Below are 56379 nucleotides of genomic sequence, written 5' to 3' on the forward strand. Positions count from 1 at the left end.
TTCTAGTGTCTGTGTGTGGCGTCGATCCAGGTGTTGCTGGCTTTGTTGCCCACCCCCACCACGACATGGTCGAAGGCCAGCGGGCTGGGCAGGCGCTGGGCGACCGCGCTGCGCGCATGGGTGTTGACCAGCACGGGCTCGGCTTCGATGCCGGCTTCGGCCAGCAGCGACACCAGCAGCGACGACTTGTCCTTGCAGTCGCCGAAGCGGCGCTCGAGCGTGGTTTCGGGCGGGCTGGGCGCGTGGGAATGGCTGCCCATGTCGATCGCGGTGTAGCGCACCTCGCCCTGCACGAAGGCGATCGCGCGCTCCATCGAGCCCACCGGATCGGCCGCGTCCAGCTGCAGCTTCGCGACCAGCTCCGCCGCCAGCGCGCGGTCCCGCAGCCGCGCCGGATACAGCGGCTTCGCCCAGGCGGCGACCGCGGGCCAGTCCTCCAGGGTGGACACGCGCAGGCGTCCGAAGCCGTCGTGCCACGCCGGCGTATCGTCGTCCTCGACGATGCGCGGCAGGTCGGAGGCCCGGAATTCCAGGCTGCGGTAGCCGCCGCCACCGCCCTGCACGACGCTGTATCCGGGCCCGTCGACGCGGTGCCGCAGGGTGACATCGGGACGGTGCAGGAAAAGCACGCGGCGCTCGGCCAGGGCGATGCCGTAGCCGGCCGCGTAAGTGTCGTGGTATTCGCTGCCGAAGATCGGGTTGGCGCCGGTGACGCTGAAGCGGTAGTCGATGCGGTCGCCCACGCGCACGTCCGGCACCGTGACCTGGACCGTCAGGCGGCCGTCGAGGATCCCGGACTCCATGTCCGACTCGCGGCGCAGCACCTGGATGTCGGCGCGCGGCCGGCGGTCGATGCGCCCGCCGGCGCGCAGCAGCTCGACCGCGTGGATCTCCACGCGCTGGTACAGCGGCTGGAAGTCGATCGACAGGCGCGCCGCGTCCGCAAGCGCACGCTCGCTGATGACGCGCTCCACCAGTCGCCTGTGCCAGACCGGCTCGGCGCCCAGCAGGTTGACCTGGTCATCGACCAGCAGGAAGCGGACATCGTCGGCGACCGCTGCGGTGCCGGCGTCACCGCGAACCGGCTGCAGCTCGATCCAACCCGGGTCCGGCGCGACGCCGGGCTGCGTGGCGCCCTGCGCTGGCGCAGCGCACAGCGCGACGGCCAGCGCGACCAGGCAGGCCACCAGGGTCCCGCGATGAATCAACACGACGCCTGCTGCTCCCGCCGGCGTGCCTGCCACTGCTCGCGCGTCTGGCCCCAGATCTCGACCGGCGCGTCCTCGTAGGGTGCAGGCAGCCGCCCGGGACCCTTCAGGGCCGACCCGAGGCGCTTGGCCACCTGCTGCGACGCCAGGTTCTCCGGCGCGATGCAGTGGATGAAATCGTCCCAGCCCAGGTTCGCGAGCGCCCAGTCGATCGCGGCGGTCGCGGCTTCGGTGGCGTAGCCCCTGCCCCAGGCATCGGGATGGAAGGAATAGCCGATCTCGTTGCCCGGCCAGCCCTCGGGTTTCCACGGCCCGGCCTGGCCCAGCCAGAGGCCGCTGTCCCGGTCGATGATCGAGAACATGCCGAAGCCCTGCAGCACCCACGCGCCGGGCTGCTGCAGAAACCTGCGCCAGGCCGCGGCGCGCGGGGCATGGCCGCCGATGTGGCGCGCGGCCTGCTCGTCGCCGATCAGCTCGGCGAAACGGTCGAAGTCTTCGATCCGCGGCACGCGCAGCACGAGTCGTTCGGTTTCGAGTCGGATATCGGCCTGGGACATGGCGGATCTACCTGTGGCGCTTGGACCGATGTGGCGCCGAGGGTACGGCGCCCCGGATGGCGACTCAGCCGCCGAAGGCGTTGATGCCCGTCAGCTCGCGGCCCACCACCAGCTGGTGCACGGTTTCCGTGCCTTCGTAGGTGATCACCGATTCCAGGTTGAGCGCATGGCGGATCGGGCTGTGCTCGGTGGTGATGCCGGCGCCGCCCAGCAGGTCGCGTGCTTCGCGGGCGATGTCGATCGCCATGCGGCAGTTGTTCCACTTCGCCACGCTCACCTGGGTCGGCTGCATCTTGCCGGCGTCCTTCAGGCGGCCGAGCTGCAGGCTCAGCAGCTGCGCGGAGGTGATGCGACGGGCCCAGTCGGCCATCTTCAGCTGCGCGCTCTGGGTCGCCGCCACCGGGCGGCCGAACAGGATGCGTTCCTTGCTGTAGTTGAGCGCTTCGTCCAGGCAGGCGATGGCCGCGCCGATCGGCCCCCAGGTGATGCCGTAGCGGGCCTGGGTCAGGCAGCCCAGCGGACCCTTGAGGCCCTTCACGTTCGGCAGCCGGTTGGCTTCGGGCACGCGCACGCCGTCGAAGAACAGCGCGCTGGTGACCGAGGCGCGCAGGCTCATCTTGTGCTTGACCTCCTGCGCCTTGAAGCCGGCGAAGTCCTTCTCGACCACGAAGCCCTGGATGCCGTCGTCGGTCTGCGCCCAGACGATCGCGATGTCGGCGAGGTTGCCGTTGGTGATCCACATCTTGGAGCCGTTGAGGATCCAGTCGTCGCCGTCGCGCTTCGCATGGGTCTTCATGTTGGCGGGGTCTGAACCGCCGTGCGCCTCGGTCAGGCCGAAGCAGCCGATGACCTTGCCCGCGGCCATGTCCGGCAGCCAGCGCTTCTTCTGCTCTTCGGTGCCGTAGGCGAAGATCGGATACATGCACAGCGAGGACTGCACGCTGGCGAAGCTGCGCAGGCCGGAATCGCCGCGCTCGAGCTCCTGGCAGATCAGGCCGTAGCTGACGTAGTTGAGCTCCGAACCGCCGTATTCGGCCGGAAGCGTCGCGCCCAGCAGGCCGAGGCCCGCGATCTCCGGGATCAGCTCCTTCGGGAAACGGCCTTCGTCGAAACACTCGCCGATGATCGGCAGCACGCGCTCATCGGTGAACCGGGCCACGGTGTCCTGCACCGCTTGCTCCTCTTCGCTGAGCAGGGAGCGGACGTCGTAAAGGTCGTACGGATTCAGGGCCATGCAAGCGCAACCGTCAGCGGGAAACCCCGCATTGTAGCGGCGCCCGGACACCCTTTGGGCCACCATCGCCGCACCTCCCCTGTGGGAGCGGCTCCCTTGCCTCGATGGGCTCCCCTGCCTGCTTCTGTGGGAGCGGGCTATAGCCGCATCGGGCTCCGGCAAGACCATTCGCTCTGCCCCTGTGGGAGCGGCTATAGCCGCGATCGGGCTGCGGCAAAACCATTCGCGGCCATGGCCGCTCCCACAAAGTCCCATGGGCCAGAAACAGGATGGCCGCAACCCGGGAGGGGGTGCGGCCATCGTTTCATCACTGGCGCGGGCGGATCAGCCGCGGTCGGTGCCACTGTCCAGGGCGGCGACCTGGGTCACCACCTGGCCATCGATCACCGGCAGGCGGTCGCCGGGGCGCTCGTCCATGCGGATGCTGCGCTCGACGCCGTCATAGCTGTAGGTGACGTCGTAGCCGACGGTCACGTCGGTATCACCCAGGGCGATGCGGTTGCCGGGCTTGCTGTCGGTGCGCATGGTGCCGGTGGTGCCGTCCGGGTTGCGGTAGGTCACCGTGTAGGCGACCACGCGCGAGGACTGCGAGCTGTCCTGCACCGTGCGGCACTGGCGGTCGACGCGCTCGACCACCTGGCCGCCGACGTGGCGGCGGTCGACCGCGCGGCCGGCGAACCCGCCGCCCACCGCACCGGCGACCGTGGCCAGCTTGCGGCCGTTGCCGCTGCCGACCTGGTTGCCCACCAGGCCGCCGATGACCGCGCCGGCCACGGTGCCGCCAACGTTGCCGTCGCGCTCAGGCAGGCGCTCCTGCACCACCACGTCATTGCAGACCTCGCGCGGGCTGCTGCTGGTGGTGGTTTCACGGATGGCTTCGGAGCCGATCACGGTGGCGTACTGCGCCTCGCGCTCGGTCACCGGCTCGATGGCGAGCACGCGCGCGTATTCGAGCCGGCCGTCGACCGGGATCGCCGCGTCGTCGTTGAAGCCCAGGGCGCCGTCACCATCTGAATCCACCAGGCCCGAAGCCGGTGCGATGTCGGCGCGCGGCGCATCGTCGCGGTTGCCCTGGAATGCGGCGACGGCGACGCCGCCGACCAGCAGCGAGGCAAGGGCGATGGCAAGCGTGTTGTTTTTCATATCGGGCTCCTCGGGGGCGAAAGCGCCGGTTGTCGGGGTATGGCCATGGAGTGGATCTGGCGTAACGGGATTCGAACATTCGCAGCCTGAACCTGTGCGGAGCCGATGGCTTGGGACTGCATGGGGCGTGAACCTGTCCCCACTCCGCTGCGTGCTAGCGTGCCGTTCACGTGTCCACCGAGGCCGATGACCGTGCCCAATCCCTTCCTTGTCGCCCCATTGCTGCGCTGGCTCGGGCGCCTGAGCTACCCCAGGTTGTTCATGGTGGCCGCGGCGCTGTTCGTGCTCAACCTGTTCGTACCCGACCCCCTGCCCTTCATCGACGAACTGCTGATGGGCATGGGCGTGCTGTTGATCTCGCGCCGCAAGCGCAAGGGCGGGCCGCCGCAGGGCCGGGTGATCGACGGCGAAGCCCGCCGCGGCTGAGCGCGATGCTGGTCGATTCGCATTGCCACCTGGATGCCGGCGAGTTCGATCGCGACCGCGGCGAGGTCGTCGCCCGGGCCCGTGCGGCGGGCGTGAGCATGCAGGTGCTGCCGGCCACGCACGCCGACGAATGGCCGGCCCTGCGCGAGGCCGCGGCGGCGGACCCCGGCCTGCACGCCGCCTATGGCCTGCACCCGACCTTCCTGGAACATCATCGCGAAGCCCATCTACCGCTGCTGCGCGAATGGATCGAGCGCGAGCGTCCGGTGGCGGTGGGCGAATGCGGCCTGGACTTCTACATCGAAGGCCTCGATCCCGGGGCGCAGGCGGATTTCTTCGAGGGCCAACTGCGCATCGCGCGCGATGCCGACCTGCCGGTGATCGTCCACGCCCGGCGCGCGGTGGACCAGGTCACCGCCGCGATCCGCCGCATCGGCGGCCTGCGCGGCGTGGTGCACAGCTTTTCCGGCAGCAGGCAGCAAGCCGAGAAGCTGTGGGAACTGGACTTCATGCTGGGCCTGGGCGGACCGGTGACCTACGAGCGCGCCAACCGCCTGCGCAAGCTCGCCGCGACCATGCCGCTGGAGCATCTGCTGCTGGAGACCGACGCGCCGGACCAGCCGGATTCCTCTATCCGCGGCCAGCGCAACGAACCGGCTCGGCTGACGGTGGTCTGCGAGACGATCGCGCAGCTGCGCGGCGTGGCGGCGGCGGAGGTGGCGGCGGCGACTACGGCGAATGCGCGGCGGTTGTTCGGGCTGGGAGCCGGAGACCGCTGAGCGGAGGGTGTTGTCCGGCACTGGTGGACCCCGAATCGCGGCCACGGCCACTCCCACACGGGCCCTGCTGGAAGATCACCCGGGGCTGGTACCGGCCACGTCCGCCCCGGCCGGCGCTGCTTCACGCAACGGTCCGCGCGCCAGCAGCATTTCCAGCGCCTTGCCAGCGGCCGCGAACGCGAACGCGCCGGTGATGTGCGTGGCGGCACCCAGCCCGCCGCCGCAGTCGAGCTTGAAGCCGTCCTCGCCGCCAACCTGTGGCCGCAGGCCGCAGACGCTGCCGTCAGCCTGCGGGTAGCGCACGTTTTCCAGCGAGTACACAGCCGGCACGCTGAAGTATCGCTTGGGACCCTTGGGGAAGTTGAACTCGGCGCGCAGCTTCTTGCGCACCAGCGCCAGCATCGCGTCGTGTTCGGTCTTCGACAGGTCGCGCACCCGCACCAGCGTCGGATCCACGCGCCCTCCGGCAGAGCCCACGGCCACCAGCGGCAGCTTGCGGCGCCGGCACCAGGCGATCATCTCGACCTTGCTGCGGAAGCTGTCACAGGCGTCGACCACCAGGTCGTAGCCGCGGTCCAGCAGCTGGTCCAGGTTCGACGGGGTCAGGAAACTGGGCACCGCGTGAACCACCATCGCCGGGTTGATCGCGCGGCAGCGCTCGGCCATGGCCTCAACCTTGGCGCGGCCGTACTGGCCCTCGAGCGCCGGCAGCTGGCGGTTGGTGTTGGACACGCAGAGGTCGTCGGCATCGACCAGGGTGAGCGTGCCGACCGCGCTGCGCGCCAGCGCTTCGGCCACCCACGAGCCCACGCCGCCCAGCCCCACCACCGCGACGTGGCAGGCGGCGAAGCGTTCGATCGCGCCGCGTCCGTACAGGCGGTCGATGCCGGAGAAGCGTTCGGTCCAGGTCGTGTCCATGGCGGCATTTTAGCGAGCCCGCCGCATACAATCCTCTTTTCGCCGCCCACCTGGAGTGACCCCATGTCGACGCCGCAACCGCAGGCCACGCCGAGCAACCCGTCCGCGCCGCGCCCGCCGCGCAAAGCGCCTTCCGCCGCCGGCCGCTATCTGTTCGTGTTCCTGCTGGGCCTGGTGATCGGCGTGGTCGCGATCGTGATGCTCCTGCGCACCCTTGACGCGCGCAAGGACTGGCAGGACCACTACCCGCACGCGGCAATGCAGCTGATGTCGGCGCACAGCGCGCAGTTGCGGCAGAGGCTCGAAGCCAACCGCTGCGCGGCCACCGACGTGCTGCCGCACCTGCAGGCGCTGCGCACCCTGGGCAACGACATCGACCCGGCCTTCCCAGACCTGCGCGACAACACGCGCTTCGCCGCGCACACGGGCAGCTTCCGCGCCACGCTCGACAAGGCCCTGGCCTCGCCGCCGCTCAACTGCGCGGGACTGAAGAACACGCTCGAGGAAATCGGCGGCGACTGCCGCTCCTGCCACACCGACTTCCGGGGCTGACCCCGGAAATCCGCGGAAGGGAGGCGACGCGCGCCTTCCGCGGATGAACGACTCCTGCACGGGACCGGGCGCAGCGCGCCGGCAGCGGCGCGGTTGATTGGCTGTTCACGCCCGGCCACCTAACGTCGGCGCCAAGGCATCCCTCCCCGTGCCGTGCAGGAGTCCGCAATGAAGATCCGTCTCGTCAGCGCAAGCGCGATGATCGCCGCAGCCACCCTGGTGGGCTGCGCAAGCACCAGTCCCGGCTATTCCAGCGGCGGCTACGGCAGCGGCTACGGGAACACGTCCAGGGTCTGCGACACCTGCGGCGTGGTCACCCGGATCGATCACCGCGCCCGCGCATCGAATACCCCCAATGCCACCGGCGCCGTCCTCGGCGGCATCGTGGGCGCGGTGGCCGCGCGCGAGATCGCCGAACGCAATACCGACAGCGACGGTCGCGCCAACACCGCCACCGTGGCCGGTGCGGTCGGCGGCGCCGTTGCCGGCAACGCCATCCAGAACCGCGTGCAGGGGCAGTCGGTCTACGACGTCCACGTGCGCCTGGACAACGGCCGCATGACGGTGGTCACCCAGAACGACCTGGGCGGCATCCGCGAAGGCTCGTATGTCAGCGTCGCCAACGGTCGCGCGCACGTCCGCTGAGCAAGGCACCAGGACTCTCTCCCTTTACGGCCCGCCCTGCGGGCCGTCTTTCTGCGGCAGACTGACGCGATGGACCTCCAGATCCTCTATTACGCGATCGCCGCCGTGCTGGTGCTGGTGGGCATCGCGGGCACCATCCTTCCCGCCATCCCCGGCCTGCCGCTGGTCTTCGCCGGCATGGTGCTGGGCGCCTGGGCGGGCGGCTTCGAACACATCGGCATCCCGATGCTGGTGGTGCTGGGGATCCTGACGCTGTTCTCGCTGGCGGTGGACTTCTGGGCCACCGCGCTCGGGGCGCGCCGCGTGGGCGCGAGCGGCAAGGCGGTCGCCGGCGCCGTGGTCGGCACCTTCGTGGGCATCTTCTTCGGCCCGATCGGACTGTTCGCGGGGCCGTTCGTCGGCGCGCTTGCCGGCGAGCTGCTGCACGGACGCGGCGTGGCACAGGCCACGCGCGTGGGCGTCGGCACCTGGCTTGGCATCGTCTTCGGCACCGTGCTCAAGCTGGCGCTGGCAGTCACGATGATCGGGCTGTTCGTGCTGGCGTGGATTTTCTGAGCCCCGGCCGGACCCCGCGCTAGACTGCGCCCCACCCTGATCGCGAAGCCCCGACGCCATGGAACGACGCCCGACGGCCCTGCTGCCCCTGCTCTGCACGCTCCCGTTCACCGTCGCCGCCCAGGTCGCCGACCCCGCGCCGGTGCCCGGCCTCCAGGCCTGCGTGGCAATGGAGATCGCCGCCGAACGCCTGGCCTGCTACGACCAGGTCGCCGAGCGGAAGCTGCCGGGGCCGGAGCAGGCCGACGCCGCCGCCGCGCAGGCGCGCAGCGAAGTCCGCGAGGCGCGCCGCGATGGCGACACCAGCAGCGACCTGTTCCCCCATGACGACGACCCCCGCCGCGCCCTGGCCAACGCCGGCCGCGGCTCGCTGCTGGACAGCCGCTGGGAGCTGGCGCGCGACTCCAAGCTCGGCACCTTCAACATGCGCGCCTACAAGCCGGTGTACCTGCTGCCCGCGTTCTGGAGCAGCAAGCCCAATACCAGCCCGACCTCCTCGGCCGACGGCCAGGAGCTGCAGATGGACGGCATCGACAGCATCGAGACCAAGTTCCAGATCAGCTTCAAGACCAAGGCGGTCGAGAACCTGTTCGGCGACAACGGCGACATCTGGATGGGCTATACCCAGAGCTCGCGCTGGCAGGTCTACAACAGCGACAACTCCCGCCCCTTCCGCGAAACCAACTACGAGCCGGAAGTGCTGCTGGTGTTCCGCAACAACTACAGCATCGGCGGCTGGAAGGGGCGCATGGCCGCGGTCGGCATCAACCACCAGTCCAACGGCCGCAGCGATCCCTTCTCGCGCAGCTGGAACCGCATCATGTTCAACGTCGGCCTGGACCGCGAGGACTGGGCGGTCACCTTCCGCCCCTGGATCCGCATTTCCGACGGCAGCGACGACGACAACCCCGGCATGGAGGACTACATGGGCCGCGGCGACGTCACCCTGGTGCACACCCGCGGCGACCAGACCTTCGCGCTCATGGCCCGGCACTCGCTGCGCAGCGGCGACCGGTCGCACGGCGCGCTGCAGTTCGACTGGGGCTTCCCGATCAGCAGCCACCTGCACGGACACCTGCAGCTGTTCAGCGGCTACGGCGAGAGCATGCTGGACTACGACCACAAGGCCACGTACGCCGGTTTCGGGATCTCGGTACTGGACTGGTTCTGAGCATGTCGCTTCCGGGCACGTCCACCCGCGGCGTGTCGGCTTCACGCCTCGCTGAATGCGCGGGCCGCAGAGTGGCGGCACCGGCGCATGCACGCCGAGGACGCCGATGAGCCTCAGAAACTGGAGTCGACGACACATGACCTGGACCCTTGTCCTGACGGTCGCCATCACGGTGCTGGCCGTGGTGCTGGCGATGAACTTTGCCACCCCCGAAAAGAAGATCGAGCGCAAGATCGCGCATCGGCACGCGATCGCCGACCCGCAGTTCCGGCGTGAAATGTCGGTGCTGCTGGGCCCGGCGATCCTGCCCGGCAACCTGGTGACCGACTACGAGAACGGTGACGAGATCTTCCCGGCGATGCTGGAGGCGATCGCGTCGGCGCAGGAAACCATCACCTTCGAGACGTATATCTACTGGTCAGGCGACATCGGCCAGCGCTTCGCCGACGCGCTGGGCGAACGCGCGCGCGCGGGCGTTGCGGTGCACTTGCTCGTGGACTGGGTCGGCAGCATCAAGATGGACGACGGGATGCTGGAGGAGATGAAGAAGGACGGCGTGGAGGTGGAGCGCTACCGTCCGCTGCACTGGTACAACCTGGGGCGCATGAACAACCGCACCCACCGCAAGCTGCTGGTGATCGACGGCAAGGTGGGCTTCACCGGGGGCGTGGGCATCGCCGACCAGTGGACCGGCCACGCGCAGGATCCGGACCATTGGCGCGAGGCGCATTTCCGCATCGATGGCCCGGCGGTGGCACAGATGCAATCCGCCTTCAACGACAACTGGATCAAGACCACCGGCACCCTGCTCAACGGCCCCGCCTATTTCCCCGAGCTGGAGCCCGCGGGCGACATGCCGGCGCATCTGTTCATCGCATCGCCCGCCGGCGGCAGCGAGAGCATGCACCTCATGTACCTGAGCGCGATCGCCGCGTCCGAGCATACGATCGACCTCACCGCGTCCTATTTCGTGCCCGACGAACTGATCGACAAGGCGCTGATCGCGGCGCGCAAGCGCGGAGTCCGCGTGCGCGTGCTGCTGCCGGGCGAGCACATCGATTCCGAAGCGGTGCGCCTGTCGTCGAAGGCAGGCTGGGGCGACCTGCTGAAGGCCGGCATCGAGATCCACGAATACCAGCCGACAATGCTGCACGTGAAGCTGCTGATCGTGGACGGCGAACTGGTGTCGCTGGGCTCGACCAACTTCGACATCCGCTCGTTCCGCCTCAACGACGAGGCCAGCCTCAACGTCTACGACCGCGCGTTCGCCGCCCGGATGACCGAAGTGTTCGAAAAGGACATGGAGGACGCGAAGCAGTATTCCTACGAAATGTGGGAGAACCGGCCATTGCGCGAGAAATTCGCCGAGAAGGTCATCCGGCCGATCCGGTCGCAGCTTTGAGGCTGGGGCCGCTGCGATGGCGGGCTACGCAGCAGGCATTCAAGGGCGGCTTCGCCGACCTGTTTGCGGAGTACCTCACCCCTCTCCGCTGCCTCAAGCCGTTTCGACCACCGTCAGCGGGATCTTCCCGATCCGGGACTGCCATTCCCGCGGCCCGGTCTCGTGCACAGAAACGCCGGTGGAGTCCACTGCCACCGTCACCGGCATGTCCTGCACCGTGAACTCGTAGATCGCCTCCATCCCCAGGTCCTCGAACGCGACCACCCTGGCCGCCTTGATCGCTTTCGACACCAGGTACGCCGAGCCGCCGACCGCCATCAGGTAGGCCGAACCGTATTTCCTGATCGCCTCGATCGCCGCCGGGCCGCGCTCGGCCTTGCCGACCATGCCCAGCAGCCCGGTCTGCGACAGGATCTGGTCGGTGAACTTGTCCATGCGCGTGGCGGTCGTCGGGCCCGCCGGGCCGACCACTTCGCCGGCGACCGGATCCACCGGACCGACGTAATAGATGAAGCGGCCCGCCAGGTCGACCGGGAGCGCCTCGCCGCGGTCGAGCATCCCGACCATCCGCTTGTGCGCGGCGTCGCGGCCGGTCAGCAGGCGGCCGTTGAGCAGCAGGGTCTCGCCCGGCTGCCAGGTCGCCACGTCCTCGCGGGTCACGGTGTCCAGGTCGACCCGGCGGCCCTTGGACGCGTCATACGTGATCTGCGGCCAGTCCTCCAGCGAGGGCGGATCCAGCATCACCGGGCCGCTGCCGTCGAGGGTGAAGTGCGCGTGGCGCGTGGCGGCGCAGTTGGGGATCATCGCCACCGGCAGATTGGCCGCGTGGGTCGGGTAGTCCTTGATCTTGATGTCGAGCACGGTGGTCAGGCCGCCCAGGCCCTGGGCGCCGATGCCCAAGGCGTTGACGCCGTCGAAGATCTCCAGGCGCATCTCTTCCAGGCGGTTGGACGGGCCGCGGGCCTTGAGGTCGACGATGTCGATCGGCTCCATCAGCGCCTCCTTGGCCAACAGCATCGCCTTCTCGGCGGTGCCGCCAATGCCGATGCCGAGCATGCCCGGCGGGCACCAGCCGGCGCCCATGGTCGGCACCGTCTTCAGCACCCAGTCGACGATTGAATCCGATGGATTGAGCATGGCGAACTTCGACTTCGCCTCCGAACCACCGCCCTTGGCGGCCACGATCACGTCGACCTTGCCGCCCGGGACCACCTTGAAGTTGACGATCGCCGGCGTGTTGTCACCGGTGTTGCGGCGGGCGCCGGCCGGATCGGCCAGCACCGAGGCGCGCAGCGTGTTCTCGGGCAGGCGATAGGCGCGGCGCACGCCTTCATTGGCCATGTCTTCGACGCCCATGGTGGCGTCGGGCCAGCGCACGTCCATGCCGATCTCGAGGAACACGGTGACGATGCCGGTGTCCTGGCAGATCGGGCGGTGTCCTTCGGCGCACATGCGCGAGTTGATCAGGATCTGCGCCATGGCGTCCTTGGCCGCCGGCGACTCCTCGCGCTCGTACGCCGCCGCCAGGCTGCGGATGTAGTCCACCGGGTGGTAGTAGCTGATGTACTGCAGGGCGTCGGCGACGCTCTGGATGAAGTCTTCCTGGCGGATCTCGGTCACGGCGGGCTCTTGGACTGCGGGCTCAGCCGCCCATTTTACGCCGCCGCGGCGGCAAGGCTTAAACCCTTTGCCGCGACGCTGCATCCGACTGGGTATGCTCGACGCCGCCATGACCGACAGCCTGCACACCCCGGCCGCCTTCGACGCCGGGGACAGCGACCACGCCCTGGCGCTGGCAGCTGCCGGCGGTGACGTGGACGCGTTCGAGGCGCTGTATCGCCGCCATGCGGCGCGCGTCCACGGCGTGGTGCTGCGCCTGGCCGGTTGGCAGCGCGCTCGCGCCGAAGACCTGGTGCAGGAGGCGTTCCTCCGCGCCTGGCAGGCGCTGCCGCAGTGGCGCGGCGAGGCGGCCTTCGGCACCTGGCTGCACCGCCTGGCGGTGAACACCGCGCTGATGGACCTGCGCGCGCGCCGCGCGCGCCCGGCGCTGGATGGTGACGATGACGAGCTGCTCGACGCCCTGCCCTCGCCCGGCTCCCCGAGCCATGGGCCGGCCATGGCGATGGACCTCGCCCGCGCCGTCGCCACGCTGCCGCCGCGCGCGCGCGCCGTGCTGGTCCTGCACGACATCGAAGGCTGGACCCACGGCGAGATCGGCACCGCGCTGGACATGGCGACCGGAAGTTCCAAGGCCCAGCTGCACCGGGCGCGCGGCCTGCTGCGCGCACGACTCGGAGACATGACATGAACACCCGCCACGCGTTGCCTGCCGACCTGGTCGCGCGCCTGCGCGCACTGCGCGAAGACATCGCGCCGGAGCACGACCCGTGGCCGGCGATCGCCGGCCGCCTGGCACCCCGGGACGCGCCCGTGGAACCCGGCCCCGCGCCCGCGCCTGCGCCCGCGCCTGCGCCCGCGCCGCCCGCCGCACAGCGCGGCGACCGGCGCCGCCACCTGCGCCGGCGCAATGCCGCCTACGCCAGCGCCGCCGCCGTCGTGCTGGCAGTGGCCGCCGGCTGGCAGCTGCTGCCGGTGCGCGTCGCCCCCGACCCGTCCGCGGCCGGCCCCACCAACGTGGTCGCCACAGGCGCGGCGGCCGACGCCGGTGCGCCGCTGCTGCAGGCCGCCGACGCGATGGCCCGCGAATACCAGGGCGCCCTGCGCGAAGTCGAGGCCACCGGCGGCGTCACCAGCGCCACCACCCCCGGCCTGGACGACGAACTCGACCGCAGCGCCGCCGAAGTGCGCGCCGCACTCGCCCGTGATCCCGACGCGCTGCACCTGTTCCACCGGCTGCAGCGCATCTACGCCCACCGCCTGGCGCTCAGCCTGCGCCAGGCCTGACCCGAGGAGTTCCGACATGACCCGCCACCTCATCGGCCTGGCGCTCGCCGGCCTTGCCGCCCCGCTGCTCGCCGCCACCCCGATCAACGAGACCCGCCCGCTGGACGCCCGCGGCGAGGTCGAGGTTTCCAACCTCAAGGGCCACGTCGAAGTCCGCACCTGGGACCGCGACGAAGTCCGCATCACCGGCAGCCTCGGCGACGGCGTCGAGCGCCTGGACGTCGACCAGGGCGGCCGCAAGCTCTCCGTGCGCGTGCGCTATCCACGCAACAGCCGCGACAGCGAGCCGACCACGCTGGTGCTGGAGATCCCGCGGCACGCCAGCCTGGACGTGGACTCGGTCGCCGCCAGCGTCGACGTCCAAGGCGTGGCCGGCGACGAGCTGGAGATCGACAGCGTCAGCGGCCGGGTCACCGCCGTCGGCGCGCCGCGCAAGGCCAGCATCGAGAGCGTGAGCGGGGACCTGAAGCTCAACCTCAACAGCCGGGAGGTCGACGTGGAAAGCGTCAGCGGCAAGATCGCGCTGCGCGGCCGCATCAACGGCCACGTCGACGTGGAAACCGTCTCGGGCGACATCGACATCGACACCCGCGGCGAGCGCCTGCCGCGCCTGGAAAGCAGCTCGGTGTCGGGCGACGCCAGCATCCGGACGGGCATCGCCGACGGCGGCCGCTTCAGCTTCGAGTCGGTCAGCGGCGACGTCCGCGTGACGCTGCCGGGCGATTCCTCGACCCGGATCGAGGCCACGACCTTCAGCGGCGACATCGACGCCCCCGGCGCCAGCGTGGTGCGCAAGCGCGTGGGCCCCGGGGCGAGCCTCGACCACAGCTACGGCACCGGCAACGGCAGCATCGGCATCGAGACCTTCTCCGGCGACGTGAGGCTGCAGCTCGACTGAGCCTTGCCGGCACCGGAGGGCGCACGTGGGCCCGGGCCCGGTCCCGGGCCCACGCGTTGTAGCGGCCTGCACGGCGGTCGCGGCAATATGGCCCGATGCCGACCGCCCCCAGCGCCACCCGCGATACCCCCGCCCCCGATCCGCAGGCGAACCGCCCCTCATTCCGGGAGCGGCTCACCGCCCTGCGCAACGTGCCGCCCTTCCTGCGCGAGATCTGGCGCACCAGCCGGCCCCTGACCCTCGCCACGCTGTCGCTGCGCCTGGTCCGGGCGCTGCTGCCGGTGGCGATGCTGTACCTGGGCAAGCTGATCATCGACGAGGCCATCCGCCTGGTCGGCATCGGCGTCATCGGCGAGGGCTTCGCCGAGGCCTGGCGCAGTGGGCAGCTGGACCACCTGGCCCTGCTGCTGGTGGCCGAGTTCGGGCTGGCGATCCTGTCCGACCTGCTCGGCCGCCTGGTCTCCTATTGCGACCAGGTACTGTCGGAGATGTTCACCAACGCCGCCAGCGTGCGCCTGATGGAGCACGCGGCCACGCTGGACCTGGAGGACTTCGAGGATCCCGAGCTGCAGGACAAGCTCGATCGCGCTCGGCGCCAGACCATGGGCCGGATGAACCTGATGGGCCAGCTGTTCGGCCAGGCGCAGGACATCATCACCATCATCAGCTTCTCCGCCGGCCTCATGGTCTACGCGCCCTGGCTGATCCTGCTGCTGGCCGTTGCGCTGATCCCCGCGTTCGTGGGCGAGTCGCACTTCAACGCGCTCAACTATTCGCTCAACTTCCAGTGGACCGCCGAGCGCCGGCAGCTCGAGTACCTGCGCCAGACCGGCGCCAGCGTCGACACCGCCAAGGAAGTGAAGATCTTCGGCCTCCACCATTTCCTGGTGGAGCGCTTCCGCACGCTGTCGCAGGCCTTTCTGGTCGCCAACCGCAGGCTTGCCCGCCGGCGCGCCTTCTGGGGCACGCTGCTGGCCGCGCTCGGTACGCTCGGCTATTACGTGGCCTATGCCTACATCGCCTGGCGCACGGTCCACGGCGACTTCTCGATCGGCGACCTGACCTTCCTCGCCGGCAGCTTCCGGCGCCTGCGCCAGCTTCTGGAAGGCCTGCTGGTCGGCCTGTCGCAGGTGGCCGGGCAGGCGATGTTCCTGGACGACCTGTACTCCTTCTTCGACATCGAACCCGAGATCGTGTCGAAGCCGGGCGCGTCGGCCATCCCGCGGCCCATCTCCAGCGGCTTCGTGTTCGAGAACGTCGGCTTCCGCTACCCCGACGCCGCCCGCTGGGCGCTGCGCGGGGTCGAGTTCGAGCTGCGCGCGGGCGAGGTGCTGGCCCTGGTCGGCGAGAACGGCGCCGGCAAGACCACCCTGATGAAGCTGCTGGCGCGCCTGTACGACCCCGACGAGGGCCGGATCCTGCTCGACGGCCGCGACCTGCGCGACTACGACCTGGACGACCTGCGGGCGAACATCGGCGTGATCTTCCAGGACTTCGTCCGCTTCCACATGACCGCGGCCGAGAACATCGGCGTGGGCCAGATCGACGCCATGGACGACCGCGAACGCATCGAGGCCGCGGCGCGGCGCGCGATGGCCGACGAAGTCATCACCGGCCTGCCCCGCGGCTACGACCAGGTGATCGGCCGCCGCTTCAAGACCGGCGTGGACCTGTCCGGCGGTCAATGGCAGAAGGTCGCCATCGCGCGCGCCTACATGCGCGATGCCCAGGTCATGATCCTGGACGAGCCCACCGCGGCGCTGGATGCACGCAGCGAGTACGAAGTGTTCCAGCGCTTCCGCGAACTCTCCGACCAGCGCAGCACGGTGCTGATCTCGCACCGTTTCTCCAGCGTGCGCATGGCCGACCGCATCCTGGTGATGGCCGACGGGCGCATCGAGGCCGACGGAACCCACGAGGAACTGATGGCCGCCGGCGGCCGCTACGCCGAGCTGTTCGAGCTGCAGGCCGCGGGATACCGCTGAGCGGAGGGCGTACAATAAGCCGGTTTCCTTCCTCTCCGGCCCAAGACAGCATGTCCTCAGCGTTTGGCACCGAGACGGTGCTGGACGTCCGTCACTGGACGGACGACTACTTCAGCTTCACCACCACCCGCGACGATGGCTTCCGCTTCGACAACGGCCAGTTCGTGATGATCGGCCTGCCCGTTGAACAGCCCGACGGCAGCACGAAGCCGCTCATGCGCGCGTATTCGATTGCCAGCGCGAACTGGGAAGAGCAGCTGGAATTCTTCAGCATCAAGGTCGCCAACGGCCCGCTGACCTCGCGCCTGCAGCACATCCGGCCCGGCGACCACGTGCTGATCGGCCGCAAGCCGACCGGCACGCTGCTGATCAGCGACCTGAATCCGGGCCGCAACCTGTACCTGCTGGGCACCGGCACCGGCTTCGCGCCGTGGCTGTCGATCATCAAGGATCCGGAGACCTACGAGCGCTTCGAGCGCGTGGTGCTGTGCCACGGCGTGCGCAACGTGGCGGACCTCTGCTATCGCGACTACATCGTCAACGAACTGCCGCGCCACGAGCTGCTCGGTGACATCCTCGGCGAGCGCCTGCTCTATTACCCTGCGGTCACCCGCGAGGACTTCGAGTTCGAGGGCCGCCCCCACCGCGGCCGCCTGACCGACCTGATGGCCAGCGGCCAGATGATGGCCGACCTCGGCCTGGACGCGCTTGATCCCGCACGCGACCGCGCCATGATCTGCGGCAGCCCGGGCATGCTGGCCGACTTCCGCGCGCTCCTGGATGGCCGCGGCTTCACGCCGTCGATGCGCATCGGCGTGGTCGGCGACTACGTCTTCGAGCGGGCCTTCGTCGAGAAGTGAGCCGCCGGCGCCATGCCGTGGCGCGCCGCACCGCGTAGAATCCCGCCATCACGCACGAGTCCCGAAGGAAATCCGCATGAAGATCCTTGTCGCCGTTGACGGCAGCGACATCAGCGTCCGCGCCGCCAGGCACGCCAACACGCTCGCCAAGAGCCTGGCCAAGCCGGCGAAGATCTTCCTGGTCGCAGTGGATGCCGCGCCCTTCCCCGGCGTCGTCACCCGCATCGGCAAGGAAGCGATGGACCGGATCCACGCCGAGAACCACCAGCGCATGCTGGCTCCGGCGCGCAAGGCGCTGGCCCGCAGCAAGGCCGACGTGCGCGAGCTGGCCGTCGTCGGCGAGCCGTCGGAAGCCATCCTGGCCGCTGCGAAGGACAACAAGGCCGACATCGTGGTGATGGGCTCGCACGGCCGCGGCTCGGTCAAGGGCATCCTGCTGGGCTCGGTCTCCAGCAAGGTCATCGCCCAGAGCGAACTCCCGGTCACGATCGTCCGCTGAATCCAGGCCTGCCGGTCGCGGCTGCAGCCGCTCCCGCAGGGGGCGCCGCAAGGAGGCGTCGTTCACGCGACGCTCGACCGTGCCATTGGTCACAGGAGCCGCCGCGGCCGCCCGGGGTACCCTAGGGGACTCAGTCCCGCAAGGAAACGCCCGATGAAGCATCCGCTGTCGCTCGCCCTGGCCTTCGCCATCGCCGGCGCAGGCATGTCGCCTGCCCTCGCCCAGTCCACCACCGACGGGGAGGCTTCCGTGTCCGCAAGCGCCGCTGCACTCAAGGACAACCCCTTCGCGGTCAAGAGCACGCTGCCGCTGCAGTATCCGCACTTCGACCGCATCCGCGACGAACACTTCGCCCCCGCATTCGACGTCGGCATGGCCGAGCAGCTGGCCGAGGTCCGCGCGATCGCCGACAACCCGGAGGCGCCGACCTTCGAGAACACCATCCTCGCGCTCGAGACCAACGGCAAGACCCTGGGCCGCGCCATGCGCGTGTTCTTCAACCTGGTCGGCACCGATACCAACGACGCGCGCAAGAAGCTGCAGGCCGACTATTCGGCAAAGTTCGCCGCGCACCGCGACGCCATTGCGCTCGACCCGAAGCTGTTCGCGCGCATCAAGACCCTGCATGACGGTCGCGCCAACCTGGGCCTGGATGCCGAGGGCGTGCGCCTGGTCGAGGAGTACTACAAGGACCTGGTCCGCGCCGGCGCCGCGCTCGACGAAGGCCAGAAGGCGCGCCTGAAGGAGATCAACTCCGAGCTGGCCACGCTGGGCACGACCTTCAGCCAGAACGTGCTGGCCGAGGTCAACGATTCCGCCGTGGTGGTCGACACCGCCGCCGAGCTCGAGGGCCTGACGCCGGAGCAGGTCACCGCCGCCGCCAACGCCGCCAAGTCTCGTGGCCACGAAGGCAAGTACGTCATCACCCTGCTCAACACCACCGGCCAGCCGCCGCTGTCGCAGCTGGCCAACCGCGAGCTCCGCGAGCGCATCCACAAGGCGTCGGTGGTCCGTGGCGCGCGCGGCAACCAGTGGGACAACCGCGAGATCGTCGCCACCGTGCTGAAGCTGCGCGCCGAGCGCGCGAAGATGCTGGGCTTCGACACCTACGCCGACTACGTGCTGGACGGCGAGACCGCCAAGACCACCGATGCCGTCAACGCCATGCTCGGCCAGCTGGCCCCGGCCGCCGTGGCCAACGCCCGCGCCGAGGCCGGCAAGCTGCAGGCCATGATCGACGCCGAGCAGAAGGCCAAGGGCGAGTCCACCTTCAAGCTCGAGCCCTGGGACTGGGCCTACTACACCGAGAAGGTGCGCAAGGCCGAGTACGACTTCGACGAATCCCAGCTCAAGCCCTACCTGGAGATGCGGAGCGTGCTCGAGGACGGCGTGTTCCATGCCGCCACCGAGCTGTATGGCATCACCTTCAAGGAGCGCACCGACCTGCCGAAGTACCACGAGGACACCTGGGTCTACGAGGTCTTCAACGCCGACGGCAGCCAGCTCGCGTTCTTCATCTTCGACCCCTACGCGCGCGACTCCAAGCGCGGCGGCGCGTGGATGAGCGGCTACGTCTCGCAGTCGGAGCTCGAGGGCACCAAGCCCGTGGTGGCCAACCACCAGAACATCCCCAAGCCCGAGTCCGGCAAGCCGACGCTGCTGACCTGGGACGAGGTCACCACGATGTTCCATGAGTTCGGCCATGGCCTGCACGGCATGTTCTCGGACGTGAAGTACCCCTACTTCTCTGGCACCAGCGTGCCCCGCGACTTCGTCGAGTTCCCCTCGCAGGTCAACGAGATGTGGTCCGACTGGCCGTCGGTCCTGGCCAACTACGCCAAGCACCACGAGACCGGCGAGCCGATGCCGCAGGCGCTGCTGGACAAGGTGGTCGCGACCGCCAGGTTCAACCAGGGCTTCGCCACCACCGAGTACCTGGGCGCGGCCATGCTCGACCAGTACCTGCACCAGCTGCCGGCCGACAAGCTGCCGCCCGCGGGCGACATCCTCGCCACCGAGGCCGCCGCGCTCAAGGCCGCCGGCCTGGACTTCGCCGCGGTGCCGCCGCGCTACCGCACCACGTACTTCAGCCACATCATGGGCGGCTACGCGGCGGGCTACTACGCCTATATCTGGTCCGAGGTGCTGGACGCCAACACCGTGGCCTGGATCGAGGAGAACGGCGGCCTGACCCGCGAAAACGGCGACCGCTTCCGCGCCACGCTTCTGTCGCAGGGCGGCAGCAAGGACGCACTGCAGCTGTTCACCGACTTCTCGGGCAAGACGCCTGACATCAAGCCGCTGCTGGTGAAGCGTGGCCTGGATGCCACCACCGAGGACGGCGCGCCGCCGGCCGGCGCCACCCGGCAGGACTGACGCACCCCGACTTCCCCCGCTCCGGCGGGGGAAGTTCTTTTGGCCGTCCCATCCCTTTCCTGTGGGAGCAAGCGGCCGTGCTCAGCGCGGTACGACGATGCCGCCGGGAACGCCCTGCGGCGACATGAGCACCTGCCACACCTGGCTCCGCCGTGCGCGGAAGCTCGCCATCGAAGACGCCAGGTAATATCGCCACATGCGCCGGAATCGCTCGTCGTAGCGTGCCGGGAGCCTGTGCCACGCGGCCTCGATGTTGTCGCGCCAGGCCTGCAGCGTGAGGTCGTAGTCGGTGCCGAAGCAGTGCCAGTCCTCGATCACGAACAGGCCTTCGCTGGCCTCCGCCAGCTGCCGCGCCGAGGGCAGCATCGAGTTCGGGAAGATGTAGCGCGCGATCCAGGGGTCGGTACGGCGACGCGAGGCGTTGCCGCCGATGCTGTGCAACAGGAACAGGCCGTCCGCGGGCAGCAGCGAGCGCACCAGGTCGAAGTAGCCGCGGTAGTTGCGCAGGCCCACGTGCTCGAACATGCCGATGGACAGCACGCGGTCGAAGCGTTCGCCGCGGAGCTCGCGATAGTCCTGCAGGCGGAACTCGAGCGGCAGGCCCTCGCACAGCGCTTCGGCGAAAGCCTGCTGCTCGCGCGAGATGGTCACGCCCACGCCGCTGACGCCATGGCGCTCGGCCGCGAACTTCAGCGCCTCGCCCCAGCCGCAGCCGATGTCGAGCACGCGCATGCCCGGACGCAGGCCGAGCTTGCGACAGACCAGGTCGAGCTTGGCGTCCTGGGCGTCGTCGAGCGATCCGGCCAACCTGCCGTCACGGTCATGCCAGTAGCCGCAGCTGTACACCAGGCGGCGGCCGAGCATGGCCCGGTACAGGTCGTTGCCGAGGTCGTAGTGGCGTTCGCCCACCGCGTAGGCACGCCGCCCGAGCTGCAGGTTGAGCAGGCGCGCGGCGGCGGCGTCGCGGAGGTCGGCCAGGCCGGGCGCGCGGCGGTCCAGCCCTGCCGCGAGCAGGCGGCCGATCAACTGGTCCAGCGAGGGCGTATCCCACCAGCCATCCACGTAGGACTCGCCCAGGGCCAGCGAGCCCCCGGCCAGCAGCCGCGCCGGCAGCCGGGTGTCGTGAATCTGCATGTCCCAGGGCCTGTCGCCGCCCACGCGGACATCGGCGGCGGCCAGCAGGCCGTGGACGCGTTCCCGGATCGGATGCATCACCGCCCCCGAAATGGCCCGGGACGATGCTAGCGCCTGGCGGCGGCCGGGGCCAATCGCGGCGCCGACGGCTCAGTCCGCGGCGAACAGGTCCCGGTATTGCGGTGCGACGTGCGGGAGCAGCACCGCGGCCGGCACGTCCACCGTCTGCACGCCATCGGAGTACGGTCCCACCTGATAGGGCGGGAACACGAAGCGCAGCCCGCCCAGGCGTCCGCCCGCCCCTTCCATGGGCTCGAACTGGTCGAAGTTTCCGGCCTCGGGGGCCGTGCCTTCGTCGATCATGCGGCCACCGCTGCGCTGCAGGCGCGCGCGGTCCTCGGGCGCGAGGGCCTCGTCGGCGTCCAGGCGCTGCGACAGCGCCCCGTGCAGGGATTCGCGCACGAAGTCCGAGATCCCGCGCCAGGCCCCGGGGCCCTCGAACAGCGCGCCGACGCGGAGCAATTCGCGCCGCTGCGGCAGCCAGACGAAGCGCGCCACGAGCGGGGTGCCGTGGGCCCCGCCGGTATAGCTTGTGCCGCCGGCCTGGACCGCCACCACTTCGGGCGACTCCATCACCATGTCGAAGGGCAGCGAGAGATCATAGGGGGCGCCAGCGCTTGGCGCGTCCGGGTCGCGCGCATCCACCGCTTCCATGAGGTCGGCGCGGGCGGCATCGGCATAGCGCTTGAGCTCGGCGGCCAGCCCCGGGTAGCGATTGATGCCGGGCGGGTAGCTGATGCCGATGATGTAGCGCGGATCGGACTCCATCACGTCCTCCAGCACCAGCGGCGTCTGCTCCGGGCCGGTGTCCCGGGCTGCAGCCGTAGGCGGCGCATCCACGGCGGCACCCCCGGGCACCTCGGCCTCGCGGCGGCAGCCGGCCAGCACCAGCGCCGCCAGCAGCAGCAGCGGCACAACGCGATCAAGACGGCGAACCATCTGGAACCCCCCGTTCAGTCCATGATGGAGGACAGGCTAGCGGCCCCTGCGTGATGTCCGCGCTCACGGGCCGGGCCAATACGAAAAAGCCCCGGACGTTGCCGTCCGGGGCTCCCTGGTACTGCGATGCGCGGGCCTTAGATGGCCTGCACCTCGTCGGCCTGCAGGCCCTTCTGGCCCTGCACGACCTTGAACGAAACCTGCTGGCCTTCCTGCAGCGACTTGAAGCCGGTGCCCTGGATCGAACGGAAGTGGACGAACAGGTCCTGGCCGCTTTCGGGGGTGATGAAGCCGAAGCCCTTGGCGTCGTTGAACCACTTGACGGTGCCGGTCTGACGATCGGACATGGTGTTACTCCTTGAACAGTTTTGAAATGACACGGTCCGCATGCGGATCCGAGACTGCGAAGCAAGGGGTAGCACAGGAACGATGGAGCGGATCGTCGGAAGCTGGCGCAAACGCCGTGTCACCTTGGATCTACCGCACCGGAGCCACGATGTACCGTGATCCCGCTTTGAACAGTGGGCGAACCATACCGCAAATTCGATTGCAAATGTGAATGGTGTGTACCGTTCGTCGTCGGCGGCCCGCCGCCGGGTCCGGTTACCAGGCCTCCTGCTGCGGCAGGAGGACCGCCAGCTCGGCGTCGCTGAGGTTGCGCCAGCGCCCCGGCTTCAGGTGGCCCAGCTGGACCGGGCCCACGCGCACGCGCACCAGCCGCTTCACCCGGTAGCCGAAATGCGCGGCCATCAGGCGCACCTGGCGGTTGAGCCCCTGGACCAGGGTGATCCGGTAGCCGAAGCGGCCGAGCTTGGCGGTCCGGCACGGCAGGGTCAGCTGCCCGTGGACGGGGACACCGCGGGCCATGCCGCGCAGGAATTCATCGGTGACCGGGTTGTTCACCGCCACCATGTACTCCTTTTCAAGCTTGCTCTCGGCCCGCAGCACGGCATTGACGATGTCGCCGTTGCTGGTCATCAGGATCAGGCCCTCGGAATCCTTGTCCAGGCGCCCGATCGGGAAGATCCGCTGCTGGTGGCCGACGAAGTCGACGATGTTGCCGGCCACGTCCGATTCGGTGGTGGAGGTGATGCCCACCGGCTTGTACAGGACGATGTACACATGCTTGCGCTTGCCGGGGGCGGCGCTGCGCGGGCGCAGCGGCTGGCCGTCGAGCAGGACCGCGTCGCCCTCCCCCACCTCGGCGCCGATGCGCGCACGCATGCCGTTGACGGTCACCCGGCCCTCGCCGATGAGGCGGTCCGCCTCCCGGCGCGAACAGGCGCCGGTTTCGCTGATGTGCTTGTTGAGGCGCATGGCCGGCGACACTGACCGTGGTTGAAAGGGGCGCAAGTCTGGCAGATCGCGCGCCGGCGCGCGCGGCGGCCCTCAGCCCAGCAGGTCGGCGTACTCCGGGTGACGCCCCGCCCAACCCTTGGCGTAGTCGCACAGCGGGCGCACCTTCCAGCCCTCGGTCCGCGCGTGGTGGAAGGCCGCCTCGACCAGCTTGCCGGCGATGCCGCGGCCGCCGATGGCTTCGGGCACCCGGGTGTGGGTGATATGCATGACGCCATCGGCCATTTCGTAGTCGAGGTTGGCCACGTGGCCGTCGACCCCGGTGACGAACCGGCCCGGGATGCCGTGGTGGGTGATGTCCAGCGTATCCATCGCGGTCACTCCTCAGTCGGTGTCGCCACGGCCATCGCGCTTGCCCTGGTTGTGGCGGTCGGTCGTGGACATGCTGCCGTGGATGGAGGCCATGCGCGATTCGCCGGCATGCAGGTCCTGCGCCTTGCTGGCGGCCTGCGGCGACTGGTAGCCCGGTTGCGGGACATGCTCGACGCCAGGATCGAGCGACTGCCACGGCTGCGGCGACCGGTCGCGCTCCTGCTTGGCTTCCAGCAGCTTGCGGGTGTTGGCCAGGGCGCGCTCGGGGGACAGCCGGCGGGGCGCGGCGGCCGTCCTGGCGGCCGTCTTCCTGGCGGCGGCCCGCTTCGGAGCGGTCTTCGGGGAGGCAGCCTCCGCCCCCGCGGCGTTCTCCACCGCGGACTTCTTCGTGGCGGCCTTCTTCGTCGCGGCCTTCTTCGTGGCGGGCTGCTTCGCGGCGGGCTTCGTCGTAACGGCCTTCCGGGTCGCGGCCTTCGTCGTCGCGGCCTTCTTCGTGGAGGTCTTCGTCGTCGCAGCCTTCGGCGTCTCGCCCTTTTCCACGGCGCCCTTCTTCGCCACGGCCTTCTTCGCCACGGCCTTCTTCGCCGTCACCGTCCTGGTCGACGCCTTCTTCGCCACGGCCGCCGGCGCGTCCCTGCGGGCATCGCTGAAGCGCCCGAGGATCTCGGCCAGGAGGGCTTCCTTGCGCGCGGTGCGCGCCGCCACGCCGCCCGCTCCGGCCGCCTTGCCATCACCACGCTTGCGGGCGGCCAGGCGCTGGCGCTTCAGCAGGTCGCGGGCGCGGTCGCGCGCGGCGCGTGTCCGGACGACGCGACCGGCCAATGCCGCCCGGTCGAACCCGCGCAGGGCATTGGCCCGGCTTTCTTCGTACAGGCGCATCTCGGCCTTGTTGAGGAGTTCGGTCGCCTGCGCGCGGGTAAAGGCCATCTGTTTTCTCCATCAGGGGGATGGCCCAAGGGGTATCACGGAACGGATTCAGGCGCGGTGAGTGCCCTGGCCGGGTCACTGCCCGCCGGACTGCGTGCGCTTGTGACCTGACGCGTCACCCCCCGCCTGACCCCGGTCGTGGTGGCCACGATTGGCACGCTTGATGCGTGCCTTCGCCCACGCAGCCCAGTATGGAGATGACCTTGGATGCCATGACCGACACCCGCGCCGCGCACGAAGCCGTCACCCGCCTGTTCGACCTGTCCCGTTCGGGCGAGGTCGACAACGTTGAATTCAACCAGCTCGACTCGCTGGTCTACGCGCGCCTGATCCAGGCCTACGAGTGCGACCAGGCCGGCATCGGCGCCGGCGGCGAATCGATCTCCTGACTCAGGACATCGGCGACATCAGCCGCGCCAGGAAGACCTCGACCACGCCCGGCTCCATGATCACCGTGAACAGCAGGCCGTAACCCGCGCCCCACAGGTGCGCGCTGTGGTTGACGTTGTCGCCGCCGCGGCGCTCCATCCAGATCGAATAGCCGACGTAGAGCACGCCGTAGACGATCGCCGGCACCGGGATGAAGAACACGAAGATCAATGCCCAGGGCTGCACCAGGATGAAGGCGAACAGCACCGCCGACACCGCGCCCGAGGCCCCGAGGCTGCGATAGCCCGCATCGTGGCGATGGCGCAGGTAGGTGGGCAGGATCGCCACCACGATCGCCGACAGGTAGAACAGCGCGAAGCCGAGCGGACCGATGTAGGGCGCGAACATCCGTTCGACGTAGCGCCCGAAGAAGAACAGCGTGACCATGTTGAACAGCAGGTGCTGCCAGTCGGCGTGCACGAAGCCGTGGGTCACCAGGCGGTCGTATTGCTTGTGGCGCTCGATCGCCGGCGGCCACAGCAGCAAACGCTCGAGCAGCCTGCGGTTGCCGAAGGCCCGCCACGACACCAGCACCGTCAGCGCCAGGATCACCAGCGTGACCACGCCGCCATCGCCGCTCATGCCGCGATCCCGGGGGACACGCGGTAGTTGTCCTGCATCGGGTACCTGCGCGCATAGGCCGCGAACGCCAGCGCCGCCAGGAATGCGAACAGGGCGAAGAAGAACATCAGGAACGCGTTCTCGCTGAGCCCGGTGGAGGCGATGGCCGAGGTCACCGCGTCGTTGCGGACGCCGGCGTTGGTGAGCAGCACCCAGAGGCTGCCGAAGGTGCTGGTCAGGTACCAGAAGGCCATGATCACGCCCTTCATCGCGTGCGGCGCCTGGCTGTACGCGAACTCGAGCGCGGTGGCCGAGACCAGCACTTCGCCGAAGGTCAGCAGCAGGTAAGGCAGGCTCTGCCAGGCCAGCGAGACCTCGGCGCCGCCGTCGAGCCACAGCTGCAGCACGCCGGCCGCGATCCAGGCGATGCCCGAAAACACGATGCCCCAGCCCATCCGGCGCAGGGCGGTCACGGTGAAGCCCATGCGGCGCAGCAGCGGGTACAGCACCAGGTTGTTGAACGGGATCAGCAGCATCACCAGCAGCGGGTTGAGCGCCTGCATCTGCGCCGCCTCCTTGATCAGCCAGCTCGGCCACCACCAGGCGTCGTGCGGGATCAGCATGGTGTTGCCCTGGATGATCCAGGTCGAGGCCTTCTGGTCGAACAGCGACCAGAACGGGGTCACCAGCGCAAACACGATCAGGATGCGCAGCACCGCGCGCACGCCGTCGACCGCCGCGTCCGGGTGCAGGCCACGGGCGCGCTCGAGCTGCAGCGATGCGCCCCAGCCGACGCAGGCGATCACCACGCCCAGCGCCAGGCAGGCGGTGATGACGAAGCCGAAGGCATCCGGCCAGGGCAGCGGCACGCCGGCCGCGTCCAGCGCCCAGAGCGCCAACATGAGCACCGCGATCCCCACGCCGACGCGCGCCACCAGCGTGCCGGAGCCGCCCTGCCCCGCGCCGTGCCTGCGCAGCGCGGTGCGCACCACGTTGAGGAAGGAATCCGGGTCGGCACCCGAGGGCGGCACGTTGACGTACTGCTTGCGGCCGAGCCAGAACACGAAGGTGGCGATGAACATCAGCACGCCCGGTACGCCGAACGCGACCGCCGGCCCGTAGCTGCGCAGCAGCAGCGGCGCCAGCAGCGAGGCGAAGAACGAGCCGAAGTTGATGATCCAGTAGAAGGCGTCGAAGACCACCTTGGCCTTGGACTTGTTGGTCTGGTCGAACTGGTCGCCGCAGAAGCTGACCACCAGCGGCTTGATGCCGCCCGAGCCCAGCGCGATCAGGAACAGGCCGGCGTAGAAGCCGTTGCGACTGTCCTCGAACATCGCAAGGCAGGCGTGGCCGGCACAGTAGATCAGCGAGAACCAGAGGACGGTGTTGTACTTGCCGAAGTAGCGGTCCGACAGCCAGCCGCCCAGCAGCGGGAAGAAGTACACGCCGATCACGAAGGTGTGGAAGATGTCCTTCGCCGCGCCCTCGCGTTCGGGCCCGGCCGGCAGGTAGGCCAGCAGCATCGAGCTGATCAGGAACGGGATGAGGATGTTCCTCATGCCGTAGAAGCTGAAGCGCTCGCAGGCCTCGTTTCCGATGATGTAGGGAATCTGGCGCGGCAGCTTGCCGGCGTCGGCGGCAACGGGGGCGTGGCTCATGCGGTGGGGCCGGTCTGCGGTCGAAGCCGCGAAGGCTAGCGTATCCGCCGCCGCCGCGCTTTGGCCGAAAGACATGGACGCGGCATCATGGGCGCCCGTCGCCACCCGGCCCGATCCCATGTCCCGATCCGCCATCGCCGCAATTCCGCTGTGCCTGTTGCTCGCGCTGCCGGCTGTCACTGCAGCCTCAAGCAAAAAAGCGGGCACGGACGCAGCCACCACGGCCAGCGGCGGCACAGAAATCGTGGCCGCGGACCACGCGCCACGCCCTGCCGCCGCGACAGCGCCGCCCCTGTCCACGGTCGCCGAACAGTCGGGCTTCGTGCGCACCGGCCGCTACGACGAGGTGCTCGCGCTGTGCGCCGGCTTTGCCGCGCGGTACCCCGAAGCGGTGCGCTGCATCGACTTCGGCACCACGCCCGAGGGGCGGCCGATGAAGGCGCTGGTCGCCTCGCGCAGCGGCGCGCTGACGCCGGAGGCCGCTCGCACGGCCGGCCTGCCGGTGCTGCTGGTCCAGGGCGGCATCCATGCCGGCGAGGTCGATGGCAAGGACGCCGGCTTCCTGGCCCTGCGCCAGGCCCTGGACGGCGAGGCCGCAGCGGAAGCGCTTGAAAAGCTGGTGCTGGTGTTCGTGCCGGTCTTCAACGCCGATGGCCACGAGCGCTTCGGCGCCTGGAACCGGCCCAACCAGCGCGGCCCCGAGGAAATGGGCTGGCGCACCACGGCGCAGAACTACAACCTCAACCGCGATTACCTGAAGGCCGATGCGCCGGAGATGCGCGCGATGCTCGGCCTGGTCGAGGCCTGGGACCCGATCGCCCATGTCGACCTGCACGCCACCAACGGCGCCCAGTTCGAACACGACATCTCGGTGCAGATCGAGCCGCTGCACTCCGGCGACGCCGCGCTGGCCCGTGCCGGCCTGGCGCTGCGCGACAGCCTGCTCGACGACCTCGCCGCCCAGGGCTCGCTGCCGCTGCCCTTCTACCCCTCGTTCGAGATCCATGACGATCCCAGCTCCGGCATCGTCGACGGCGTCTCCCCGCCGCGCTTCTCGCACGGCTACTTCCCGCTGCGCAATCGCTTCGGAATCCTGGTCGAAACCCATTCGTGGAAGGAGTACCCGGTGCGCGTGGGCATCACCCGCAACCTCGTGGTCGGCATGCTGGAGCAGACGGCGGAACACGGCCGCGCGTGGTTGGACACCGCGGCCGCGGCCGACGCCCGCGCAACGGCGCTCGCCGGTCAGGAAGTGCCGCTGGACTATATCGCCACCGACCGCGTTCGCACCGTCGATTTCCGCGGCTACGCCTGGACGCGCACGCACTCCGAGGTCTCCGGCGCGCCGGCCACGCACTACGACGAAACCACGCCGCAGATCTGGAAGATGCCGCTGCGCGACGAGGTCGTGCCCGGCCGCAGCGTGACCGCGCCGGACGCCGGCTACCTGGTCCCCTCGCGACACGCGGAGCGGGTCGCGCGCTGGCTGGACGTGCACGGCGTCGCCTACCGCCGGGTGGCGCAGCCGCTCCCGGACGCCGCGATCGAAGCGTTCCGCGCCGACGCGCCGCGACTGGCCGGGACGTCAAGCGAAGGCCGCCAACGCCTGGAGGTCGAAGGTGAATGGCGCCCGGAAACCCGCGACCTTGCCGCTGGTGCGCTGTTCGTTCCGATCGCCCAGGCCCGCGCGCGGCTGGCGATGGCGATCCTCGAACCGCAGGCCCCGGACTCCATGGCGGCCTGGGGCGAGTTCAACAACGCCTTCGAGCGCAAGGAATACATGGAGGCCTACGTTGCCGAAGCGGTCGCGCGCGACATGCTTCGTGAACCGGCGGTCCGCGAGGCCTTCGAGCACCGGGTAGCGGAGGATGCGGAGTTCGCGGCCAGTCCGCGGGCACGGCTGGAATGGTTCCATCGCCGCCATTCGAGCTGGGACGAACGCCTCGGCCTGTACCCGGTCTTCCGCACCGCGACCGCACCCGACTGACCGGGCGAGCCGCCTTCAGCGCCGGCCGTCCGCCTCAATGCAGAAGCGCGGCGTGGCCGCACGTCCCTTCGCTCAGCGTGGACGCTCCACGGCCCCCGCCACGTCCGACTCGACCCGGTTGCGGCCGGCCGCCTTCGCCCGGTACATCGCGGAGTCCGCGCGCTGCAGCCACTCGTCCGCGGTGACCACCGCAAGGTCGACCTCGGCCAGGCCGATGCTGAGCGTGCAGTCCTGCAGCACCGCCTCTTCGGGGCGCTCCGCAAGAAAGGTGGTGCGCACCCGCTCAGCCACCCGCAGCGCGCCATTCAGACCGGTCTCCGCGAGCAGCACGCCGAACTCGTCGCCGCCGTAGCGCGCCGAGGTGTCGATGTCGCGGGCGCAGATTTCGAGCACACGGGCCACGTGGCGCAGCACCTCGTCGCCCACGACGTGACCGTGGTTGTCATTGACCTCCTTGAAGTTGTCGACATCGACCAGCATCAGCACCGCCGGCCGCCGCGTGCGCGCATGCCTGGCCAGCTCCGCGGCCAGGGCCTCGTTCCAGCCGCGACGGTTGCGCAGGCCGGTGAGCGCATCGATGCGGTTTAGGCGCTGCAGCGTGCGGTTCTTCGCGCTCACATGGCGCCCGAGTCCGAAGGTCACCGTGGCCAGCACCAGCGGGTACACGACCAGGAACGGCAGCGTGGCAAGGATGCTCGACATGCTGCTTTCAAGCCCCACCGGGAATCCCCGCGCCGCCGACACCAGCAGGCAGGCGATGAGCAGCGCCGGCGTGGTGCGTGCGACGAAGCGCCAGCCGCCCACGGCGATCTTGTCCATGGTGACCATCACCAGCAGCACGGCGCTGGGCACCAGGTTGAACTCCATGAGTGCGATCCAGGCCCCGGCGGCGGCCGAGTCGATCACCAGGTGCCGCTGGGCGGCCAGCTTCGGCTCATGCGCGCGGTGCGTGAGCCAGCGCGCAAGCAGCGGCCAGGCGAAGCCGTTGAATGCCCACAGCGCCCAGGTCCAGGGCGCTGCGTCGTTGTCCGCGAGCACCGATGCCACCAGCAGCGCGGACAGGGCGCCACCCAGGGTGCGGATATGGTGCACACGGGTGACGAAACGCTGTTCGCGCGCCCGCACGATATCGCTCTCGGTCAGATGCATGCGCGCAGGGTGGCGTCCCGGCCCTTGGCCGGCAAGCCCACGCGCTGCGCATGCATCCGCAACCGGACCTGCATCACGTTCCAATGCGGATCGGCAGACGCTTCACAGCGCGCCCAATGATTTCGCGAGGGCCGGCCGCGTCAGCCGGACGTCCCTTCCAGGCTCTCCCAGCGCGCGTAGGCGGCATCGAGTTCGGCCTGGGACTCCGCCATCGCGGCGTGATGGGCGGCAATGGTGGCGGCATCGCTTCGGAAAAACGCGGGCTCGGCCAGCGTTGCGGTCATCTCGGCGATGCGGGTTTCCAGCGCCTGGATCCGGGCCGGCAGCTGCTCGAGCTCCCGCGCCTCCTTGAATGCGAGTTTGCGGCGCGCCGGCTCCGGGGGCGCCGCAGCCGCCACGGTGGCCGCAGCTGCCTTCGCCGAGGGCCTGGCATCCCCATCCGACGCATGCCGCGCCCGCGACTGGCTTTGCCGCAGCCAGTCGCTGTATCCACCCACGTATTCGCCGATGCGGCCCTCGCCGCCGTCCTGCATCACCAGGGTCGAGGTCACCACGTTGTCGAGGAAGTCGCGGTCGTGGCTGACCAGCAGCAGCGTGCCCGGGTAGTCCGCCAGCAGTTCTTCAAGCAGCTCAAGGGTCTCGACGTCGAGGTCGTTGGTGGGTTCGTCCATCACCAGCAGGTTCGACGGCTGCGCGAACAGCTTGGCCAACAGCAGCCGGTTGCGTTCGCCGCCCGACAGTCGGGTGATCGGCGCGCGCGCGCGTTCGGGCGTGAACAGGAAGTCCTGCAGGTAGCCGATCACGTGCTTGCGCTTGCCGCCGACCTCGACGAAGTCCTGGCCCTCGGCCACGTTCTCCAGCGCGCTCCAGTCCTCGCGCAGGGTGGCGCGGTACTGGTCGAAATAGGCGACCTGCAGCTGGGTGCCGATGCGGATTTCGCCGGACTGCGGCTGCAGCTGGCCCAGGAGCAGCTTCAGCAGCGTGGTCTTGCCGCTGCCGTTGGCGCCGACCAGGCCGATGCGGTCGCCGCGCAGGATGGTGGTGGAGAAGTCGCGCACCATGGCGCGGTCGCCGAACGCGAACGACACCTCCTTCGCCTCGATCACCTTCTTGCCCGAGGCGCCCGCCTGCGCGGTCTCCATGCGCACGTTGCCGGTCAGCTCGCGGCGCGCCGCGCGCTCGTTGCGCATCGCCTTCAGGCGCCGCACGCGGCCTTCGTCGCGGGTCCGGCGGGCCTTGATGCCCTGCCGGATCCAGACTTCCTCCTGGGCCAGCATCTTGTCGAAGCGCGCGTTTTCCTGCGCCTCGGCGTTGAGCCGCTCCTCCTTGCGCCGCAGGTAGTTGGCCCAGTCACCCGGCCAGCTGGTGACCTGGCCGCGGTCGATCTCGACGATGCGGGTGGCCAGCGCGCGCAGGAAGCGGCGGTCATGGGTGACGAACACCAGCGCGCCCGACCAGCCCTTCAGGAAGCCTTCCAGCCAGTCGATGGCGGCGATGTCGAGGTGGTTGGTGGGCTCGTCCAGCAGCAGCAGGTCGGGCGCCGACACCAGCGCGCGCGCCAGCAGTACGCGGCGCTTCATGCCGCCGGACAGCTGCGAGAACGCGAGCTCGCCGTCGAGGTCGAGCTTCTGCAGCGTTTCCTCGACCCGCTGGTCGGCGGCCCAGCCGTCGGCGGCGTCGATCTTCGCCTGCACCGCGGACATGGCGTCGGCGTCGTAGTTGTCGCCGTGGCTCAGGTGGTGGAACTCGGCCAGCCACGCGCCCAGCTCGCCCATGCCTTCGGCGACCACGTCGAAGACGGTGCCGGACGCGCCCGCGGGCACTTCCTGCTCCAGGCGCGAGACGCGCACGTTGCCGTCGCGGCGGATGTCGCCGTCGTCGGGCTTGATCTCGCCCGACAGCAGGCGCATCAGCGTCGACTTGCCGGCGCCGTTGCGGCCGATCAGCGCGATGCGCTCGCCGGGTTCGATGGCCAGCTCGACTTTTTCGAGCAGGAGCGGGCCGCCGACGCTGTAGTCGACGGAATTCAGTGTGATCAGGGGCATCCGCCCATTCTACCGGTCGCGGGCGTTGCGACCGCGGGTTTCATGAACTGCAGGACAGCATCGAGCAGCCGGCGCGGTCGCGCGCCCAGTCCGGGCGCAGGGCGGCGAAGGCCTCGCGGCCGGGCTGCTCGCCGTAGGGGTCCCGGAACACATCCAGCAGCTCGGCGATTCCCGACTCGTCACCGGATTCCGCGCGGTCGATCGCCTGCTGCACCAGGTAGTTGCGCGGTACATAGCGCGGATTGGCGGCATGCATGCCTGCGACCCGGGCTTCCCGAGGCAGTCCGTCCGCCCGGCAGCGGGCGGCGTAGCGGGCGAGCCAGGCCTCCAGCGCGGCGGCGTGGTCGGCCGGCAGCGCCGGATCGTAGAACGCGCCCCGCAGAGGTGCCGCCGCGGGTGCCGCGGCCTCGACATCGATATCGGACAGCGCGCGGAACAGGCGCGTCATGTCGGCACCGGTGCGGTGCATCAGCGCCTGCAGCGCGCGCATCAGTTCGAGATCGTCGTCGCTGCAGCCCGAAAGTCCCAGCTTGGCGGCGGCGTTGGCGCGCTCGCACCCGCTCCAGGTGGCCGCGTAGGCATCGAGCCCGGCCTGCAGCGGTGCCGCGTCGGCGAACAGCGGCGACAGCGCGCCTGCCAGCCGCGACAGGTTCCAGTGCGCGATGCGGGGTTGCCAGCCGAAGCGGTAACGGCGCCCCTGGGCATCGGTGGTGTTGGGCGTCCAGTCGGGGTCGTAGTCGTCGATCCAGCCGTAGGGGCCGTAGTCGATGGTGAGCCCGAGGATCGACATGTTGTCGGTGTTGAGCACGCCATGGACGAAGCCGACGCGCATCCAGTGGCCGACCAGCACCGCGGTGCGCACGCAAACCTCGCGGAACCAGGCCGCGAACAGCGCTTCGTCGAAGGCCCCGGCGGCGCGCAGTTCCGCCAGCGGCCGGCCCTCGTGGTCCTGGCCCAGCAGCCAAGGGAAGTCCCGCCAGATGCAGAACTCCGCCAGCGCCCGCAGCAGCGCGACCTCGCCGCGCGAGGCCGGCAGCTCGAAGGTCCCGAAGCGGATGAACGACGGCGCGACCCGGCACACGATCGTGCCCGGCTCGGGCCGCGGATGGCCGTCGTAGAACATGTCGCGCACCACGGTCTCGCCGGTGGCCACCAGCGACAGCGCACGCGTGGTCGGCACACCCAGGTGGTGCATGGCCTCGCTGCACAGGAATTCGCGGATCGAGGACCGCAGCACCGCGCGGCCGTCGGCGCCGCGGGAGTACGGCGTCCGCCCCGCGCCCTTGAGCTGCAGTTCGTGCCGGCTGCCATCGGCGGCCACGGCCTCGCCAAGGCTGATCGCGCGCCCGTCGCCCAGCTGCCCGGCCCAGTGGCCGAACTGGTGGCCCCCATAGTTCGCCGCCCAGGGATCCATGCCTTCGAGCTGCCGGTTTCCGCCGAACACCGCGGCGAAATCCGGCCCGGCAAGCGCGTCCGCACCGATGCCCAGGCGCCCGGCCACCTCGGCCGCATGCGCGACCAGTCGCGGCGCTGCCACCGGCGTCGGCGCGACGCGCGACCACGCCGCGCCGTACACCTGGCGCACGCCCGGCCCGGCGGACGGATCACCGGGCAGCTCGCGCAGGAAGGCGTTGTCGAAGCGGAGGCACATGCGCACAGTCTGGCAGGCGGCGCGCGAGGCCGCCGTGGCCGTCAGCGGCTGCAGCCCTCCAGGCGCAGTCGCTGGCCGACGCGGATGGCGGACGGTGCCTCCAGGCGGTTGGCCCGGGCCAGCTGGCGCGCCTCGCAGCCGTACTGGCGCGCGATTCCGACCAGGGTCTCGCCGCGGGCCACGCGATGCTCGCGCGGCGCCGCGCTCGGCGTCGCGACGCCGGTAGCGACGGTGGTCCCGGCGGGGCGCACGACTTCCACCGGACCGGTCCGCACCAGCGCCGCATTGACGGTGCTGCCCATCAGCTGGCGGGCCAGCTCGGCGCGGCGCCCCTGCGCGCACCAGCGCTTGTACAGCGCAGCCATGCGCGTGGTGCCCTGGAGGACGGCGCCGGACGGAATCACCTCGTCGGCCTCGAAGCGCGGGTTGAGGTTGCGCAGCTGCCGCATATAGCCGTGGCGGCTGCCGCTGTCGCCCATGCACACGGTGAGTTCGTAGATCGATGCCGGCCGCGAGAGCACGAAGTGCGTCGGCCGCACGTCGACCCGCGGGAAGCTGAGCCCGTACTCCTTCGGATGCAGGTACAGCCAGGCCGCGGCGATCACCATCGGCACGTAGTCGCGGGTCTCGGCCGGAAACTGGCTGTAGACGTCGGCCTCCCAGAACGGGCGGCCGCCGCTGGCATCGTGGATGCGCCGCGCCCGGCCTTCGCCGCCGTTGTAGGCGGCCAGCCACTTCTCGACCTCGTTGCCGAACTCGGCGAAGCGCTCGCTGAGGTAGCTCGACGCCGCCTCGGCGGATGCGGCCGGGTCATAGCGGGTGTCGAAGCCGCTGCCATCGGGCCCCAGTCCGAAACGGCGCCCCGTGGCGGGCATGAACTGCAGCGGGCCGACCGCGCCCGCGCGCGAGCCGACGTGCACGCGACCGGTGGATTCCTTGGCCATGATCCCGAACAGCAGGGCCTCGGGCAGGCCGCGCTTCTCGAAGGCCGGCGCCATCAGGTGGCGCATGTACTGGTAGTTCTCATGGCTGGTGACCAGCGAGACGCGCATATCGGTCAGCCAGCGGCGGATGCCTTCCTGCACCGCCGGGTTGAACTGGACCATGCGCACGAAGCGCTGGCCGTCCTCGCTCAGCAGCGCCGCGGCGCTGGCGGCCGCCGGCACGTCGCCGGTCGGCAGGCCGCCCTCGTCCACGCCGTCGGCATCGAACGTCTCGTCGTCGATGCCGGCGGCGTCATCGGCCTGGGCCTTCAGCAGCCGCTTCCAGCCCGGCAGCATCGACGCGAGTTCGCAGCCGCGCTGCTTCTCGCAGGCCAGCATCACGTCCTCCATGTCCTCGAGGGCGGCGTTGCCCTCGTCGACGGCGGTGGGATCGGCGTTGGCGGCCTTCACCAGTGATTCGCGGTAGCGGGTTTCGGCAGTGGCCATGCGTTCGGCCAGCTCCGCGGCGGCGGCGCGGTCGCGCCTGGACTGCGCGGAGGCTTCGGGGACGTGCAAGGCAAGGACTGCAACGGCCGCGGCAAGCGCCAGCCGCGGCAGGACAACGGAAAATGGGGGCATTCGGGGACCAGGGACTGCATTTCGATCCTGCAGGGTAGCGGCCGGTCTCGGCCAGCGGCAAGCGCCACGCCGGCAACCCGCCCGGCAGCTCCTTGTCGCTAGAATCCGTCCAGCACACAGGAGCCCCCATGGACCCGATCCTCGTCGGCAAGGCCGTCACCACCCCTGATTCCCTGCCAGACACCGGCGGCCGCGTCTTCCTGCAGCCGAAGCTCGCCAACCGCCACGGCCTTGTGGCCGGCGCCACCGGCACGGGCAAGACGGTGACCCTGATGACGCTGGCCGAAGGCTTCTCGCGGATCGGCGTGCCGGTGTTCATGGCCGATGTGAAGGGCGACGTGGCCGGCCTGGCCGTCCCGGGCGATATCGGCGACACGCTGCGCGAGCGCGCGGCGATGATCGGCGTCGACGCCTATGGCCCCGACGCCAGCCCGGTCGTCTTCTGGGACATCTACGGCGAGCTCGGCCACCCGGTGCGGACCACGATCAGCGAGATCGGCCCCACCCTGCTGGCGCGCATGCTGGAGCTCAACGACACCCAGTCGGGCGTGCTCGACATCGTGTTCAAGCTGGCCGACGACCGCGGCCTGCTGCTGCTCGACCTCGCCGACCTGCGCGCCCTGCTCAGCCTCGTCGCCGAGGAGCGCAAGGCGGTGTCCACGCAGTACGGCCTGGTCAGCACGCCCTCGATCGGCGCCATCCAGCGCGCCCTGCTGCGCCTGGAGTCCGACGGCGGCGACGCCTTTTTCGGGGAGCCGGCGCTTGAGCTTGCCGACATCATGCGCACCACCAGCGACGGCCGCGGCGTGGTCGGCATCATGGCCGCGGACCGGTTGATCCTGAAGCCGCGCCTGTATTCGAGCTTCCTGCTGTGGCTGCTGTCGGAGCTGTTCGAAACCCTGCCCGAGGTGGGCGACCTCGACAAGCCGAAGCTCGTGTTCGTGTTCGACGAGGCGCACCTGCTGTTCAAGGACGCACCGGCGGCGCTGCTGCAGCGGATCGAGCAGGTGGTGCGCCTGATCCGCTCGAAGGGCGTGGGCGTGTACTTCTGTTCGCAGTTCCCCGACGACGTGCCCGACAACGTGCTCGGCCAGCTCGGCAACCGCGTGCAGCACGCGCTGCGCGCCTACACTCCGCGCGACCAGAAGGCCGTGCGCACCGCGGCCGAGACCTTCGTGTCGAACCCGGACCTGGACGTGGCCAAGGCCATCGCCCGGCTCGGCACCGGTGAAGCACTGGTGTCGACGCTGCAGGGCAAGGGCGCGCCGATGCCGGTGGAACAGACGCTGGTCGCGCCGCCGCGCTGCCGCATGGGCGCGATCACCGATGCCGAGCGCGCGCGGGTGCGCGCCGGCAGCCCGGTGGGCGCGAAGTACGACACGGCGGTCGACCGCGAGTCGGCGTTCGAGATGCTGGCGAAGAAGGCCGGGGATCTTGCCGACCAGGCCGATGCGCCCAGGGCACGTACCGCCAGGCAGGACGAGGACGAGGCCGGCGGTGGGTTTGCGCAGTCGGTGAGGGACGCGGTGTTCGGCACCAAGCGGCGCCAGGGCATGGTCGAGACCATGGCCAAGCAGACCGCGCGCACCGTGGGCAACCAGATCGGCCGACAGATCCTGCGCGGGATCTTCGGCGGCCTGACGGGGAAGAAGTGAGCGTCTCCATTCTGCCCGCGACGTCCGGGACGACGACGACGTTGCCGGCAGCGTCGCCGTTGGTGACGGCACCGTCCTTGGCGTCGGCAGCCGGCGGGCGCTGAAGCAGGAGGGACGGATGTCGCGCTGGCGCCCACCGCCGGAACGATCGACCGCGCTGGTGACGCCGGAGGGCCACGCGCGGCTGAAGGCGGAACTCGACGACCTCTGGCGCGTGCGCCGGCCCGAGGTGGTGCGCGCGCTGTCGGCCGCGGCCGCGGAGGGCGACCGCTCCGAGAACGCCGAGTACACCTACCGCAAGAAGCAGCTCGGCGAGATCGACCGCCGCGTGCGCTACCTTTCCAGGCGGCTGCAGGAGCTGCGGGTGGTCGACACCGTGCCGTCCGAGCCCGACGCGGTGTACTTCGGGGCCGTGGTCGGGGTCGAGGACACCACAAGCGGCGAATGCGCCACCTACCGCATCGTCGGCCCCGACGAGACCGACGCCGCGCTGGGCTGGATCAGCATCGACTCTCCGCTTGCGCGCGCCCTGTTGAAGAAGCGCGTGGACGACGAGCTCGAGGTCGAGCTGCCCGTCGGGCCGCGCCGGTTCGCCGTGGTGTCAGTGGAATACCCCGCGGCCTGAGCCCGGGCAGCTGGGGAGCGGCTCAGTACTCGACTTCGCCGTAGAGGTCGTGCTCGTCGCTGCCCATGATGCGGATGTCGGCGAACTCGCCCGGTACCAGCCCCGCCTCGCGCCCGTCCTGCACCTGCACCAGGCCGTCGATCTCCGGGGCGTCGGCCATCGAGCGGGCGATCGCGAGATCACCGTCGATGGCGTCGACGATGCAGCGCTGCACGGTGCCGACCTTGGCCTCCAGCCGCGCGGCGGAAATATCCGCCTGGCGCGCCATGAAACGCGCCAGCCGCTCCTGCTTCACCTCATCGGGCACCGGATCGGGCAGCGCGTTCGCGGCCGCACCCTCCACCGGCGAGTACGCGAAGGCGCCGACGCGGTCGAGCTGGGCCTCGTCCAGGAAATCGAGCAGGGACTCGAACTCGGCCTCGGTCTCGCCCGGGAAGCCGACGATGAACGTCGAACGCACGGTGAGCTCCGGGCAGGCGGCACGCCAGGACTGCACGCGTTCGAGCGTCCGTTCGACAGCACCCGGACGCTTCATCAGCTTCAGGATGCGCGGGCTGGCGTGCTGGAAGGGGATGTCGAGGTAGGGCAGCAGCCGCGGCTGGCCGTCGGCCTTGTGCTGCGTCATCAGCTCGATGATGCCGTCGACGTGCGGGTACGGATAGACATAGTGCAGCCGCACCCAGGCGTCGAGCTCGGACAGGCCTTCGCACAGCGCCTTCATCCGGGTCTGGTAGGCCTTGCCCCGCCACGTGCGCTCGGCGTAGCGCAGGTCGACGCCGTAGGCCGAGGTGTCCTGCGACACCACCAGCAGTTCGCGCACCCCGCCGTGCACCAGGCGCTCGGCCTCGCGCAGCACTTCGTCGACCGGGCGCGACACCAGGTCACCGCGCATCGAGGGGATGATGCAGAAGCTGCAGCGATGGTTGCAGCCTTCGGAAATCTTCAGGTAGGCGTAGTGCTTCGGCGTCAGCTTGATGCCCGCGGCGTAGTCCTCGCCGGACAGGCGTGGCGCCGGCACCAGGTCGACGAAGGGGTCGTGCCGCGGCGGCAGCGCGGTGTGCACCGCGGCCATCACGCTGGCGTAGTCCTGCGGGCCGCTGATCGAGAGCACGCCCGGGTGCGCCTCGCGGATCACGTCCGCGCGCTTGCCCAGGCAGCCGGTCACGATCACCTTGCCGTTCTCGGCCATGGCCTCGCCGATCGCATCCAGCGACTCGGCCACGGCGGAGTCGATGAAGCCGCAGGTGTTGACCACCACCACGTCGGCATCATCGTAGTTCGGCGACAGCGCGTAGCCCTCGACCCGGAGCTGGGTGAGGATGCGCTCGGAGTCGACCAGGGCCTTCGGGCAGCCGAGGCTGACGAAGCCCACGCGCGGGGCGGTCGGGGAAGTGGTGTCGGTCATGCGCTGGGGTGGCTCGGGAAAGGGTCCGCGGGACGGCGGACGGGAGGATGCGGGGTCTTCGCGCGGCGATTATAGCGGGGGGCTAGAATCGACCCGGGGGCCGACCTCCCGCCGCGTGCGTTCGCGCCCGCCGCCGGCCATCGAAGGAGCCACCATGCCCAGGCACAGGTCACCACAGCACGAGCCCTACGCCCTGCATCCACAGCTCGCCGCCGACAGCCATCCGCTGGCCGGCCTGGCCCTGTGCGACCTGCAGCTGATGGACGACAGCAACTACCCCTGGCTGGTGCTGGTGCCGCGGGTGGCCGGCGCACGCGAGCTGCTGGACCTCGACCCGGGGCAGCGCAAGGACCTGGTCGAAGAGATCACCCGCTGCGAACAGCTGCTGCTGGATGTGTTCCAGCCGCACAAGCTCAACGTCGCGGCGCTCGGCAACCTGGTGCCACAGCTGCACGTGCACGTGATCGCCCGCTTCGAGCACGATCCGGCGTGGCCTGCGCCGGTCTGGGGCCGCGTGGCCTCGCGGCCCTATGCGCCCGAGGCCCTGGTCGGCCGCGTGCGCGAGCTGCAGGCGGCGCTGGCGTCCTGAACCCGTTCAGGTCCGCGGCAGGGTGACCCCGGTCTGGCCCTGGTACTTGCCGCCGCGATCGCGGTACGAGGTTTCGCAGACGTCGTCGGCCGCGGCCTGGAAGAACAGCATCTGGGCCACGCCCTCGTTGGCGTAGATCCGCGCCGGCAGCGGCGTGGTGTTGCTGAATTCAAGCGTGACGTGGCCCTCCCACTCCGGCTCCAGCGGGGTCACGTTGACGATGATCCCGCAGCGGGCGTACGTGCTCTTGCCCAGGCAGACCACCAGCGTGTCGCGCGGAATGCGGAAGTACTCCACGGTACGCGCCAGCGCGAACGAGTTCGGCGGGATGATGCATTCGTCGGCATCGATGTCGACGAAGCTCTTCGGGTCGAAGTGCTTGGGGTCGACGATGGTCGAGTTGATGTTGGTGAACACCTTGAACTCGCGCGAGCAGCGCACGTCGTAGCCGTAGCTCGAGGTGCCGTAGCTGACGATGCGCTCGGCGCTGGCGCCGCCCTTGTCGGCGAACTTGACCTGGCCGGGCTCGAAGGGCTCGATCATGTTCTGTTCCGCGACCATGCGGCGGATCCAGCGGTCGGACTTGATGCTCATGCGGCTCCCGGATGCGGCGCCCGGGCGGCGGTGCGCCGCGGGCATGAGCCGCGATTGTATGGAATGGCGACCGGCCCGGCACCCGCTGCCGCGGGCTGCCGGACGCCGGGCTAAAGCAGCGAGGCCGAGATCGCGGCCGGCGCGCGCGGGCGCTTGGCCAGCTCCGCGACAAGGTTGGCGGCAAGCGCGCGGTAGGCCGCGGCCGCCGGCGAATCCGGCGCCGCAAGCACCACCGGCGTGCCCGCGTCGCCGTGCTCGCGGATGGCGCGCTCGAGCGGCAGCGAGCCCAGCAGCGGCACGCAGTACTGCTCCGCCATGCGCGCGCCCCCGCCCTCGCCGAACACGTGCTCGGCATGCCCGCAGCTGGAACACACGTGCACGGCCATGTTCTCGACCAGGCCCAGCACCGCGACCTCGACCTTCTCGAACATCTTCAGCCCCTTGCGCGCGTCCAGGGTAGCCACGTCCTGCGGCGTGGTGACAATCACCGCGCCCGCCACCGGGATCTTCTGCGCCAGGGTCAGCTGGATGTCGCCGGTGCCCGGCGGCAGGTCAACGATGAGGTAGTCCAGGCCCTCGTCACCACCCCACAGGGTGTCGTTGAGCAGCTGGGTCAGGGCCGAGGTCGCCATCGGCCCGCGCCAGATCATCGGCGTGTCCTGTTCGACCAGCAGCCCGATCGACATGGCTTCGATGCCGTGGGCGCGCATGGGCAGGATCGACTTGTTGTCCGGGCTCTCGGGGCGCCCCGACAGGCCGAGCATGGTCGGGATGCTGGGGCCGTACACGTCGGCGTCGAGGATGCCGACCCGGGCGCCATCGCCGGCCAGCGCGAGGGCCAGGTTCACCGCGGTGGTGGACTTGCCCACCCCGCCCTTGCCCGAGCCGATGGCGATGATGTTGCGGACCCGCGGCAGCGGCTTCAGGGTGCCCTGCACGGCGCGGGCCGCTACCCGGGCAACGGCGTCCGGGCGCTTGTCTGAGAACAACACGGCGTCTCCTGCGATCTGGAACCAGCGATGGACGCATAGCTTGCGCCAATGGTTCCGGGATCGCTAATCCGCAGGTGAATCGGCCGCCGGGGGCTGCCGGATGGTGCGCCACGGCTATATGGCAATGCGGTTAAGTGCATGTTAAGTTCCGATGACCGTTGTCCCCGGGAAGGAGAGGCAACGGCGCGCAATCGGAAAGGCTTTTCAATACGACCAGCTCTTCAGAGCATCAACGTCCAAATGCAGGGGATCAGAATGACTCAACAGCGCCGAACCGGCCTCAAGCCCAATTCGCTCAGCATGGCGCTCGTCGCCGCGCTGTCGATGTCCGTCACCGGCCTCGCGATGGCCCAGGAGGCCACCGAGGACGAGAGCACCACCACCTCCAGCAGCGCCACGACGCTTGACCGCGTCACCGTGACCGGCTCGCTGATCCCGCAGACCGAAATCGAGACGTTCACTCCGGTCACGGTGATCACCGCCGCGGACATCCAGGCGCGCGGCTTCACCAGCGTGTCCGACGTGCTGCAGAAGAGCTCGTTCGCCACCGGCGGCGTGCAGGGCGCGCAGTCGTCGGCGTCGTTCACGCAGGGCGCGGAGACGGTCAGCCTGTTCGGCCTGCCCCCGGGCTACGTGAAGTACCTGATCGACGGCCGCCCGATGGCCAACTATCCGGCGCTGTACAACGGCTCCGACACCTTCAACAACATCAGCGGCATTCCGATCGACCTGATCGAGCGCATCGAGATCCTGCCCGGCGGCCAGTCCTCGCTGTACGGCTCGGACGCGATCGCCGGCGTGATCAACGTCATCCTGAAGAAGCGCATGGAAGGCGTGGCGCTGAACATCCGCGGCGGCGGCTACAGCGAAGGCGGCGGCAACAGCTTCCGCGCCAGCGTCGCCACCGGTTTCTCCGCCGCCGAGGACCGCCTGAACGTCCTGCTTGGCGCCCAGTACGAAGAGCGTGGCGCGATCTGGGGCTACGACCGCGACATGACCAAGACCTACTTCGACGGTGGCCAGGGCGCCCGCCCGGCGAGCCGCGACTTCCTGGTCCACAGCCCCTTCACCAGCTACAAGTGGCTGGACCCGAACAACTGCGCGAACGTCGAACACCTGTTCGACGGCGGAGAGGGCCTGGCCGAGCGTCCCGGCTTCGGCGACGGCTATTACTGCGGCTCGTACAACAGCCCCGGCTACCGCACCCTGCTCAACTCGAAGGAAGCCACCCAGGCCTACGGCAACCTGACCTTCGACATCAACGATTCCACCCAGCTGTACGCCAGCGCGCTGTACAGCCGCGAGACGGTGAAGTACCACGTCGGCTCGAACTACACCTGGTGGGGCACCGGCCCCGGATGGGGCTACTACTTCGACCCGCGCGTGGGCAATGACATCGCCGACGCGTACGGCGGCTATTTCTGCGGCGAAGACCCGGATCCGGCCTGCCTTGCCGCACTCCCCCCCGGCTCGCTCCTCGGCCTGCAGCGCTCCTTCGCCCCCGAAGACATGGGCCAGGGCGGCTACGAGAACACGATGCAGCGCGACAAGAGCGAGTCCATGCGCATCACGTTCGGCGTGAACGGCACCTTCGGCGACTCCGCCTGGGACTACGACATCGGCTACACCCGCACCGACTACGAGCTCAACGAGCATGGCTGGGTCCGCTGGGCCGACGCGATGAACGACTACTTCCAGGAGCGCGTCCTCGGCCCGCAGCTGGGCTGGGATCCGCTGTTCGGCGCCTATCCGATCTTCGAGCCGGACTACGCGGCGTTCTACCAGCCGATCTCGCCCGAGGACTTCGCCGCGATGACCGGCTACGCCGTGTCGCGCAGCAAGACCGAAGACGAGATGATCCGCGCCCAGGTCACCAACGCCAGCCTGTTCGGCATGCCGGGCGGCGACGCCGGCCTGGCCGTGGCGCTGGAGTACGGCCAGCAGTCCTGGAGCTACGATCCGCATCCGGGCTATCTGAATGGCGACATCTGGGGCACCACCGCCGTGGCCGGCGGCGGCGACCGCGACCGCTACGCCGTGGTGAGCGAGCTGCGCATGCCGGTGCTCGAGCCGCTGACCGTCACCCTGGCGGGTCGCTACGACTCGTTCAAGGCCTCCGGCCGCACGATCGACAAGCCGACCTACAGCCTGGGCCTGGAGTGGCGCCCGAGTGACACCCTGCTGCTCCGCGGCAAGTACGGCACCGCGTTCCGCTCCCCCACCCTGTCCGACCTCTACCAGGGCGAAAGCGGCTACTACACCTTCGTCACCGACTACTACAACTGCTCGCTCCTGGGCTTCGAGCCGGGTAGCACGACGAACTGCCCCGCCGCCTACGGCAACCGCCAGGTCTTCGGCGTCCAGGAAGGCAGCACCGAGCTCGACCCGATCAATGCCGACGTCTGGAGCGCCGGCGTGGTGTGGGCGCCGATCGACCGCATGTCGGTCAGCCTCGACTACCACAGCTGGGACATCGAGGACGAGGTCACCCAGCAGAGCCCCGACGCCCTGATGCTGCAGGAATACCGCTGCCTCACGGGTCTGGCGGACATCAACTCGATGCTCTGCCAGATGACCCTCTCGCAGATCACGCGCGGCGCCACGGGCAACGTGAACGAGATCTACACCCCGAAGGTCAACGTGTCGCGCCAGACGCTCGAGGCCCTCACCGCCGGCATCAACTACGCCGTCGACGCGGGCGTGGTGGGCGAGTTCAACCTCCGTGCCAACTACACGCAGAAGTTGAACCACGAATACCAGCAGTACGCGGAAGACCCGATGGTCGACATGCTGCGCAGCCCGTGGTGGACCTCGGACCCGCAGCGCAAGGCCGACGCGTCGGTGACCTGGATGAAGAACAACTTCTCGTCCACGCTGTACGCCAACTGGACCGGCTCGACTCCGAACTACCGCGCCCGCGTGATCGACGGCTACGACGAGGAGCTGTCGCACAAGATCGGCTCCTTCACGACCTACAACGCCACGTTCAGCTGGTCGCCGCTGGAGAACATCAGCTTCTCGCTGCTGGTCAACAACCTGTTCAACGACATGCCGCCCGTCGACGACTCGTTCCCGAACACCTCGGGCGCGCCGTACAACAGCTCGGTGTGGAACGTCTATGGCCGTGCGTACTACCTGGAGGCGCGTTACCTCTTCGGCCGCTGATCCGGCCAGGAAGCCTCTGCCGCAACACGGAGGGCCCCGGGAAACCGGGGCCCTTTTTCTTTCCGGGGCGGGGCGGGTATCGTGGCGGCTGGCTGTCCGGCGCGTTGCGGCCGACGGCCCACCACTTTCGTCGGTCCCTGTCCCGGAGTCCTGAAATGCGCCTGATGCAAGCCGTCCTGCCCCTGCTCCTCGTGCTGCCCACGCTCGCCTTCGCACAGGCTTCGTCGCCCACCGGGCGCTGGAAGACCATCGACGACGAGACCAACAAGGCGAAATCGATCGTCGAGATCAGCCAGGCCGCGAACGGCACGTTCAGCGGCCGCATCGTCGAACTCATCGACCCCAGCAAGCCCAATCCCGCCTGCGACAAGTGCAAGGACGACCGCAAGGGCAAGCCGATCACCGGCATGGAGATCATCCGCGGCATGAAGGCCGACGGTTCCGCCTGGTCGGGTGGCACCATCCTCAAGCCGGACGAGGGCAAGGTCTACAAGTCGAAGATGGAGCTGATGGAGAACGGCACGAAGCTCAAGGTGTCGGGCTGCGTGGCTTTCTTCTGCAAGTCGCAGGTCTGGGAACGGATCTAGGTTCTGCGTTCCCGTCCAGACGCACGAGGGGCCCGGCCAGCGCCGGGCCCCGTCGTTTCCCGGCCTGACGCGCGCGGGACGCTCCAGGCCGGCATGCGATAATCCGCGTCCTTCCGCACGCAGCCACGCCATGTCACGCCCCGCACTGGTCACCAACGCCCTGCCCTATGCCAACGGTCCCCTGCACATCGGCCACCTGGTCGGCTACGTGCAGGCCGACGTCTGGGTACGCGCGCGGCGCATGGCCGGCGGCACCGTGCATTACGTCTGCGCCGACGACACCCACGGCACGCCGATCATGCTGGCCGCCGAGAAGGCCGGGACCACGCCGGAGGCTTTCGTCGCCGGCATCCAGGCCGGGCACGAGCGCGACTTCGCCGACTTCGGCGTCGCCTTCGACAACTACGATTCCACCCACTCCGCGCGCAACCGGGCGCTCACCGAGGCCATCTACACGCGGCTCGAAGCCGCCGGCCACGTCACCAGGCGTTCGGTCGCCCAGCTTTACGACCCGGCCAAGGGCATGTTCCTGCCCGACCGCTACGTCAAGGGCCGCTGCCCGCGCTGCGGCACCGCCGACCAGTACGGCGACAACTGCGAGCACTGTGGCGCCACGTACTCGCCCACGGAACTGCTGGAGCCGTATTCGGTGGTCAGCGGCGCGACCCCGGAGATGCGCGACAGCGAGCACTTCTTCTTCGAAGTCGGCCATTTCGAGGCCTTCCTGCGCGAGTGGCTGGCCGGCGACGTCGCGGTGCCGGGGGTCAAGGCCAAGCTGCTGGAATGGGTCGACGGCGAAGGCGGCCTGCGCGCCTGGGACATCTCCCGCGACGCGCCCTACTTCGGCTTCGAGATCCCGGGCCATCCGGGCAAGTACCTGTATGTCTGGATCGACGCGCCGATCGGCTACCTGGCGAGCTTCCAGGCGCTGTGCGAACGCGAGGGCCTGGACTACGCAGCGTTCACCGCGCCCGGCAGCCAAGCCGAAATGCACCACTTCATCGGCAAGGACATCATCAATTTCCACGGCCTGTTCTGGCCCGCGGTGCTGCACGGCAGCGGCCATCGCGCGCCGACGCGCCTGCACGTCAACGGCTACCTGACCGTCGACGGCGCGAAGATGTCGAAGTCGCGCGGCACCTTCGTGATGGCCCGCAGCTGGCTTGATGCCGGCCTGCCGGCCGAGGCCCTGCGCTACTACTTCGCGGCCAAGTCCGGGGGCGGCGTCGAGGACATCGACCTCAACCTCGCCGACTTCGTGGCCCGGGTGAATTCGGACATCGTCGGCAAGTTCGTGAACCTTGCCAGCCGCTGCGCCGGCTTCATCGGCAAGCGCTTCGACGGCATGCTCGCCGGCAGGCTGCCGGAGCCGGACATGTACGCGCGCTTCGTGGCCGCGCTGGCGCCGGTGCGCGAGGCCTATGAATGCAACGAGCCCGCCAGCGTACTGCGCCAGGTGATGGCGCTGGCCGACGAGGCCAACCGCTGGATCGACGAGCGCAAGCCCTGGGTGATCGCGAAGCAGGACGGCGCCGACGCCGAGCTGCAGGAAGTCTGCACGCAGGGCCTGAACCTGTTCCGGGTGCTCGCCGGTGCGCTGCAGCCTGTGCTGCCGGCGATGGCCTCGCAGGTCGCGGACTTCCTTGATGCGCCGCTGGCGCGTTGGGAAGACCTCGATGCGCCCCTGCTCGCGCATCGCATCCGCGCCTACCAGCCGCTGTTCACCCGCATCGACCCGAAGCAGGTCAACGCCATGATCGAATCCAGCAAGGACGACCTCAAGCCCCGCGACGCCGCCGCGACAGGTGCCGCCCCAGCGGAGGGGAAGGCCCCGCCCGGTGCCGCGGCCGCTGCACGGTCCATGCCGGCCGCTGCGCCGGCAACCGCGGCGGACGGCGAGGCCGCGTCGCCGACCATCACCATCGACGACTTCGCGAAGCTCGACCTGCGCATCGGCCAGGTCGTCGCCTGCGACTTCGTGGACGGCTCGGACAAGCTGCTGCGCTTCGAGCTCGACGCCGGCGAGCTGGGCACGCGCCAGATCTTCTCCGGCATCCGCGCCAGCTACGGCGAGCCGGCCGCCCTGGTCGGGCGCAAGGTCGTGTTCATCGCCAACCTGGCGCCGCGCAAGATGCGTTTCGGCCTGAGCGAGGGCATGGTCCTGTCCGCCGGCTTCGACGGCGGCGAGCTGGCGCTGCTGGGCGCCGACGCCGCGGCCCGGCCCGGGATGCCGGTGCGCTGAGCCCGCCATGGGCGCCCGCCGCGAAGACGCCCTGGTCGAACGCCTCGACCGCCTGCTTCCGCAGACCCAGTGCGGCCAATGCGGCTACGCCGGCTGCCGGCCCTATGCCGAGGCCATGGCCGCCGGCGGGTCCGGCGTGGATCGCTGCCCGCCGGGGGGCGATGCCGGCGCACGGGCGTTGGCGAGGCTGCTCGGTGTCCCGCCCCTGCCCTACGACCGCAGCCTGGGCGAGCACCGCCCGCCCGAGCTCGCGCTCGTGGTCGAGGCCGACTGCATCGGCTGCACCAAGTGCATCCAGGCCTGCCCGGTCGATGCGATCATCGGCGGCAGCAAGCGGATGCACGTGGTGCTTGAGCCGCTGTGCACCGGGTGCCGGCTGTGCGTGCCGGCCTGTCCGGTGGACTGCATCGTGATGCTGCCGGCTCAGTCGTCGACGGCGATGCCGGCGGCCTCCAGCAGCTCGCGGACCGGCTGAAGCTCGCGCTCGTAGCGTCTCCAGCGACCGATCGCGCGCCGGTTGACCGGCTCGCGCACCTGCGTGGCACTGGCCGTGGCCACCGGTGCCGGGTTCTCCTCGAACCGCAGGCAGGCGTCTTCCCAATGCAGGCCGCAGAAGTCGACCAGGCGCCGCGCGCCGGGCTCGAAGTCGTCCACCAGGTTCTCGTACGACACTTCCAGGATCCGCCCCGGCAGGCGCTCCTGCCAGCTGCGCATCATCCGGTCGAACAGGACGTAGTAGCGCGCCGTGTCCAGAAGGTCGAAGGAATACTCGTACATCGGCGACCCGAGCGCGAACAGCTGCCTGAAGTTGCCGAGCACGCTGTCCATCGGGTTCCGGCGCAGGCAGATGATCCGCGCCCTGGGCAGCGCCGCGGCGATGCAGCCGGCATAGAGGAAGTTGTGCGGGAGCTTGTCGACAAAGCGCGGCGCAGCCGCCGTCCCGGGCCGCGTGCTGGCCAGGTAGGCCTCGCCCAGTGCCTTCCAGTCCAGGCCGCCGCGGCTGCGCTCGACCACGTCCAGGTCCAGCACCGGCGGCGTCCGGCTTCCGGTCGCGCGCTTGAGCGCGACGCTGAAGTTCTGCAGCTCCCCGGCCGCGTGCACCTGCGAATGGCTGCTGAGCACGCGCTCGACGAGCGTCGTTCCCGAGCGTGGCAGGCCGATGACGAAGATCGGCGCGTCGCTGTCGCAGCCACCATCGGCGGGAGGCGGCGGACAGGCGTCGACCAGCGCCTGGAACAGGGCCTCGTCGCTGGCGCTGGTGTAGGCCGGCGACTGCCTTCGCCAGGCGCGCTTGCCCGAGACCAGGCGCTCGAACGCCTCCTCGTGCCGGCCGCAGTCCTCGAGCTCCCTGGACAGGGCCAGATCCACGCACAGGATCGCCATCGCGTCGTCGCCAAGCCCTTCGCGGACGTGTTCGAGCCCGGCGATATGGTTGTCCTCGGGCGAGTGGCGCCGCAGTTGCGCGCGCGAGAGGTAGGCCTTCCAATAGGTCGGGTCGATGCGCAGGCAGGCGTCGAGCGCCCGTTCCGCGGCGTCGGTATCACCGGCATGTATCAGGGCCGTGGCGTGGTTGTACTGGAAGCGCGCCGAGTCCGGCAGCATCTCCGCCGCGCGCCTGAACATTTCCGCGGCCCGGACATAGTCGTGGGTGGCGGTGTAGGCAAGGCCAAGGGCGTCGAGCGTGGTCGCATCGGCTCCCGGAAGCGCCGCGCCGCGCTCGGCGGCCTCGTGCGCGCGCGTGGGCTCGCTGGCCTGGGCCAGCGCGCGCGCCAGCTGCGCGAAGTAGTCCGGGCGCCCGGGATTGATGCGGACCGCCTGCTCCAGCAGCTCGATCGCCAGCGGGATCTGCAGCTGTTCGCGGGCGGCGACGCCGGCCACGAAGCACACGCCCGCATGCGGCGGCACCTCGCGCAGCAGCGCCATCGCCAGCGACTGCGCCCTGGCCCAGTCGCCGCGGTTCAGGGCATCGATCGCCTCGTGGTAGCGCGCACGCGGATCCCCGCTCACGGCCGGACGCACGCCGCGCACACGCGCTCGACCGCATAGCCTTTCGCGCGCAGCTTCTCGACCACGCCGTCCTCGCCCAGCAGGTGCATTGCGCCGACCACCACCAGGCTGTCGTCGCTGCCGTCCTCGCGCAGGCGCGCCTCCAGCATCGGAACCCAGGCATCGTTGCGCTCGACGTTGATCACCTGGTAGAGCGCCGGGAAATCGCGGCGCATCTCGGTGATGGTGCCGTCGATGATCGCCTGCGTGTCACCCGACCGCCACGCGCCGTGCAGGGCGAGCATCTGTTCTGCGCCGGCCTCCGCCTGTCCAAGCGCCTGCTCGAGCATCTGCAGCTGTTCGCCCGCGTCCATGCCGTCCAGGAAGGCGATCTGCCGGGCACCGGTCTCAAGTCCGGCCACCGGCTTCTGCGCCGCCTCCGCCAGCGCGCCCATGTGCGCGTCGAGCCCGAGCGCGGGGTCGAAGCCGAGCCCGGTCATCTGGTTGATCGTCACCATCATGCCGACAAACCAGGGTTCGAAACGCTGCAGCACCTCCACCGTCATGCCGCCCGCGGCAAGCTGCGCGGCATTGACCCTGCCCCAGGCCGCGAGCTTCGCGGCCAGCTCCGGCCCGAGCTCCTCGTCGAGCGTGCTGCCGTCGGTGCGCATCGCCGCCTGCCCCATCTGCAAGGCCAGCTGCGGCGAGGCCAGCTCGTCCGGCGCGATCTCGAACACCAGCTTCTCGGCGTCGGCGAAGGCCAGGCCCACGTCGCCCGAGAGTGGGTAGTCGCTCGGCAGCAGCAGGTGGAACGAGCCGAGCAGGTACAGCGAATTGTCTTCGTCCGAGACCTTCCACAGCAGCGGCACCGGAGGCGCCTGAGCGGCGGCCGGGGCCACATCCGGCTGCACGGCGGCCGGCGGCGCCGCGGAGGCGGCAGCGACGGTCGCAAGGGAAAGGGTCGCGGCGAGCACGCCGGCAAGCAGGGACCCGCGGGCCCGGCAGGTATTGAGCATGGAATTCCTTGTCTTCGGGGTCGAGGTGTCGGGCATGGGATACGGGATGTCAGGTACCGGCGGGCTTCACGTAGGCCTTCTCGCCCGCGGTCACCGCCAGGTCGAGCCGGTTCTCCGGCGGCGGCAGCGGGCAGGTGGCGAAGTCGGTGAAGGCGCAGGGCGGATTGTAGGCGCGGTTGAAATTGAGGGTGACCCGCCCTTCGGCATCCGGGGCCGCCGTGTCCAGGTAGCGGCCCGCGCCGTAGCTGGCGTGTCCGTTGGTGCGGTCGGCAAGGATCAGGAACAGGCCGCCGTCCTCGCCATCGATGGCCTCGAGCCTGTAGTCGCTGCCGGCCCTGCTGAACTCCACCGCGCCCGGATTGGGCAACAGGTCGACCCCGCCCACGATGTTGGCGATCTCGATGGTGCGTCCGGCGGGATGCGGCTCGAAGCGCGCATCGACCAGCCAGCCCGCATCCACCGGCCAGTACTCCAGGTCGCCGAAGGCCGTGCGTCCGTGGGCTTCGGCGTGCTTGACGCGCAGTGCGCGGTGCCCGCCGCGCGTGACCAGCGACAGCCTGCCCTGGCCGTCGTCGAACAGCAGCTCCGTCGGATCCGGCTCGCGTGCGTCGCGCAGCTCGATTCGACCGGTGACCGGCGCCTCGCCCACGGCGACCGCCACGCCCTGCTCCGGCGTGAAGTACACACGTCCGCCGTCCTGCTGCACCAGGCCGAGCTTCGCCGGCCCGTGCGCCAGGCGGATGCCGCTGGTCGCGCTGCTGCCGATGTAGTGCGCGCGCAGCTCCAGCCGGTGCAGGCCGACCAGGCTGGCCCAGCCGTCTTCGGCCAGCAGTCTTTCGCGGCGTTCGCTGCGCCACTCGGCCTCGGCCGCGGTCATGGCCGGACTGGTCTGGGGCGTATCGGCGGCAAGGCCGTCGTCGCCGCCGGCCGGGGCATCGGTGCCGCAGCCCGCCAGCGCGGCGGCGAACAGCAGGCAGGCCGCGACGGCGGCAGGCGGAAGGTGTCTGGTCATCAACGTCCCCTCAGGAACCAGCGGTCGATATCGGCGAGCGAGAACCGCGTCCACGTCGGGCGCCCGTGGTTGCACTGTCCCGAACGTTCGGTGGCTTCCATGTCGCGCAGCAGCGCGTTCATTTCGGCGATGGTCAGGCGCCGGTGCGCGCGCACCGCGCCGTGGCAGGCCATGGTGGAAAGCAGCTCGTCACGGGCGGCGCGCACGCGGCGGCTCTCGCCATGCTCGCGCAAATCGGCGAGCACGTCGCGCAGCAGGGCTTCGGTATCACCCTGGGCCAGCAGCGCCGGCACGCCGCGCAGCAGCAGCGACTGCGGGCCGGTGCGCGAGACTTCAAAGCCGAGTTCGCCCAGGGTCGCGACCTCGCGCTCGGCGATCTCGGCCTCGCGCTCGCTCACCGCCACCGCCTGCGGCACCAGCAACGGCTGCAGTCGCAGGCCGCTGCCATCGTGCGCGGCCTTGAGCTTCTCGTAGCCGATGCGTTCGTGGGCAGCGTGCATGTCGACGACGACCATGCCGTCGGCGGCTTCGGCCAGGATGAAGATGCCGTGCAACTGGGCGACGGCGAAGCCGAGCGGCGGGATGCCGTCGTCGCCGGTTTCGGGCAGCGCAGCCGACGCGCCGGCGTACGCTCCCCACGCCTGCGCCGCGTCCGTCGCCCTGTCTGCGCCACCTGCGCCGGCTGCTCCGCCGGCGTATGCGATCCCGCTGCCATCCATCACGCCATGTCCGGCGCCATAAAGCAGGGCAAGGGCATCCCGCGCCTGGTCGCCGCGCAGGGACAGGCTCGACTGTTCAGCCACGCGCGCTGCCAGTTCGCGCGAGACCACGCCCTGGGTGCTGACCGCCGCGACCAGTGGCGCGTTGCCGGCGCGGGTTGCAGCCAGCGCCTCGTGCAGGGTGCGATAGACGAAATCGTGGACCATGCGCGAATCGCGGAAGCGCACTTCATGCTTGGCCGGGTGCACGTTCACGTCCACGCGCGCCGGATCCAGTTCAAGGAACAGCACGTAGGCCGGCTGGCGGCCGTGGAACAGCACGTCGGCATAGGCCTGTTTCACCGCGTGCGCGACGCTGCGGTCGCGAACGGCGCGGCCGTTGACGTAGAGGTACTGCTGGTCGGCGCTGGCGCGCGAGTAGGTCGGCTGCGCGATCCAGCCGTACAGGCGCAGTGCCGGCGCATCGCCGCGGCTGTGGTCGCCCGGGCGCGGCCCGACGGCGTGCTCGACCCGCAGCGCGGCCTGCGCGAACGGCTCGCCCAGGGTTTCAAGCAGGCGCCCCGCCCCCTCGTCGAACGCGAGTCCCTCGCCGCCGCCGCGGTAACGCCGCGACGCACGGCCGTTGTGCGTGACCCGCAGCTCGACGTCCGGGCGCGCCAGGGCCAGCGAACGCAGCCATTCTTCGATGTGGCCAAGCTCGGTGCGTTCGGCGCGCAGGAATTTGCGCCGCGCCGGAACGTTGTAGAACAGGTCGCGGATCTCGACCGTGGTGCCCTGCGGGTGCGCCTTCGGCAGCACCTCGCCCACGCGCCCGCCCTCGACCTGCAGGCTGGCACCGTGTCCGTCGCCGCCGCGGCGCGATGTGATGGTGAAGCGGCTGACCGACGCGATCGACGGCAGCGCCTCGCCGCGGAAGCCGAGCGTGGCCACGACCTCCAGGTCGTCGAGCGAGGCGATCTTGCTGGTGGCATGCCGCGACACCGCCAGCGGCAGCTGCTCCGGCGCGATGCCGCCGCCGTCGTCGCGGATCCGCATCAGGCGCACGCCGCCTTCCTCGAGATCGATATCGACGCGCCGGGCGCCGGCATCCAGCGCGTTCTCGACCAGCTCCTTGACCACCGATGCCGGGCGTTCGATGACTTCGCCGGCGGCGATCTGGTTGACGAGGGTGTCGGGAAGCTGGCGGATGCTCAAGGGGTCGCGGGGGCCGGCCGCTGCGCGTCCGGCCGATGGGGGCCAGCCCCGATGATAAGCGAGCTTGCCGCCCTCAGCGGCTGCCGCCGCTCGCGACCGGTACGCCTTCCGCGGATGCGCGCATCGCGAACAGCGTGCCGGGCGGTGGCTGGCTGGTGAAATAGGTCTTGACCCCGTCCAGCACGGCGCGCGCGACGTTGGCCTGGAACGTCGGGTCGACCAGGCGCTTCTCTTCCTCGGGATTGGACAGGAAGGCGGCTTCCACCAGCATCGAAGGCATGTCCGAGGTACGCAGCACCGCGAAGTTGGCGCGTTCGATATGCGGCTTGTGGTTGTTTCCGATGCGCTTGAGGCCCGCCAGGATGTGGTTCCCGGCGTCTTCGGAGGCCTTCATCTGCCCGCTCTGGGTGAGGTCGAGCAGCACGTTTGTGAGCATGCTGTCGGACGTCGCGACCTTGCCGCCGCCGATCAGGTCGGCCGCGTTTTCCTTGTCGGCCAGCCAGCGCGCGCGCTGCGAGGACGCACCCTTCAGCGACAGCACATAGACCGACGAGCCCTTGGCGCTCCGGTTCTCGGCGGCATCGGCGTGCAAGGAGATGAACATGTCGGCGCCCGCGGCGCGCGCGAGCTGCGCGCGGCGGTTGAGCGGGATGAAGACGTCGGCGTCGCGCACCAGGTGCGCCTTCAGGCCGGGCGTGGCGTTGACCTGGCGCGCCAGCTCGCGGGCGATGGCCAGGTTGATGTCCTTCTCGCGCTTGCCGGTCGGGCCGACGGCGCCGGGATCCTGGCCGCCGTGGCCGGCATCGATGGAGATGACCAGCGGGCGCGTCGCACCGCTGGCCGCGGCCTGGGCGGCATTGATGGACGACGCCTGCGCGGCGGGTTCGCGCCGGACCGGCGTGGGCACGCCAGTGGCGATGGTGGTCGGCACCGCCTGCCGCGGCGACGGATCGCTCGAGGGCTGCGGCCGCTGCGGGGATGCCGTGGACGGGGCCGCGGGCGACGGAACGCGGGCGGCGGGAAGATTGGCGATCAGGCGCGAGGTCGCGTCGGCCGAGGCGCGCGCGGGATCGGGGGCGGGGCCGGCCGTGGCTTCGCCCGCGCCGGACTGGGTCGCGGCCGCGATCCGCGCGATCGGATCGTCCGCGGGCGGCACCTTTGCCGCGGGCGCATCGGCCGTGGCAATCGCGGCAGGCGCGGCGCCGTGGTCGCCGGGCCACTCGAGCACCAGCCGGGTGCCGTCGGGGCCGGTCTCGAAGCGCGGCGCCAGGGCCACCACGGGCATCAGCAGGTCGAAGACCACACGGGTGGTGCCCGGCGTCGGCTCGCCGGTGCGCACCGCCTTGACCACGCCCGCGCCGGCGGGCGCAGCGCCGCGCAGGGCCAGCCGGCTGCTCGGAAAATCCACGACCAGGCGATCGGGTCCGGACAGTGCGATCAGCTTGTAATCCGCCTGCGCGTCGAGCCTCAGCTCGGCACGCGTGCCGGTCGGCCCGGCGCTCAGGCGCAGGTCGTTGATTTCAGACGCTTTCGCAAAATTCCAGATCAGCGCGGCCACGAGCGCCGCGCCGAGAAGGAGTTGCTGCAGGTGGATGCCCCGGACGCGCATGGCCGTAGTCAAGCATCACTTTGGCCCGTTTGCAAGATTTTTTCCCTTATGAATCCGGGACCTGCCGATCCTTCCTACGGGCTGGGTTCAGGAAGCCCCTGCAAACGACGCTGCTGGTCGAGCGCGGCCGTCCAGAGGTCGCCGGCCACGCCGTGGAACGCCAGCCGACAGCGCCGGCCGTCGCCTTCGACGCAAAGATGGACCTCCAGGTCGGGCCCCGGCAGGGCGCCAAGCCCCCGTTCGGGCCATTCCACCAGCCAAAGCCGCGCATCGGCGTCGTCCAGGCCCAGGAACTCGAGTTCACCGGCATCGCCGATGCGATACAGGTCCAGGTGCAGGGCTTCGCCGCCGGTGGCCAGGGGATAGCGCTCGACCAGGGTGTAGGTCGGGCTGCGCACCGGCCCGGTGACGCCGAGCGCGCGCAGCCACGCACGGGCCAGCGTGGACTTGCCCGCGCCGAGGTCGCCGTGCAGGTGCACCGCGGCGGACGCGGGCTGCGTGGCCGCGAGCGCTTCGGCCAGGGCCGCGGTGGCCGCGGCGTCGGCCAGGAACATGTCGACCAGCGGCGCGGTCATCAGGCCTGCCCCACGTCGCGCAGCGCCGCGATGAGGTCGCTCGGAAGCAGGCCGCGCATGCCGCCGGCCGCGGCCGCATGGTCGCCGGCGACGGCGTGCAGCAGGGTGCCGGCCACCGCCGCCTCGGCGGCCGGGAGGTGCTGGGCACGCAGCGCGGCGACGATGCCGGTGAGCGCATCGCCCATCCCGCCCACGGCCATGCCCGGGTTGCCGGCATCGATGATCCAGGCCCGCCGGTCGGGCGCGGCCACCACGCTGCCGGCGCCCTTGAGCACCACGACGCAGCCGTGGCGTGCACAGAGCGCGTGCGCGGCGGCGATGCGGTCGCGCTCGACCTCCCCCACCGTGCAGCCGAGCAGGCGCGCGGCCTCGCCGGGGTGCGGCGTCAGCACGGCATCGGCAGGCAGGCTGCGCGGGTCGGCGGCGATGAGGTTCAGGGCATCGGCATCGACCACCAGCGCGCGCCCGCCGGCGATGGCCGCATCCAGCAGGCCTGCGGCCCACGCGTCGCGGGCCAGCCCGGGTCCGATCG

The 56379-nt window shown here is 70.1% G+C and carries 51 protein-coding genes (1 of these 51 only partly in view); 23 read left to right on the top strand and 28 right to left on the bottom strand.

Annotation, left to right across the window (positions count from 1 at the left end):
* Positions 1-2: 2 nt before the first annotated feature.
* The 4 genes from WCE39_RS00075 to WCE39_RS00090 all read right to left on the bottom strand — a co-directional run bounded on the left by WCE39_RS00075 (position 3) and on the right by WCE39_RS00090 (position 4142).
* Entirely contained in the window at positions 3-1211 is a 1209-nt protein-coding gene (locus tag WCE39_RS00075) for a DUF3857 domain-containing transglutaminase family protein (protein ID WP_343274674.1), read from the bottom strand.
* Positions 1205-1765: a GNAT family N-acetyltransferase gene (locus tag WCE39_RS00080; RefSeq protein ID WP_343274675.1), complete on the bottom strand. Its 561-nt coding sequence runs from the start codon at positions 1763-1765 to the stop codon at positions 1205-1207. Before WCE39_RS00080 ends, WCE39_RS00075 begins: the two co-directional genes overlap by 7 nt.
* 64 nt (positions 1766-1829) lie before the next feature.
* Positions 1830-2999: an acyl-CoA dehydrogenase family protein gene (locus WCE39_RS00085; protein ID WP_343274676.1), complete on the bottom strand. Its 1170-nt coding sequence runs from the start codon at positions 2997-2999 to the stop codon at positions 1830-1832.
* A gap of 324 nt (positions 3000-3323) precedes the next feature.
* On the bottom strand, positions 3324-4142 hold the full coding sequence (locus WCE39_RS00090) for a glycine zipper 2TM domain-containing protein (protein WP_343274677.1): 819 nt from the start codon (positions 4140-4142) through the stop codon (positions 3324-3326).
* Positions 4143-4328: 186 nt separating this feature from the next.
* Here WCE39_RS00090 and WCE39_RS00095 point away from each other — a divergent pair, with 186 nt between their 5' ends.
* Together WCE39_RS00095 and WCE39_RS00100 are read left to right on the top strand one after the other, a co-directional pair.
* Positions 4329-4568 carry a DUF6116 family protein gene (locus WCE39_RS00095; RefSeq protein WP_343274678.1) on the top strand — a complete coding sequence of 80 codons (240 nt, stop codon included), beginning with the start codon at positions 4329-4331 and terminating at the stop codon, positions 4566-4568.
* A 5-nt stretch (positions 4569-4573) separates the two neighbouring features.
* Positions 4574-5347: a TatD family hydrolase gene (locus WCE39_RS00100; RefSeq protein ID WP_343274679.1), complete on the top strand. Its 774-nt coding sequence runs from the start codon at positions 4574-4576 to the stop codon at positions 5345-5347.
* Positions 5348-5422: 75 nt separating this feature from the next.
* Here WCE39_RS00100 and WCE39_RS00105 read toward each other — a convergent pair whose 3' ends face one another.
* Positions 5423-6265, bottom strand: coding sequence for a tRNA threonylcarbamoyladenosine dehydratase (locus WCE39_RS00105; RefSeq protein WP_343274680.1), 843 nt, complete (start codon positions 6263-6265; stop codon positions 5423-5425).
* Positions 6266-6328: 63 nt separating this feature from the next.
* Between WCE39_RS00105 and WCE39_RS00110 the strand changes: the two genes are divergently transcribed.
* The 5 genes from WCE39_RS00110 (at position 6329) to WCE39_RS00130 (ending at position 10590) form a co-directional block, all read left to right on the top strand.
* The gene (locus WCE39_RS00110; protein WP_343274681.1) at positions 6329-6817 is read left to right on the top strand and encodes a hypothetical protein; all 489 of its coding nucleotides are present in this window, start codon (positions 6329-6331) and stop codon (positions 6815-6817) included.
* A 168-nt stretch (positions 6818-6985) separates the two neighbouring features.
* The gene (locus WCE39_RS00115) at positions 6986-7462 is read left to right on the top strand and encodes a peptidoglycan-associated outer membrane lipoprotein precursor (RefSeq protein ID WP_343274682.1); all 477 of its coding nucleotides are present in this window, start codon (positions 6986-6988) and stop codon (positions 7460-7462) included.
* Between the two features lie 69 nt (positions 7463-7531).
* Positions 7532-8017: a DUF456 domain-containing protein gene (locus tag WCE39_RS00120; protein WP_343274683.1), complete on the top strand. Its 486-nt coding sequence runs from the start codon at positions 7532-7534 to the stop codon at positions 8015-8017.
* 58 nt (positions 8018-8075) lie between these two features.
* Positions 8076-9188, top strand: a complete 1113-nt coding sequence (locus WCE39_RS00125; protein ID WP_343274684.1) for a phospholipase A — start codon at positions 8076-8078, stop codon at positions 9186-9188.
* 136 nt (positions 9189-9324) lie between these two features.
* Positions 9325-10590, top strand: a complete 1266-nt coding sequence (locus WCE39_RS00130; protein WP_343274685.1) for a phospholipase D-like domain-containing protein — start codon at positions 9325-9327, stop codon at positions 10588-10590.
* Between the two features lie 93 nt (positions 10591-10683).
* Here WCE39_RS00130 and WCE39_RS00135 read toward each other — a convergent pair whose 3' ends face one another.
* Complete coding sequence (locus WCE39_RS00135; protein WP_343274686.1) at positions 10684-12210, bottom strand: fumarate hydratase; 1527 nt, start codon at positions 12208-12210, stop codon at positions 10684-10686.
* 109 nt (positions 12211-12319) lie between these two features.
* Here WCE39_RS00135 and WCE39_RS00140 point away from each other — a divergent pair, with 109 nt between their 5' ends.
* From WCE39_RS00140 to WCE39_RS00170, 7 genes are all read left to right on the top strand, one after another.
* Positions 12320-12898, top strand: coding sequence for an RNA polymerase sigma factor (locus tag WCE39_RS00140; RefSeq protein WP_343274687.1), 579 nt, complete (start codon positions 12320-12322; stop codon positions 12896-12898).
* Complete coding sequence (locus WCE39_RS00145) at positions 12895-13494, top strand: hypothetical protein (protein ID WP_343274688.1); 600 nt, start codon at positions 12895-12897, stop codon at positions 13492-13494. Before WCE39_RS00140 ends, WCE39_RS00145 begins: the two co-directional genes overlap by 4 nt.
* A gap of 16 nt (positions 13495-13510) precedes the next feature.
* Positions 13511-14392: a DUF4097 family beta strand repeat-containing protein gene (locus WCE39_RS00150; RefSeq protein ID WP_343274689.1), complete on the top strand. Its 882-nt coding sequence runs from the start codon at positions 13511-13513 to the stop codon at positions 14390-14392.
* 95 nt (positions 14393-14487) lie between these two features.
* Positions 14488-16377 carry an ABC transporter ATP-binding protein gene (locus WCE39_RS00155; protein WP_343274690.1) on the top strand — a complete coding sequence of 630 codons (1890 nt, stop codon included), beginning with the start codon at positions 14488-14490 and terminating at the stop codon, positions 16375-16377.
* Positions 16378-16427: 50 nt separating this feature from the next.
* Positions 16428-17237 carry a ferredoxin--NADP reductase gene (locus tag WCE39_RS00160; protein WP_343274691.1) on the top strand — a complete coding sequence of 270 codons (810 nt, stop codon included), beginning with the start codon at positions 16428-16430 and terminating at the stop codon, positions 17235-17237.
* A 76-nt stretch (positions 17238-17313) separates the two neighbouring features.
* Positions 17314-17736 (top strand): universal stress protein, encoded by a 423-nt coding sequence (locus WCE39_RS00165; RefSeq protein ID WP_343274692.1) that lies wholly within the window; start codon positions 17314-17316, stop codon positions 17734-17736.
* Positions 17737-17901: 165 nt separating this feature from the next.
* Positions 17902-20112, top strand: coding sequence for a M3 family metallopeptidase (locus WCE39_RS00170; protein ID WP_343274855.1), 2211 nt, complete (start codon positions 17902-17904; stop codon positions 20110-20112).
* An 81-nt stretch (positions 20113-20193) separates the two neighbouring features.
* On the opposite strand, the gene cfa is transcribed toward WCE39_RS00170, so the two are convergent.
* From cfa to WCE39_RS00200, 6 genes are all read right to left on the bottom strand, one after another.
* The gene (cfa, locus tag WCE39_RS00175) at positions 20194-21324 is read right to left on the bottom strand and encodes a cyclopropane fatty acyl phospholipid synthase (RefSeq protein ID WP_449283960.1); all 1131 of its coding nucleotides are present in this window, start codon (positions 21322-21324) and stop codon (positions 20194-20196) included.
* 72 nt (positions 21325-21396) lie between these two features.
* Entirely contained in the window at positions 21397-22245 is an 849-nt protein-coding gene (locus WCE39_RS00180; RefSeq protein ID WP_343274694.1) for an RsiV family protein, read from the bottom strand.
* A gap of 137 nt (positions 22246-22382) precedes the next feature.
* A complete protein-coding gene (locus tag WCE39_RS00185; protein WP_343254799.1) occupies positions 22383-22592 on the bottom strand; it encodes a cold-shock protein in 210 nt (69 codons plus the stop codon).
* 256 nt (positions 22593-22848) lie between these two features.
* Positions 22849-23562, bottom strand: a complete 714-nt coding sequence (locus WCE39_RS00190) for a pseudouridine synthase (RefSeq protein ID WP_343274695.1) — start codon at positions 23560-23562, stop codon at positions 22849-22851.
* Between the two features lie 72 nt (positions 23563-23634).
* Positions 23635-23913 (bottom strand): GNAT family N-acetyltransferase, encoded by a 279-nt coding sequence (locus WCE39_RS00195; RefSeq protein WP_343274696.1) that lies wholly within the window; start codon positions 23911-23913, stop codon positions 23635-23637.
* 12 nt (positions 23914-23925) lie between these two features.
* Positions 23926-24840: a hypothetical protein gene (locus WCE39_RS00200; protein ID WP_343274697.1), complete on the bottom strand. Its 915-nt coding sequence runs from the start codon at positions 24838-24840 to the stop codon at positions 23926-23928.
* 191 nt (positions 24841-25031) lie between these two features.
* On the opposite strand from WCE39_RS00200, the gene WCE39_RS00205 reads away from it, so the two are divergent.
* The gene (locus WCE39_RS00205; RefSeq protein ID WP_343274698.1) at positions 25032-25229 is read left to right on the top strand and encodes a hypothetical protein; all 198 of its coding nucleotides are present in this window, start codon (positions 25032-25034) and stop codon (positions 25227-25229) included.
* 1 nt (position 25230) lies between these two features.
* Here WCE39_RS00205 and WCE39_RS00210 read toward each other — a convergent pair whose 3' ends face one another.
* Entirely contained in the window at positions 25231-25833 is a 603-nt protein-coding gene (locus tag WCE39_RS00210) for a rhomboid family intramembrane serine protease (protein WP_343274856.1), read from the bottom strand.
* Positions 25834-25847: 14 nt separating this feature from the next.
* A complete protein-coding gene (locus tag WCE39_RS00215; protein ID WP_343274699.1) occupies positions 25848-27488 on the bottom strand; it encodes a POT-type proton-dependent oligopeptide transporter in 1641 nt (546 codons plus the stop codon).
* 244 nt (positions 27489-27732) lie between these two features.
* Between WCE39_RS00215 and WCE39_RS00220 the strand changes: the two genes are divergently transcribed.
* Positions 27733-29475, top strand: coding sequence for a M14 family zinc carboxypeptidase (locus tag WCE39_RS00220; RefSeq protein WP_343274700.1), 1743 nt, complete (start codon positions 27733-27735; stop codon positions 29473-29475).
* Between the two features lie 72 nt (positions 29476-29547).
* On the opposite strand, the gene WCE39_RS00225 is transcribed toward WCE39_RS00220, so the two are convergent.
* From WCE39_RS00225 to WCE39_RS00240, 4 genes are all read right to left on the bottom strand, one after another.
* The gene (locus WCE39_RS00225) at positions 29548-30624 is read right to left on the bottom strand and encodes a diguanylate cyclase (protein ID WP_343274701.1); all 1077 of its coding nucleotides are present in this window, start codon (positions 30622-30624) and stop codon (positions 29548-29550) included.
* A 140-nt stretch (positions 30625-30764) separates the two neighbouring features.
* Positions 30765-32669, bottom strand: coding sequence for an ATP-binding cassette domain-containing protein (locus WCE39_RS00230; RefSeq protein WP_343274702.1), 1905 nt, complete (start codon positions 32667-32669; stop codon positions 30765-30767).
* A 40-nt stretch (positions 32670-32709) separates the two neighbouring features.
* Positions 32710-34320, bottom strand: coding sequence for a protein adenylyltransferase SelO (locus WCE39_RS00235; RefSeq protein WP_343274703.1), 1611 nt, complete (start codon positions 34318-34320; stop codon positions 32710-32712).
* A gap of 41 nt (positions 34321-34361) precedes the next feature.
* A complete protein-coding gene (locus WCE39_RS00240) occupies positions 34362-35882 on the bottom strand; it encodes a transglycosylase SLT domain-containing protein (RefSeq protein WP_343274704.1) in 1521 nt (506 codons plus the stop codon).
* A gap of 128 nt (positions 35883-36010) precedes the next feature.
* On the opposite strand from WCE39_RS00240, the gene WCE39_RS00245 reads away from it, so the two are divergent.
* Together WCE39_RS00245 and greB are read left to right on the top strand one after the other, a co-directional pair.
* Positions 36011-37537, top strand: coding sequence for a helicase HerA-like domain-containing protein (locus tag WCE39_RS00245; protein ID WP_343274705.1), 1527 nt, complete (start codon positions 36011-36013; stop codon positions 37535-37537).
* Positions 37538-37655: 118 nt separating this feature from the next.
* The gene (greB, locus tag WCE39_RS00250) at positions 37656-38162 is read left to right on the top strand and encodes a transcription elongation factor GreB (protein ID WP_343274706.1); all 507 of its coding nucleotides are present in this window, start codon (positions 37656-37658) and stop codon (positions 38160-38162) included.
* Positions 38163-38184: 22 nt separating this feature from the next.
* Here greB and rimO read toward each other — a convergent pair whose 3' ends face one another.
* Positions 38185-39567, bottom strand: coding sequence for a 30S ribosomal protein S12 methylthiotransferase RimO (rimO, locus tag WCE39_RS00255; protein WP_343274707.1), 1383 nt, complete (start codon positions 39565-39567; stop codon positions 38185-38187).
* A gap of 154 nt (positions 39568-39721) precedes the next feature.
* Between rimO and WCE39_RS00260 the strand changes: the two genes are divergently transcribed.
* Complete coding sequence (locus WCE39_RS00260) at positions 39722-40156, top strand: HIT family protein (RefSeq protein ID WP_343274708.1); 435 nt, start codon at positions 39722-39724, stop codon at positions 40154-40156.
* A 6-nt stretch (positions 40157-40162) separates the two neighbouring features.
* Here WCE39_RS00260 and dcd read toward each other — a convergent pair whose 3' ends face one another.
* Both dcd and apbC read right to left on the bottom strand, forming a co-directional pair.
* Positions 40163-40750 carry a dCTP deaminase gene (dcd, locus tag WCE39_RS00265; protein WP_343274709.1) on the bottom strand — a complete coding sequence of 196 codons (588 nt, stop codon included), beginning with the start codon at positions 40748-40750 and terminating at the stop codon, positions 40163-40165.
* A gap of 110 nt (positions 40751-40860) precedes the next feature.
* Positions 40861-41739 (bottom strand): iron-sulfur cluster carrier protein ApbC, encoded by an 879-nt coding sequence (gene apbC / locus WCE39_RS00270; protein ID WP_343274857.1) that lies wholly within the window; start codon positions 41737-41739, stop codon positions 40861-40863.
* 258 nt (positions 41740-41997) lie between these two features.
* On the opposite strand from apbC, the gene WCE39_RS00275 reads away from it, so the two are divergent.
* The 4 genes from WCE39_RS00275 to rnfB all read left to right on the top strand — a co-directional run bounded on the left by WCE39_RS00275 (position 41998) and on the right by rnfB (position 48211).
* Entirely contained in the window at positions 41998-44907 is a 2910-nt protein-coding gene (locus WCE39_RS00275; protein WP_343274710.1) for a TonB-dependent receptor plug domain-containing protein, read from the top strand.
* Between the two features lie 155 nt (positions 44908-45062).
* On the top strand, positions 45063-45494 hold the full coding sequence (locus tag WCE39_RS00280) for a DUF2147 domain-containing protein (RefSeq protein ID WP_449283959.1): 432 nt from the start codon (positions 45063-45065) through the stop codon (positions 45492-45494).
* A 130-nt stretch (positions 45495-45624) separates the two neighbouring features.
* A complete protein-coding gene (metG, locus tag WCE39_RS00285) occupies positions 45625-47736 on the top strand; it encodes a methionine--tRNA ligase (protein ID WP_343274711.1) in 2112 nt (703 codons plus the stop codon).
* Between the two features lie 7 nt (positions 47737-47743).
* On the top strand, positions 47744-48211 hold the full coding sequence (rnfB, locus tag WCE39_RS00290) for an Rnf electron transport complex subunit RnfB (RefSeq protein ID WP_343274712.1): 468 nt from the start codon (positions 47744-47746) through the stop codon (positions 48209-48211).
* On the opposite strand, the gene WCE39_RS00295 is transcribed toward rnfB, so the two are convergent.
* From WCE39_RS00295 to WCE39_RS00325, 7 genes are all read right to left on the bottom strand, one after another.
* On the bottom strand, positions 48160-49743 hold the full coding sequence (locus WCE39_RS00295; protein ID WP_343274713.1) for a tetratricopeptide repeat-containing sulfotransferase family protein: 1584 nt from the start codon (positions 49741-49743) through the stop codon (positions 48160-48162). The genes rnfB and WCE39_RS00295 overlap by 52 nt on opposite strands.
* On the bottom strand, positions 49740-50738 hold the full coding sequence (locus WCE39_RS00300) for a TraB/GumN family protein (RefSeq protein ID WP_343274714.1): 999 nt from the start codon (positions 50736-50738) through the stop codon (positions 49740-49742). The genes WCE39_RS00295 and WCE39_RS00300 overlap by 4 nt, the downstream gene beginning before the upstream one ends.
* Positions 50739-50787: 49 nt before the next feature.
* Entirely contained in the window at positions 50788-51750 is a 963-nt protein-coding gene (locus WCE39_RS00305) for a DUF1684 domain-containing protein (protein WP_343274715.1), read from the bottom strand.
* The gene (gene mutL, locus WCE39_RS00310) at positions 51750-53663 is read right to left on the bottom strand and encodes a DNA mismatch repair endonuclease MutL (RefSeq protein WP_343274716.1); all 1914 of its coding nucleotides are present in this window, start codon (positions 53661-53663) and stop codon (positions 51750-51752) included. Before mutL ends, WCE39_RS00305 begins: the two co-directional genes overlap by 1 nt.
* 73 nt (positions 53664-53736) lie before the next feature.
* A complete protein-coding gene (locus WCE39_RS00315; RefSeq protein ID WP_343274717.1) occupies positions 53737-55272 on the bottom strand; it encodes an N-acetylmuramoyl-L-alanine amidase in 1536 nt (511 codons plus the stop codon).
* Positions 55273-55346: 74 nt separating this feature from the next.
* The gene (gene tsaE, locus WCE39_RS00320; protein ID WP_449283958.1) at positions 55347-55847 is read right to left on the bottom strand and encodes a tRNA (adenosine(37)-N6)-threonylcarbamoyltransferase complex ATPase subunit type 1 TsaE; all 501 of its coding nucleotides are present in this window, start codon (positions 55845-55847) and stop codon (positions 55347-55349) included.
* On the bottom strand, positions 55847-56379 hold the final stretch of the coding sequence (locus tag WCE39_RS00325) for an NAD(P)H-hydrate dehydratase (RefSeq protein WP_343274718.1). The gene runs 961 nt beyond the window's last position; the window shows 533 of its 1494 coding nt (coding positions 962-1494); the start codon falls outside the window, past its right edge; its stop codon occupies positions 55847-55849. The genes tsaE and WCE39_RS00325 overlap by 1 nt, the downstream gene beginning before the upstream one ends.

The organism is Luteimonas yanweni (genome assembly GCF_039548475.1).
GTDB lineage: Bacteria > Pseudomonadota > Gammaproteobacteria > Xanthomonadales > Xanthomonadaceae > Luteimonas.

What these genes read in the sequence shown, in the direction of transcription:
- WCE39_RS00080 (WP_343274675.1), bottom strand. Translation starts at nt 1,765, where the DNA reads ATGTCCCAGGCCGATATCCGACTCGAAACCGAACGACTCGTGCTGCGC.
- WCE39_RS00085 (WP_343274676.1), bottom strand. Translation starts at nt 2,999, where the DNA reads ATGGCCCTGAATCCGTACGACCTTTACGACGTCCGCTCCCTGCTCAGC.
- WCE39_RS00090 (WP_343274677.1), bottom strand. Translation starts at nt 4,142, where the DNA reads ATGAAAAACAACACGCTTGCCATCGCCCTTGCCTCGCTGCTGGTCGGC.
- WCE39_RS00095 (WP_343274678.1), top strand. Translation starts at nt 4,329, where the DNA reads ATGACCGTGCCCAATCCCTTCCTTGTCGCCCCATTGCTGCGCTGGCTC.
- WCE39_RS00100 (WP_343274679.1), top strand. Translation starts at nt 4,574, where the DNA reads ATGCTGGTCGATTCGCATTGCCACCTGGATGCCGGCGAGTTCGATCGC.
- WCE39_RS00105 (WP_343274680.1), bottom strand. Translation starts at nt 6,265, where the DNA reads ATGGACACGACCTGGACCGAACGCTTCTCCGGCATCGACCGCCTGTAC.
- WCE39_RS00110 (WP_343274681.1), top strand. Translation starts at nt 6,329, where the DNA reads ATGTCGACGCCGCAACCGCAGGCCACGCCGAGCAACCCGTCCGCGCCG.
- WCE39_RS00115 (WP_343274682.1), top strand. Translation starts at nt 6,986, where the DNA reads ATGAAGATCCGTCTCGTCAGCGCAAGCGCGATGATCGCCGCAGCCACC.
- WCE39_RS00120 (WP_343274683.1), top strand. Translation starts at nt 7,532, where the DNA reads ATGGACCTCCAGATCCTCTATTACGCGATCGCCGCCGTGCTGGTGCTG.
- WCE39_RS00125 (WP_343274684.1), top strand. Translation starts at nt 8,076, where the DNA reads ATGGAACGACGCCCGACGGCCCTGCTGCCCCTGCTCTGCACGCTCCCG.
- WCE39_RS00130 (WP_343274685.1), top strand. Translation starts at nt 9,325, where the DNA reads ATGACCTGGACCCTTGTCCTGACGGTCGCCATCACGGTGCTGGCCGTG.
- WCE39_RS00140 (WP_343274687.1), top strand. Translation starts at nt 12,320, where the DNA reads ATGACCGACAGCCTGCACACCCCGGCCGCCTTCGACGCCGGGGACAGC.
- WCE39_RS00145 (WP_343274688.1), top strand. Translation starts at nt 12,895, where the DNA reads ATGAACACCCGCCACGCGTTGCCTGCCGACCTGGTCGCGCGCCTGCGC.
- WCE39_RS00150 (WP_343274689.1), top strand. Translation starts at nt 13,511, where the DNA reads ATGACCCGCCACCTCATCGGCCTGGCGCTCGCCGGCCTTGCCGCCCCG.
- WCE39_RS00155 (WP_343274690.1), top strand. Translation starts at nt 14,488, where the DNA reads ATGCCGACCGCCCCCAGCGCCACCCGCGATACCCCCGCCCCCGATCCG.
- WCE39_RS00160 (WP_343274691.1), top strand. Translation starts at nt 16,428, where the DNA reads ATGTCCTCAGCGTTTGGCACCGAGACGGTGCTGGACGTCCGTCACTGG.
- WCE39_RS00165 (WP_343274692.1), top strand. Translation starts at nt 17,314, where the DNA reads ATGAAGATCCTTGTCGCCGTTGACGGCAGCGACATCAGCGTCCGCGCC.
- cfa (WP_449283960.1), bottom strand. Translation starts at nt 21,324, where the DNA reads ATGCATCCGATCCGGGAACGCGTCCACGGCCTGCTGGCCGCCGCCGAT.
- WCE39_RS00180 (WP_343274694.1), bottom strand. Translation starts at nt 22,245, where the DNA reads ATGGTTCGCCGTCTTGATCGCGTTGTGCCGCTGCTGCTGCTGGCGGCG.
- WCE39_RS00185 (WP_343254799.1), bottom strand. Translation starts at nt 22,592, where the DNA reads ATGTCCGATCGTCAGACCGGCACCGTCAAGTGGTTCAACGACGCCAAG.
- WCE39_RS00190 (WP_343274695.1), bottom strand. Translation starts at nt 23,562, where the DNA reads ATGCGCCTCAACAAGCACATCAGCGAAACCGGCGCCTGTTCGCGCCGG.
- WCE39_RS00195 (WP_343274696.1), bottom strand. Translation starts at nt 23,913, where the DNA reads ATGGATACGCTGGACATCACCCACCACGGCATCCCGGGCCGGTTCGTC.
- WCE39_RS00200 (WP_343274697.1), bottom strand. Translation starts at nt 24,840, where the DNA reads ATGGCCTTTACCCGCGCGCAGGCGACCGAACTCCTCAACAAGGCCGAG.
- WCE39_RS00205 (WP_343274698.1), top strand. Translation starts at nt 25,032, where the DNA reads ATGGAGATGACCTTGGATGCCATGACCGACACCCGCGCCGCGCACGAA.
- WCE39_RS00215 (WP_343274699.1), bottom strand. Translation starts at nt 27,488, where the DNA reads ATGAGCCACGCCCCCGTTGCCGCCGACGCCGGCAAGCTGCCGCGCCAG.
- WCE39_RS00225 (WP_343274701.1), bottom strand. Translation starts at nt 30,624, where the DNA reads ATGCATCTGACCGAGAGCGATATCGTGCGGGCGCGCGAACAGCGTTTC.
- WCE39_RS00230 (WP_343274702.1), bottom strand. Translation starts at nt 32,669, where the DNA reads ATGCCCCTGATCACACTGAATTCCGTCGACTACAGCGTCGGCGGCCCG.
- WCE39_RS00235 (WP_343274703.1), bottom strand. Translation starts at nt 34,320, where the DNA reads ATGTGCCTCCGCTTCGACAACGCCTTCCTGCGCGAGCTGCCCGGTGAT.
- WCE39_RS00240 (WP_343274704.1), bottom strand. Translation starts at nt 35,882, where the DNA reads ATGCCCCCATTTTCCGTTGTCCTGCCGCGGCTGGCGCTTGCCGCGGCC.
- WCE39_RS00245 (WP_343274705.1), top strand. Translation starts at nt 36,011, where the DNA reads ATGGACCCGATCCTCGTCGGCAAGGCCGTCACCACCCCTGATTCCCTG.
- greB (WP_343274706.1), top strand. Translation starts at nt 37,656, where the DNA reads ATGTCGCGCTGGCGCCCACCGCCGGAACGATCGACCGCGCTGGTGACG.
- rimO (WP_343274707.1), bottom strand. Translation starts at nt 39,567, where the DNA reads ATGACCGACACCACTTCCCCGACCGCCCCGCGCGTGGGCTTCGTCAGC.
- WCE39_RS00260 (WP_343274708.1), top strand. Translation starts at nt 39,722, where the DNA reads ATGCCCAGGCACAGGTCACCACAGCACGAGCCCTACGCCCTGCATCCA.
- dcd (WP_343274709.1), bottom strand. Translation starts at nt 40,750, where the DNA reads ATGAGCATCAAGTCCGACCGCTGGATCCGCCGCATGGTCGCGGAACAG.
- WCE39_RS00275 (WP_343274710.1), top strand. Translation starts at nt 41,998, where the DNA reads ATGACTCAACAGCGCCGAACCGGCCTCAAGCCCAATTCGCTCAGCATG.
- WCE39_RS00280 (WP_449283959.1), top strand. Translation starts at nt 45,063, where the DNA reads ATGCGCCTGATGCAAGCCGTCCTGCCCCTGCTCCTCGTGCTGCCCACG.
- metG (WP_343274711.1), top strand. Translation starts at nt 45,625, where the DNA reads ATGTCACGCCCCGCACTGGTCACCAACGCCCTGCCCTATGCCAACGGT.
- rnfB (WP_343274712.1), top strand. Translation starts at nt 47,744, where the DNA reads ATGGGCGCCCGCCGCGAAGACGCCCTGGTCGAACGCCTCGACCGCCTG.
- WCE39_RS00300 (WP_343274714.1), bottom strand. Translation starts at nt 50,738, where the DNA reads ATGCTCAATACCTGCCGGGCCCGCGGGTCCCTGCTTGCCGGCGTGCTC.
- WCE39_RS00305 (WP_343274715.1), bottom strand. Translation starts at nt 51,750, where the DNA reads ATGACCAGACACCTTCCGCCTGCCGCCGTCGCGGCCTGCCTGCTGTTC.
- WCE39_RS00315 (WP_343274717.1), bottom strand. Translation starts at nt 55,272, where the DNA reads ATGCGCGTCCGGGGCATCCACCTGCAGCAACTCCTTCTCGGCGCGGCG.
- tsaE (WP_449283958.1), bottom strand. Translation starts at nt 55,847, where the DNA reads ATGACCGCGCCGCTGGTCGACATGTTCCTGGCCGACGCCGCGGCCACC.